The 57671-nt window shown below is 54.6% G+C and carries 51 protein-coding genes and 1 tRNA gene (2 of these 52 running past the window's edge); 30 read left to right on the forward strand and 22 right to left on the reverse strand.

Annotated features, from left to right (window positions below; genetic code table 11):
• Together gcvP and BFG58_RS14260 are read left to right on the forward strand one after the other, a co-directional pair.
• A protein-coding gene (gene gcvP / locus BFG58_RS14255; RefSeq protein WP_048029111.1) for an aminomethyl-transferring glycine dehydrogenase crosses the window boundary here: on the forward strand, positions 1–2541 show its 3' portion. Its footprint begins 333 nt before the window's first position; only the last 2541 of its 2874 coding nucleotides appear in the window; its start codon lies off the left edge, out of view; the stop codon is at positions 2539–2541.
• 70 nt (positions 2542–2611) lie between these two features.
• Positions 2612–3355 carry an SDR family oxidoreductase gene (locus BFG58_RS14260; protein WP_069719991.1) on the forward strand — a complete coding sequence of 248 codons (744 nt, stop codon included), beginning with the start codon at positions 2612–2614 and terminating at the stop codon, positions 3353–3355.
• Between the two features lie 85 nt (positions 3356–3440).
• Here the strand turns inward: BFG58_RS14260 and bglA are convergent, their stop codons facing one another.
• Complete coding sequence (bglA, locus tag BFG58_RS14265; RefSeq protein ID WP_069719992.1) at positions 3441–4874, reverse strand: 6-phospho-beta-glucosidase BglA; 1434 nt, start codon at positions 4872–4874, stop codon at positions 3441–3443.
• Positions 4875–4990: 116 nt separating this feature from the next.
• Positions 4991–5722: a MurR/RpiR family transcriptional regulator gene (locus tag BFG58_RS14270; protein WP_021242053.1), complete on the reverse strand. Its 732-nt coding sequence runs from the start codon at positions 5720–5722 to the stop codon at positions 4991–4993.
• Between the two features lie 265 nt (positions 5723–5987).
• On the opposite strand from BFG58_RS14270, the gene BFG58_RS14280 reads away from it, so the two are divergent.
• Complete coding sequence (locus tag BFG58_RS14280; protein WP_045335239.1) at positions 5988–6647, forward strand: hemolysin III family protein; 660 nt, start codon at positions 5988–5990, stop codon at positions 6645–6647.
• Between the two features lie 84 nt (positions 6648–6731).
• On the opposite strand, the gene ygfZ is transcribed toward BFG58_RS14280, so the two are convergent.
• Entirely contained in the window at positions 6732–7712 is a 981-nt protein-coding gene (gene ygfZ / locus BFG58_RS14285; protein ID WP_045909913.1) for a tRNA-modifying protein YgfZ, read from the reverse strand.
• A gap of 294 nt (positions 7713–8006) precedes the next feature.
• Between ygfZ and sdhE the strand changes: the two genes are divergently transcribed.
• Both sdhE and BFG58_RS14295 read left to right on the forward strand, forming a co-directional pair.
• Positions 8007–8273, forward strand: a complete 267-nt coding sequence (sdhE, locus tag BFG58_RS14290) for an FAD assembly factor SdhE (RefSeq protein ID WP_006178375.1) — start codon at positions 8007–8009, stop codon at positions 8271–8273.
• Positions 8254–8664 (forward strand): protein YgfX, encoded by a 411-nt coding sequence (locus tag BFG58_RS14295; protein WP_021242050.1) that lies wholly within the window; start codon positions 8254–8256, stop codon positions 8662–8664. The genes sdhE and BFG58_RS14295 overlap by 20 nt, the downstream gene beginning before the upstream one ends.
• 6 nt (positions 8665–8670) lie before the next feature.
• On the opposite strand, the gene fldB is transcribed toward BFG58_RS14295, so the two are convergent.
• Positions 8671–9192, reverse strand: a complete 522-nt coding sequence (gene fldB, locus BFG58_RS14300; protein ID WP_045909912.1) for a flavodoxin FldB — start codon at positions 9190–9192, stop codon at positions 8671–8673.
• Positions 9193–9293: 101 nt separating this feature from the next.
• On the opposite strand from fldB, the gene xerD reads away from it, so the two are divergent.
• The 5 genes from xerD (at position 9294) to lysS (ending at position 15387) form a co-directional block, all read left to right on the forward strand.
• The gene (gene xerD / locus BFG58_RS14305; protein ID WP_008499709.1) at positions 9294–10190 is read left to right on the forward strand and encodes a site-specific tyrosine recombinase XerD; all 897 of its coding nucleotides are present in this window, start codon (positions 9294–9296) and stop codon (positions 10188–10190) included.
• Between the two features lie 28 nt (positions 10191–10218).
• Positions 10219–10932, forward strand: a complete 714-nt coding sequence (dsbC, locus tag BFG58_RS14310) for a bifunctional protein-disulfide isomerase/oxidoreductase DsbC (protein WP_023333302.1) — start codon at positions 10219–10221, stop codon at positions 10930–10932.
• A 5-nt stretch (positions 10933–10937) separates the two neighbouring features.
• Positions 10938–12671 carry a single-stranded-DNA-specific exonuclease RecJ gene (recJ, locus tag BFG58_RS14315; protein ID WP_069719994.1) on the forward strand — a complete coding sequence of 578 codons (1734 nt, stop codon included), beginning with the start codon at positions 10938–10940 and terminating at the stop codon, positions 12669–12671.
• 90 nt (positions 12672–12761) lie between these two features.
• Positions 12762–13860, forward strand: a protein-coding gene (gene prfB, locus BFG58_RS14320; protein WP_095908218.1) for a peptide chain release factor 2 whose coding sequence is annotated in 2 segments (ribosomal slippage) — positions 12762–12836 and positions 12838–13860 — 1098 coding nt in all. Because the reading frame shifts where the segments join, the coding sequence is not laid out codon by codon here.
• 9 nt (positions 13861–13869) lie between these two features.
• Entirely contained in the window at positions 13870–15387 is a 1518-nt protein-coding gene (gene lysS, locus BFG58_RS14325; RefSeq protein ID WP_021242046.1) for a lysine--tRNA ligase, read from the forward strand.
• Between the two features lie 39 nt (positions 15388–15426).
• Here lysS and idi read toward each other — a convergent pair whose 3' ends face one another.
• Positions 15427–15969 (reverse strand): isopentenyl-diphosphate Delta-isomerase, encoded by a 543-nt coding sequence (gene idi, locus BFG58_RS14330; protein ID WP_069719995.1) that lies wholly within the window; start codon positions 15967–15969, stop codon positions 15427–15429.
• 163 nt (positions 15970–16132) lie between these two features.
• Between idi and actS the strand changes: the two genes are divergently transcribed.
• Complete coding sequence (gene actS, locus BFG58_RS14335) at positions 16133–16876, forward strand: amidase activator ActS (RefSeq protein ID WP_023294504.1); 744 nt, start codon at positions 16133–16135, stop codon at positions 16874–16876.
• Positions 16877–16956: 80 nt separating this feature from the next.
• Positions 16957–17030 (forward strand) — tRNA-Gly (locus BFG58_RS14340).
• 988 nt (positions 17031–18018) lie between these two features.
• On the opposite strand, the gene BFG58_RS14345 is transcribed toward BFG58_RS14340, so the two are convergent.
• Positions 18019–18528, reverse strand: coding sequence for a hypothetical protein (locus tag BFG58_RS14345; RefSeq protein ID WP_139125312.1), 510 nt, complete (start codon positions 18526–18528; stop codon positions 18019–18021).
• Positions 18486–19301, reverse strand: a complete 816-nt coding sequence (locus BFG58_RS14350) for a winged helix-turn-helix domain-containing protein (RefSeq protein WP_069719997.1) — start codon at positions 19299–19301, stop codon at positions 18486–18488. The genes BFG58_RS14345 and BFG58_RS14350 overlap by 43 nt, the downstream gene beginning before the upstream one ends.
• 369 nt (positions 19302–19670) lie before the next feature.
• Here BFG58_RS14350 and BFG58_RS14355 point away from each other — a divergent pair, with 369 nt between their 5' ends.
• Positions 19671–22874 carry an autotransporter outer membrane beta-barrel domain-containing protein gene (locus BFG58_RS14355; RefSeq protein ID WP_069719998.1) on the forward strand — a complete coding sequence of 1068 codons (3204 nt, stop codon included), beginning with the start codon at positions 19671–19673 and terminating at the stop codon, positions 22872–22874.
• A gap of 1280 nt (positions 22875–24154) precedes the next feature.
• On the opposite strand, the gene BFG58_RS14365 is transcribed toward BFG58_RS14355, so the two are convergent.
• The 5 genes from BFG58_RS14365 to BFG58_RS14385 all read right to left on the reverse strand — a co-directional run bounded on the left by BFG58_RS14365 (position 24155) and on the right by BFG58_RS14385 (position 30644).
• Positions 24155–25225: an ABC transporter ATP-binding protein gene (locus BFG58_RS14365; protein ID WP_021242036.1), complete on the reverse strand. Its 1071-nt coding sequence runs from the start codon at positions 25223–25225 to the stop codon at positions 24155–24157.
• A complete protein-coding gene (locus BFG58_RS14370; protein WP_023294491.1) occupies positions 25218–26987 on the reverse strand; it encodes an iron ABC transporter permease in 1770 nt (589 codons plus the stop codon). The genes BFG58_RS14365 and BFG58_RS14370 overlap by 8 nt, the downstream gene beginning before the upstream one ends.
• A gap of 80 nt (positions 26988–27067) precedes the next feature.
• On the reverse strand, positions 27068–28156 hold the full coding sequence (locus BFG58_RS14375) for an ABC transporter substrate-binding protein (protein WP_048224731.1): 1089 nt from the start codon (positions 28154–28156) through the stop codon (positions 27068–27070).
• Between the two features lie 168 nt (positions 28157–28324).
• The gene (locus BFG58_RS14380) at positions 28325–29020 is read right to left on the reverse strand and encodes a response regulator (protein WP_063622394.1); all 696 of its coding nucleotides are present in this window, start codon (positions 29018–29020) and stop codon (positions 28325–28327) included.
• Positions 29004–30644 (reverse strand): sensor histidine kinase, encoded by a 1641-nt coding sequence (locus BFG58_RS14385; protein WP_069719999.1) that lies wholly within the window; start codon positions 30642–30644, stop codon positions 29004–29006. Before BFG58_RS14385 ends, BFG58_RS14380 begins: the two co-directional genes overlap by 17 nt.
• Positions 30645–30820: 176 nt before the next feature.
• Here BFG58_RS14385 and yjdI point away from each other — a divergent pair, with 176 nt between their 5' ends.
• Together yjdI and BFG58_RS14395 are read left to right on the forward strand one after the other, a co-directional pair.
• Positions 30821–31051: a 4Fe-4S mono-cluster protein YjdI gene (yjdI, locus tag BFG58_RS14390; protein WP_008499689.1), complete on the forward strand. Its 231-nt coding sequence runs from the start codon at positions 30821–30823 to the stop codon at positions 31049–31051.
• 10 nt (positions 31052–31061) lie between these two features.
• Positions 31062–31334: a GNAT family N-acetyltransferase gene (locus BFG58_RS14395; RefSeq protein WP_008499687.1), complete on the forward strand. Its 273-nt coding sequence runs from the start codon at positions 31062–31064 to the stop codon at positions 31332–31334.
• Positions 31335–31361: 27 nt separating this feature from the next.
• Here BFG58_RS14395 and BFG58_RS14400 read toward each other — a convergent pair whose 3' ends face one another.
• A complete protein-coding gene (locus BFG58_RS14400; RefSeq protein WP_069720000.1) occupies positions 31362–31973 on the reverse strand; it encodes a LysE family translocator in 612 nt (203 codons plus the stop codon).
• A gap of 115 nt (positions 31974–32088) precedes the next feature.
• Between BFG58_RS14400 and BFG58_RS14405 the strand changes: the two genes are divergently transcribed.
• Complete coding sequence (locus tag BFG58_RS14405; RefSeq protein WP_008499685.1) at positions 32089–32559, forward strand: Lrp/AsnC family transcriptional regulator; 471 nt, start codon at positions 32089–32091, stop codon at positions 32557–32559.
• A gap of 38 nt (positions 32560–32597) precedes the next feature.
• Here BFG58_RS14405 and BFG58_RS14410 read toward each other — a convergent pair whose 3' ends face one another.
• Both BFG58_RS14410 and BFG58_RS14415 read right to left on the reverse strand, forming a co-directional pair.
• The gene (locus tag BFG58_RS14410) at positions 32598–33827 is read right to left on the reverse strand and encodes an amino acid permease (protein ID WP_045909904.1); all 1230 of its coding nucleotides are present in this window, start codon (positions 33825–33827) and stop codon (positions 32598–32600) included.
• 119 nt (positions 33828–33946) lie between these two features.
• The gene (locus BFG58_RS14415) at positions 33947–34408 is read right to left on the reverse strand and encodes a multidrug/biocide efflux PACE transporter (RefSeq protein WP_023333288.1); all 462 of its coding nucleotides are present in this window, start codon (positions 34406–34408) and stop codon (positions 33947–33949) included.
• Positions 34409–34513: 105 nt separating this feature from the next.
• Between BFG58_RS14415 and BFG58_RS14420 the strand changes: the two genes are divergently transcribed.
• The 6 genes from BFG58_RS14420 to BFG58_RS14445 all read left to right on the forward strand — a co-directional run bounded on the left by BFG58_RS14420 (position 34514) and on the right by BFG58_RS14445 (position 41104).
• Positions 34514–35380 (forward strand): LysR family transcriptional regulator, encoded by an 867-nt coding sequence (locus BFG58_RS14420; protein WP_045909903.1) that lies wholly within the window; start codon positions 34514–34516, stop codon positions 35378–35380.
• A gap of 93 nt (positions 35381–35473) precedes the next feature.
• Positions 35474–36652, forward strand: a complete 1179-nt coding sequence (locus tag BFG58_RS14425) for an acetyl-CoA C-acetyltransferase (RefSeq protein ID WP_045415627.1) — start codon at positions 35474–35476, stop codon at positions 36650–36652.
• Between the two features lie 235 nt (positions 36653–36887).
• Complete coding sequence (kduI, locus tag BFG58_RS14430; protein WP_045909902.1) at positions 36888–37724, forward strand: 5-dehydro-4-deoxy-D-glucuronate isomerase; 837 nt, start codon at positions 36888–36890, stop codon at positions 37722–37724.
• Positions 37725–37787: 63 nt separating this feature from the next.
• Positions 37788–38549, forward strand: coding sequence for a 2-dehydro-3-deoxy-D-gluconate 5-dehydrogenase KduD (gene kduD / locus BFG58_RS14435; protein WP_048224726.1), 762 nt, complete (start codon positions 37788–37790; stop codon positions 38547–38549).
• A gap of 313 nt (positions 38550–38862) precedes the next feature.
• Positions 38863–40278: a sugar porter family MFS transporter gene (locus tag BFG58_RS14440; RefSeq protein WP_045909900.1), complete on the forward strand. Its 1416-nt coding sequence runs from the start codon at positions 38863–38865 to the stop codon at positions 40276–40278.
• A gap of 133 nt (positions 40279–40411) precedes the next feature.
• The gene (locus tag BFG58_RS14445) at positions 40412–41104 is read left to right on the forward strand and encodes an aspartate/glutamate racemase (RefSeq protein WP_048224724.1); all 693 of its coding nucleotides are present in this window, start codon (positions 40412–40414) and stop codon (positions 41102–41104) included.
• Between the two features lie 14 nt (positions 41105–41118).
• Here the strand turns inward: BFG58_RS14445 and BFG58_RS14450 are convergent, their stop codons facing one another.
• On the reverse strand, positions 41119–41511 hold the full coding sequence (locus tag BFG58_RS14450) for a helix-turn-helix domain-containing protein (protein ID WP_074180413.1): 393 nt from the start codon (positions 41509–41511) through the stop codon (positions 41119–41121).
• Between the two features lie 187 nt (positions 41512–41698).
• Here BFG58_RS14450 and BFG58_RS14455 point away from each other — a divergent pair, with 187 nt between their 5' ends.
• On the forward strand, positions 41699–42250 hold the full coding sequence (locus BFG58_RS14455) for a flavodoxin family protein (RefSeq protein ID WP_173647440.1): 552 nt from the start codon (positions 41699–41701) through the stop codon (positions 42248–42250).
• A 19-nt stretch (positions 42251–42269) separates the two neighbouring features.
• Here the strand turns inward: BFG58_RS14455 and BFG58_RS14460 are convergent, their stop codons facing one another.
• Positions 42270–43202 carry a LysR family transcriptional regulator gene (locus BFG58_RS14460; RefSeq protein ID WP_069720001.1) on the reverse strand — a complete coding sequence of 311 codons (933 nt, stop codon included), beginning with the start codon at positions 43200–43202 and terminating at the stop codon, positions 42270–42272.
• 121 nt (positions 43203–43323) lie between these two features.
• Here BFG58_RS14460 and lysA point away from each other — a divergent pair, with 121 nt between their 5' ends.
• Positions 43324–44586, forward strand: a complete 1263-nt coding sequence (gene lysA, locus BFG58_RS14465; RefSeq protein ID WP_045909895.1) for a diaminopimelate decarboxylase — start codon at positions 43324–43326, stop codon at positions 44584–44586.
• Here the strand turns inward: lysA and BFG58_RS14470 are convergent.
• Entirely contained in the window at positions 44556–45593 is a 1038-nt protein-coding gene (locus BFG58_RS14470) for a LacI family DNA-binding transcriptional regulator (RefSeq protein ID WP_069720002.1), read from the reverse strand. The genes lysA and BFG58_RS14470 overlap by 31 nt on opposite strands.
• Positions 45594–45813: 220 nt before the next feature.
• Here BFG58_RS14470 and BFG58_RS14475 point away from each other — a divergent pair, with 220 nt between their 5' ends.
• Positions 45814–46299, forward strand: a complete 486-nt coding sequence (locus tag BFG58_RS14475; RefSeq protein WP_045909893.1) for a GNAT family N-acetyltransferase — start codon at positions 45814–45816, stop codon at positions 46297–46299.
• Here BFG58_RS14475 and galR read toward each other — a convergent pair.
• Complete coding sequence (gene galR, locus BFG58_RS14480; protein WP_021242019.1) at positions 46260–47276, reverse strand: HTH-type transcriptional regulator GalR; 1017 nt, start codon at positions 47274–47276, stop codon at positions 46260–46262. The two genes, BFG58_RS14475 and galR, sit on opposite strands and share 40 nt — an antisense overlap.
• 425 nt (positions 47277–47701) lie before the next feature.
• Here galR and aas point away from each other — a divergent pair, with 425 nt between their 5' ends.
• Both aas and lplT read left to right on the forward strand, forming a co-directional pair.
• On the forward strand, positions 47702–49861 hold the full coding sequence (aas, locus tag BFG58_RS14485; protein WP_045909892.1) for a bifunctional acyl-ACP--phospholipid O-acyltransferase/long-chain-fatty-acid--ACP ligase: 2160 nt from the start codon (positions 47702–47704) through the stop codon (positions 49859–49861).
• The gene (gene lplT, locus BFG58_RS14490; protein WP_069720003.1) at positions 49854–51047 is read left to right on the forward strand and encodes a lysophospholipid transporter LplT; all 1194 of its coding nucleotides are present in this window, start codon (positions 49854–49856) and stop codon (positions 51045–51047) included. The genes aas and lplT overlap by 8 nt, the downstream gene beginning before the upstream one ends.
• A gap of 92 nt (positions 51048–51139) precedes the next feature.
• On the opposite strand, the gene BFG58_RS14495 is transcribed toward lplT, so the two are convergent.
• From BFG58_RS14495 to mutH, 3 genes are all read right to left on the reverse strand, one after another.
• Complete coding sequence (locus BFG58_RS14495; protein ID WP_023309049.1) at positions 51140–52180, reverse strand: NADP(H)-dependent aldo-keto reductase; 1041 nt, start codon at positions 52178–52180, stop codon at positions 51140–51142.
• Positions 52181–52311: 131 nt separating this feature from the next.
• On the reverse strand, positions 52312–52530 hold the full coding sequence (locus BFG58_RS14500; protein WP_008499668.1) for a YgdI/YgdR family lipoprotein: 219 nt from the start codon (positions 52528–52530) through the stop codon (positions 52312–52314).
• 128 nt (positions 52531–52658) lie between these two features.
• Complete coding sequence (gene mutH / locus BFG58_RS14505; protein ID WP_047747241.1) at positions 52659–53351, reverse strand: DNA mismatch repair endonuclease MutH; 693 nt, start codon at positions 53349–53351, stop codon at positions 52659–52661.
• Between the two features lie 683 nt (positions 53352–54034).
• Here mutH and rppH point away from each other — a divergent pair.
• From rppH to lgt, 3 genes are all read left to right on the forward strand, one after another.
• Entirely contained in the window at positions 54035–54565 is a 531-nt protein-coding gene (gene rppH / locus BFG58_RS14510) for an RNA pyrophosphohydrolase (RefSeq protein ID WP_013098553.1), read from the forward strand.
• Positions 54566–54577: 12 nt separating this feature from the next.
• Positions 54578–56824, forward strand: coding sequence for a phosphoenolpyruvate--protein phosphotransferase (gene ptsP, locus BFG58_RS14515; protein WP_069720004.1), 2247 nt, complete (start codon positions 54578–54580; stop codon positions 56822–56824).
• A gap of 205 nt (positions 56825–57029) precedes the next feature.
• Positions 57030–57671, forward strand: the 5' portion of a protein-coding gene (gene lgt, locus BFG58_RS14520; protein ID WP_048224706.1) for a prolipoprotein diacylglyceryl transferase. The gene runs 234 nt beyond the window's last position; the window shows 642 of its 876 coding nt (coding positions 1–642); the start codon lies at positions 57030–57032; the stop codon falls past the right edge of the window.

Genomic DNA, 57671 nt, shown 5'->3' on the forward strand with positions numbered 1-57671 from the left:
TATACGCCGTATCAGCCAGAAGTCTCCCAGGGCCGTCTGGAAGCGCTGCTGAACTTCCAGCAGGTGACGCTGGACCTGACCGGCATGGATATCGCCTCCGCTTCTCTGCTGGATGAAGCGACAGCTGCCGCCGAAGCGATGGCGATGGCTAAGCGCGTGAGCAAGCTGAAAAACGCTAACCGCTTCTTCGTGGCGGCGGACGTGCATCCTCAGACGCTGGACGTCGTGCGCACCCGTGCGGAAACCTTCGGCTTTGACGTGATTGTCGACGACGCTGACAAAGTGCTGGATCATCAGGATGTCTTTGGCGTGCTGCTGCAGCAGGTGGGCACCACCGGTGAAGTTCACGACTACGGCGCGCTGATTGCCGAGCTGAAATCCCGCAAGGTGGTTGTGAGCGTTGCCGCCGATTTTATGGCGCTGGTGCTGCTGACGGCGCCGGGCAAACAGGGCGCGGATATCGTATTCGGCTCAGCACAGCGCTTCGGCGTACCGATGGGCTACGGCGGCCCGCACGCGGCGTTCTTCGGCGCGAAAGATGAATTCAAACGTTCCATGCCTGGCCGTATTATCGGCGTCTCCAAAGATGCTGCCGGTAATACCGCGCTGCGCATGGCGATGCAGACCCGCGAGCAGCATATCCGCCGCGAGAAAGCGAACTCCAACATCTGTACCTCACAGGTGCTGCTGGCGAATATCGCCAGCCTGTACGCCGTGTTCCACGGCCCGGCTGGCCTGAAACGCATTGCCAGCCGCATTCACCGCCTGGCCGATATCCTGGCCTGCGGCCTGCAGCAAAAAGGTCTTAAGCTGCGCCATGCCCACTACTTCGACACCCTGTGCGTGGACGTGGCGGACAAAGCCGCCGTGCTGGCGCGTGCGGACGCGGCAAAGATCAACCTGCGCAGCGACATCCACAACGCCGTCGGCATTACGCTGGATGAAAGCACCACCCGCGATGATATCCTGAACCTGTTCAGCGTGCTGCTGGGTGACGCGCACGGTCTGGACATTGATGCGCTCGACAAAGAAGTTGCGCTCGACAGCCGCTCCATTCAGGACAGCATGCTGCGTAACGACGCCATCCTGACGCACCCGGTCTTTAATCGCTACCACAGTGAAACCGAGATGATGCGTTACATGCACTCTCTGGAGCGCAAGGATCTGGCGCTGAACCAGGCGATGATCCCGCTGGGATCCTGCACCATGAAGCTGAATGCCGCGGCAGAGATGATCCCGATCACCTGGCCTGAATTCTCCGAGCTGCACCCGTTCTGCCCGCCTGAGCAGGCGGAAGGTTATCACGTGATGATCAACCAGCTTTCCGACTGGCTGGTGAAGCTGACCGGCTACGACGCGCTCTGCATGCAGCCGAACTCCGGCGCGCAGGGTGAATATGCGGGCCTGCTGGCAATCCGTCACTATCACGAAAGCCGCAACGAAGGCCATCGCGATATCTGCCTGATCCCAAGCTCAGCCCACGGCACCAACCCGGCCTCTGCCCAGATGGCGGGCATGGAAGTGGTGGTGGTGGCGTGCGATAAGAACGGCAACATCGACCTGGCTGACCTGCGCGCGAAAGCCGAGCAGGCGGGCGACAGACTCTCCTGCATCATGGTGACCTATCCGTCCACCCACGGCGTGTACGAAGAGACCATCCGTGAAGTGTGCGACGTGGTGCACCAGTTCGGCGGTCAGGTATACCTCGACGGCGCAAACATGAACGCGCAGGTGGGCATTACCTCGCCGGGCTTTATCGGCGCGGACGTATCGCACCTCAACCTGCACAAAACCTTCTGCATTCCGCACGGCGGTGGCGGCCCGGGCATGGGCCCAATCGGCGTGAAAGCGCACCTGGCGCCGTTTGTGCCGGGCCACAGCGTGGTTCAGATTGAAGGCATGCTGACCCGTCAGGGCGCGGTTTCTGCGGCACCGTTCGGTAGCGCCTCTATCCTGCCAATCAGCTGGATGTATATCCGCATGATGGGCGCGGAAGGGCTGAAGCAGGCGAGCCAGGTGGCCATTCTGAACGCCAACTATATTGCGACGCGCCTGAAGTCTGCCTTCCCGGTGCTCTATACCGGCCGCGACGGTCGCGTGGCGCACGAGTGCATCCTCGATATTCGTCCGCTAAAAGAGCAGACCGGCATTAGCGAGCTGGACATTGCCAAGCGTCTGATCGACTACGGCTTCCACGCGCCTACCATGTCGTTCCCGGTTGCGGGCACGCTGATGGTGGAGCCAACGGAGTCGGAAAGTAAAGCCGAACTGGACCGCTTTATCGACGCGATGCTGGCCATCCGCATGGAGATCGACCGCGTACAGGACGGTGAGTGGACGCTGGAAGATAACCCGCTGGTTAACGCCCCGCACACCCAGCACGAGATGGTGGCGGAGTGGAACCACGGTTATTCCCGCGAGCTGGCGGTCTTCCCGGCAGGTGTGGCGAACAAGTATTGGCCGACCGTGAAGCGTCTCGATGACGTCTACGGCGACCGTAATCTGTTCTGCTCCTGCGTGCCGATGAGCGAATACCAGTAACATTGCTGATGTAGTAACGTAGGCCGGGTAAGGCGAAGCCGCCACCCGGCTTTTTTATTGGGAGAAGATAATGGCAATTGCACTGGTCACCGGCGCCAGCCGCGGCATAGGGAAGGCCACCGCGCTGCAGCTGGCTCGCGAAGGCTACACCGTGGCGGTGAACTATCATCACAACATTAACGCCGCGCAGGACGTCATCAGGCAGATTGTGGATGCGGGCGGTCAAGCCTTTGCCGTACGTGCAGACATCAGCGATGAAGCTCAGGTGCTGGCGATGTTTGACAGCCTCGATCGCGAAGGCGAGCCGCTGACCGCGCTGGTCAATAATGCGGGGATCCTGTTTGAGCAATCCACCATCGAGAATCTTTCGGCCAAGCGCATTAACCGTGTCCTGGCGACCAACGTCACGGGCTACTTCCTCTGTTGCCGGGAAGCGGTAAAACGCATGTCCTTCAAACATGGCGGCAAGGGCGGGGCGATAGTAAATGTCTCTTCCGCGGCGTCCCGTCTGGGCGCGCCGGGTGAATATGTGGATTACGCCGCGTCCAAGGGGGCGGTGGATTCGCTGACAACGGGTTTATCGCTGGAGGTCGCAGCGCAGGGCATTCGCGTTAACTGCGTCCGTCCGGGTCTGATCTATACCGATATCCATGCCTCCGGCGGAGAGCCGGGGCGAGTGGATCGCGTAAAATCGTTACTGCCGATGCAGCGCGGCGGCCAGCCGGAAGAGGTCGCCCAGGCGATTGTCTGGCTGCTGAGCGAAAAGGCGTCGTACGTAACGGGGAGTTTTATAGAGCTGGCGGGTGGGAAGTAAACCCCTCACCCTAACCCTCTCCCCAAAGGGGAGAGGGGATCAATCGTAGGCCGGTGCAAGCGTAGCGCCGCCCGGCGTTACGGCGTTAAAGTTTCTCGCCGTTGCTGGCAATCACGCCCTTATACCACTCGAAGCTCTTCTTACGGGAACGCGACATGTCGCCCGTGCCGTCGTCGTGCTTGTTCACGTAGATAAAGCCGTAGCGCTTGCTGTACTGGCCGGTGGTAAACGACACGCAGTCGATACAGCCCCATGGCGTATAGCCCATCAGATCCACGCCATCGTGGGTGACGGCCTTGATCATCTCTTCCACGTGGGCACGCAGGTAGTCGATGCGATAGTCATCGTTAATGCTGCCGTCTTCTTCTACCTTGTCGTAGGCGCCGAAGCCGTTTTCCACGATAAACAGCGGTTTCTGGTAACGCTCGTACAGTTCGCACAGGGAATAGCGCAGGCCTACCGGGTCAATCTGCCAGCCCCAGTCGGAGGCCTTCACGTGCGGGTTCGGTACGCTGCCTTCGAAACCGGAAATGGCATCGCCGGTACCGCCTTCCGCCTTCACTGCGTTGGTCATGTAGTAGCTGAAGCCTAAGTAGTCGCAGGTGCCTTCACGCAGGATCTGCTCGTCGCCCGCTTCCATTTTGATGGAGAAGCCACGGCGTTCCCACTCATTCAGGACGTAAGACGGGTAGTAACCCCGCAGCTGGACGTCGGTAAAGACGTAGCGCTCGCGCATTGATTCCTGGGCGAACATCACGTCTTCCGGTTTGCAGGAGAACGGATAGAGCGCCACCATCGCCAGCATGCAGCCGACTTTCATCTCCGGGTTGATGCGGCGCGCGGCTTTCACCGCCAGGGCGCTGGCCACAAACTGGTGGTGCAGGACCTGATACATGGTCTCTTCCGGATTTTCATGTTCGGTATAGACCACGCCCGAGCAGCAGTAGCCGAACAGCGGCGCGCGCCAGTTACGCTGGTTGTTGATTTCGTTGAAGGTCATCCAGTATTTGACCTTGTTTTTGTAGCGCTCGAAGACCACTTCCGCGAAGCGCACAAAGAAATCGACCACTTTACGGTTGGTCCAGCTACCGTACTCCTTCACCAGGTGCAGCGGCATTTCGAAGTGGGAGAGGGTGATCACCGGTTCGATGTTGTATTTCAGCAACTCATCGAACATGTCGTCGTAAAACTTCAGCCCTTCTTCGTTTGGCTGCGTTTCGTCACCGTTCGGGAAGATACGCGTCCAGGCAATCGAGGTGCGGAAACACTTGAAGCCCATCTCGGCAAAAAGCTTAATGTCTTCTTTGTAATGGCCGTGGAAATCAATCGCCTCATGATTGGGATAATATTTCCCCGGCACCACGTCCTGCGTGATTTCGCGCGGTACGCCGTGTGCGCCGCCGGTTAATACGTCGCAAATGCTTGGCCCTTTGCCGCCTTTGTTCCAGCCGCCTTCAACCTGGTGAGCGGCAACCGCGCCACCCCATAAAAAATCTTTTGGTAAGGTCAATTTTTTCATCGCTGCTATTCTCAATAAATGGCTTATTGGCATCGAGTCTAGCAAAGCGAAATTAAATGTCACGATATAACAAATTGGGCATAATGTGATTTGTTACATCAAAAAAACAGGATGTTTTATTCTGCAAGTTTCTTCGCCAGCTTACGGCCGAGAGATTCCAGAATATAGATGACGGGAATTTGCGTGGTGATATCGTAGACGCCTGCAATACGCGTCTGGGGAACGTGCCAGGAGAGATTAAAGTCGGCCAGTTTTGCGAGACGCGAGTGCTCGTGGCTGGTAATGGAGAGCACCTTGCAGTGATGCAGGCTAAACTGGCTGGCGAAGCGCAGGATCTCCTCGGTCTCACCCGAGACGGAGAGCACAATCGCCAGCGCATTTTTCGCCATGTCATTGGTGACCGGAAAATAAGGGTCATCAATATGGTTACTGAATTTTCCGATATTAGAAAAGAAACGTGCGCCATATTTTGCCAGCGAGCCTGACGTTCCTGCGCCGACAAATATAATGCGTTCCGACGATAAAATAATATCGACCGCACTATCTAATAACGCGTCGAACTCTTCATTATTTACGCTTTTAAAGAAGCTGATAATTTCGCTGGCGCCGAAGTTCGCCTGCTGGGGCTCGTTCTGTTCAAGATAAAGCTTAAAGCGTACGCGAAACTCCGAGTAGCCTTCGCAGTTAAGCTTGCGGCAAAAGCGCAGGATAGTGGTCGTCGAGACACCCGCCGCATCCGCCAGCTCGCGGATGGTCATGTACATGACTTTGTCACGGTTTTTAATGACATAGTTGTAGACCATCATCTCCAGGTTATTGAGACTGGCAATGGCGGAGTGGGTAAACATACTCACAATGGCATAACTCTTATTCAGACCTCATGTATCCATCATAACATGCGGCCAGACGGCAGGATCCTTTTTTATGCTCTTGATTCTTAATGGTTAAATTTTAATGTGAACAAATGTTAGGTGAAAAATTCATTTATGCCTATGATTTTTAGGTATAAATCCTGAAGTGAAATTATTTTAGCTAACAGGTGTTCACTGGAATAATTCTCAGTTAGCATAGTGATGCGATGAATAATCATCTTTTGTTTTCCCGGAGTTTTGTATGGTGAGTAGACCATTAATCGCACAGGGATATTCGCTGGCTGAGGAAATAGCCAACAGCATCAGCCACGGCATTGGCCTGGTGTTTGGGATTGTCGGTTTAGTGTTATTGCTGGTGCAGGCGGTCGATGCCAATGCCAGCGCAATGGCTATTACCAGCTACAGCCTGTATGGCGGGAGCATGATCCTGCTATTTCTGGCCTCGACGCTGTATCACGCGATCCCGCATCAGCGGGCCAAGATGTGGCTCAAGAAGTTTGACCACTGCGCTATCTACCTTCTTATTGCAGGCACCTACACGCCGTTTCTGCTGGTGGGGCTCAACTCACCGCTGTCGCGCGGCCTGATGATTGTTATCTGGAGCCTGGCGCTGCTCGGGATCCTGTTTAAGCTCACCATCGCGCACCGGTTTAAGGTGCTGTCGCTGGTCACCTATCTGACCATGGGCTGGCTGTCGCTGATCGTGGTGTACCAGCTGGCAATCAAACTGTCGATAGGGGGCGTCACGCTTCTGGCCTTAGGCGGCGTGGTGTATTCGCTCGGCGTCATTTTCTACGTCTGCAAGCGTATTCCGTACAACCATGCCATCTGGCACGGCTTTGTGCTGGGCGGCAGCGTGTGCCACTTTTTGGCGATTTATTTGTATGTGGGGCAGGCGTAGTTTTTTGTCGGGTGGCGGCTTCGCCTTACCCGACCTACGGGATAAGTAGGCCCGGTAAGCGCAGGGCCACCGGGCGATACAGCATCACTCTTCCAGTGAATAGGGCAGAGGCTCGATGCTCAGTGTGTTCACATCGTCACGCACGCGGAACACGCTGTCCGCTTCCATGTCGTTGTTCATAACGGCCTGCACCAGAAGACGTCCATCATCCAGCTGTACGGCGGCTAATACGGTGCCGGTACGGCGCCAGTTTTCACCCATCTTCAGCTCTAAATCTTCACCTGCTTCAGGTACGCGGCTGGCATGGCCCGCCAGCGTCCACAGCGCGCGTTTGTTTGCCCCGCGGAATTTCGCACGTGCGACCATCTCCTGGCCGGTGTAGCAGCCTTTTTTAAAGCTGATGCCGCCCAGCGCCTGCAGGTTCGTTGCCTGAGGAATAAACTGCGCGCTGTTTGCGGCGTCAATGATCGGCAGACCCGCTTCGATGTTCAGCGCCAGCCACTGCTGACTGTTGTTAAGCTGCGCTTCGCCGCGCAGCGCCTCGGTGACGCGCTCGGCGGTTTCAGCATCGGTGACTAACAGAAAACGCTCTGCCGGGTGTTCAAACCACAGGATAGAGGTAGCGCCTTCGCTGACGAGCTGCTTTTCGGCATCCGGCAGTTCGCTGAACAGATTTTTCAGCGCCGCACGCGCCTGGAAGCCTGCCACACCCAGCAGGACATGTTCGTCGTCCGGGGCGATAGTGACTTTGGAGAAGACCGCGTATTTTTTCAGCTCTTTGAGCTGGGCGTCACGCAGGCTGCGGCGCTCAATAAAGGCAAAACCGTCCTGACGGCGGAACAGACGCAGGTTGCTCCACATTTTGCCTTTTGGGTCGCAATGGGCGGCCAGCAGGTGCTGGTGTTCGGTCATCTGACTGACGTCGGCGGTCACCTGGCCCTGCAGATATTTTTCGGCGTCGGCACCGGTGAGCGTCGCCAGCGCCCAGTCATCAAGAGAAATAAGCGTCAGCGGCAGACGCGCAGAGGCGGCGGGCTGGCGAGGAGAAAATGGTGTAAAGGCCATAACGATATCCTGAATTGCTTAACGCTTTGATAATGCCTAATGGTAAAAGAGCCTGCAGGCAATGCAAGCGCTTTCAACAGGCCATTTGTGCCATAAACCGGTTGTGCGTAATACCACGCAAAATAATGTAATCCGCTGTCTTTGTAGGGATTATTCTGGAAGCCTGCTCGTCGATCGCAATATTCCAGTAATGAAACGCTCAAAAACACGTTACACTAGCTGGTGTCCCCGTAGAGAAATAAAGAACACTGAATGGGGTACCGACTGTGCCAAACGTAATGCAGGAAACTGAAAATGGATATTAACAACAAGGCCCGTATTCACTGGGCGTGCCGTCGCGGCATGCGTGAACTTGATATTTCCATCATGCCTTTCTTCGAATATGAGTATGACACCTTAAGCGACGATGATAAGCGTCTGTTTGTTCGCCTGCTTGAGTCTGACGATCCGGATTTATTCAACTGGCTGATGAACCACGGCAAACCCGCCGACACCGAGTTGCAACGGATGGTGCAATTAATTCAAACACGGAATCGGGAACGTGGTCCTGTGGCAATCTGATCTTCGCGTCTCGTGGCGCTCGCAGTGGATGTCTTTGTTGCTCCACGGCCTGGTTGCGGCCTTTGTGTTACTGATGCCGTGGCCGCTGAGCTATACGCCGCTGTGGCTGCTGTTACTCTCGTTTGTCGTTTTTGACAGCGTACGCAGTCAGCGTCGCATTAATGCCCGTCAGGGAGAGATCAAGCTACTGATGGATTCCCGCCTGCGCTGGCAGGGAAAAGAGTGGGATATTCTCGGTATGCCCTGGATGCTCAACTGCGGCATGATGTTACGGTTACGCAAGGTGGACGGCGGGCGTTGCCAGCATCTTTGGCTGGCGGCTGACAGTATGGATGCTGCCGAGTGGCGAGACCTGCGCCGGATGCTGTTGCAACAGACGACGCAGGGGTAATGCGCGTTAGCTAAACTTTTCTGCCATTTCGCCCAGAATCTGCTCGCACCAGTTTTGCAGGCGTTCATCGCTAAGATCGTACTGGTTGGTTTCATCCAGCGCGAGCCCAACAAACAGCTCGCCGTCGGCAATAATTGGCTTTTTACTGGTGAACTCGTAACCTTCGGTTGGCCAGTAGCCGATGAAAGACACCCCTTTCGGTGCCAGCTTGTCGTGCAGCATGCCGAGCGCGTCCAGGAACCACTCCCCGTAACCCAGCTGATCTCCCATCCCGTACATGGCAACAATCTTGCCGTCGAGATTGACTGAATCGAGTTGATCCCAGATGGCTTCCCAGTCTTCCTGTATCTCACCAAAATCCCAGGTTGGGATGCCGAGGATCAGCACATCGTACTGTTCCATCAGCGCGACCGCGTCATCTTTCAGGTTATGCAACGTCACCAGTTCCGGGCCAATGATGTCGCGAATTTTCTCTGCCGCCATTTCGGTGTAGCAGGTGCTGGAACCATAGAACAGACCAATATTCATCGCGTAACTATCTCAATTCTTGCGTTGACTTTGCGCGTAGTGTACCAGAAACCGGTCACAATCAGGCATAATGACCTGACTGCAGAATCAAAGGGGCTGATGTGGAAAAGGATCTCGCACTCGTTGAACAGTTTCTCGACGCGCTGTGGCTGGAAAAAAATCTGGCCGAGAATACGCTCAGCGCCTATCGGCGCGATCTTACCATGCTGGTGGAGTGGCTGGCCCGTCGGCAGCTCTCGCTGGCGAGCGCGCAAAGCGACGACCTGCAGGCGCTGCTCGGTGAACGTGTCGAAGGGGGCTACAAAGCGACCAGTTCTGCGCGCTTGCTCAGCGCCATGCGTCGGCTGTTCCAGCATCTCTACCGTGAGAAGATCCGCGAAGACGATCCCAGCGCGCTGCTGGCATCCCCTAAGCTCCCGCAGCGGCTGCCGAAAGATCTCAGCGAAGCACAAGTTGAGAGATTATTACAGTCACCGGCAGTTGACCTGCCGCTGGAGTTACGCGATAAAGCCATGCTTGAGCTATTGTATGCTACCGGCCTGCGCGTTTCGGAACTGGTTGGCCTGACGATGAGCGACATCAGCCTGCGTCAGGGCGTGGTGCGCGTCATCGGTAAAGGAAACAAGGAAAGGCTGGTTCCGCTGGGCGAAGAGGCGGTTTACTGGCTGGAAACGTATCTGGAGCACGGTCGCCCGTGGCTGCTCAACGGCGCGTCTATCGACGTTCTGTTTCCGAGCCAGCGCGCACAGCAGATGACGCGGCAAACGTTCTGGCATCGCATCAAGCATTACGCCACACTGGCCGGTATCGACAGTGAAAAGCTTTCGCCGCACGTATTGCGTCATGCCTTCGCGACGCATCTGCTCAACCACGGCGCGGATTTACGCGTGGTGCAGATGCTGCTGGGACATAGCGATCTTTCCACGACGCAAATTTACACCCATGTCGCGACGGAACGCCTGCGGCAGCTACACCAACAGCACCACCCTCGTGCGTGAGTGCCGACGAATTGTAACAGGATCAACTATGAAAAAGAGTTTCGCGCTGTTCACCCTGCTGGCAGCCTCCTTTACCGGTTTCGCCCATGCTGACGACGCCGCTATCAAACAGTCGCTCGCTAAGCTTGGCGTCACCGGCAGCGATATTCAGCCAGCACCGGTCGCCGGAATGAAAACGGTACTGACCAACAGCGGCGTGTTGTACGTCACCGAAGACGGCAAACACATTATTCAGGGGCCAATGTACGACGTGAGCGGCGCACAGCCGGTCAACGTGACCAACCAGCTGCTGATGAAAAACCTGAACGCGCTCGAAAAAGAGATGATCGTTTATAAGGCGGCGCAGGAAAAACACGTCATTACCGTCTTCACCGACATCACCTGCGGCTACTGCCACAAGCTGCATGAAGAGATGAAAGATTACAACGCGCTGGGTATTACCGTGCGCTATCTGGCCTTCCCGCGCGCGGGCGTACAGAGCCAGCCAGAGCAGGACATGAAGGCCATCTGGTGTGCGAAAGACCGCAACAAAGCCTTTGATGATGCGATGAGCGGAAAAGAGGTTAAGCCAGCCTCCTGCGATATCGACATTGCTAACCACTACGCGCTGGGCGTGCAGTTTGGCGTGAGCGGTACGCCAGCAATTGTCCTGAGCAACGGGTATGTCGTTCCGGGCTATCAGGGACCAAAAGAGATGAAAGAGTTCCTCGACGCGCACCAGAAACAGGTTAGTGGTAAATAATCCGCGTGAAAGCCCCGATAAAATTGCGCCGCCGCGAGGCGGTTGAACCGGTTGATTTACCGGACGATCTCCCGCCGCTGCTGAAGCGCCTCTACGCCAGCCGCGGCGTGCGTCGCGCTGAAGATCTGGAACGCAGCGTGAAAGGGATGCTGCCCTGGCAGCAGCTGAACGGCATCGAAAAAGCCACTGAAATGCTCTACCACGCCCTGCGTGAGGGCACGCGCATCGTGGTGGTAGGGGATTTCGACGCCGATGGCGCCACCAGCACCGCGCTGAGCGTGCTCAGCCTGCGCGCGCTGGGCTGCGATAACGTCACGTATCTGGTGCCGAACCGTTTTGAAGACGGCTACGGACTCAGCCCGGAAGTGGTCGATCAGGCCCACGCTCGCGGTGCGCAGATGATCATGACCGTCGATAACGGGATCTCTTCCCATGCGGGGGTCGATCATGCCCACGCGCTGGGGATCCCGGTGCTGGTTACCGATCACCATCTCCCCGGTGAAACGCTCCCTGCCGCCGAGGCGATTATTAACCCCAATCTGCGCGACTGCGATTTTCCGTCGAAATCCCTTGCGGGCGTAGGCGTGGCGTTTTATCTGATGCTGGCGCTGCGTACCCTGTTACGCGACAAGGGCTGGTTCGAATCCCGCGGTATTGCCGTACCGAACCTGGCCGAATATCTCGATCTGGTGGCACTGGGTACCGTCGCTGACGTGGTCCCGCTCGATACCAATAACCGTATTTTGACCTGGCAGGGCTTAAGCCGTATCCGGGCAGGCAAGTGCCGCCCGGGGATCAAGGCGCTGCTGGAAATCGCCAACCGCGACCCGCTCAAGCTGGCGGCAAGCGATTTGGGCTTTGCCCTTGGGCCGCGCCTGAACGCGGCCGGAAGACTGGACGATATGTCCGTTGGCGTCGCGCTGCTGCTGTGCGACAACATTGGTGAAGCGCGCGTGCTGGCCAACGAGCTGGACGCCCTGAACCAGACACGTAAAGAGATTGAGCAGGGGATGCAGGCCGAAGCGCTGACCCTGTGTGAAAAACTGGAGCGCAGCGGCGATACGCTGCCGGGCGGCCTGGCGATGTACCATCCCGAGTGGCATCAGGGCGTGGTCGGCATTCTGGCGTCGCGCATCAAAGAGCGCTTCCACCGCCCGGTGATCGCCTTCGCCCCCGCGGGCGACGGCACGCTGAAAGGCTCTGGCCGCTCGATTCAGGGTCTGCACATGCGCGACGCGCTGGAGCGTCTCGATACGCTGTATCCGGGCCTGATGATCAAGTTCGGCGGCCATGCGATGGCGGCAGGCCTGTCGCTGGAAGAGGCGAAATTCGACGAGTTTCAGCGCCTCTTCGGCGAGCTGGTTACCGACTGGATTGACCCGGCCCTGCTGCAGGGTGAAGTGGTGTCCGATGGCGAGCTTTCACCACTTGAGATGACGATGGACGTGGCGCAAATGCTCCGCGATGCCGGTCCATGGGGGCAGATGTTCCCGGAGCCGCTATTCGACGGCCGTTTCCGCCTGCTGCAGCAGCGCATCGTCGGCGAGCGTCATCTGAAGGTGATGGTGGAACCGGTCGGCGGCGGCCCGCTGCTGGACGGCATTGCCTTTAACGTTGACACGACGGTGTGGCCGGACAACGGCGTGCGCGAGGTCGAGCTGGCGTACAAACTGGACATCAACGAGTTTCGCGGTAACCGCACCCTTCAGATCATCATCGACAATATCTGGCCAATTTAGCGGCAGTAATCTCTATAAAAAAGGGCGTGGATTCGGTACAATCCCGCTCTTATCACCGCATTTTGACAAGTCCATAAAAGAAAACAGACCATGTTTGAAATTAATCCGGTAAAAAACCGTATTCAGGACCTCACGGAGCGCTCTGACGTTCTTAGGGGGTATCTTTGACTACGATGCCAAGAAAGAGCGTCTTGAAGAAGTAAACGCCGAGCTGGAACAGCCGGACGTCTGGAACGAACCTGAACGCGCACAGGCGCTGGGTAAAGAGCGTTCCTCTCTCGAAGCTATCGTAGATACGCTGGATCAAATGGCCCAGGGGCTGGAAGATGTTTCCGGTTTGCTGGAGCTGGCCGTCGAAGCCGACGACGAAGAAACCTTTAACGAAGCCGTAGCAGAACTCGACGTGCTGGAAGAGAAGCTGGCGCAGCTTGAATTCCGTCGCATGTTCTCCGGCGAATACGACAGCGCTGACTGCTATCTCGATATTCAGGCAGGTTCTGGCGGTACCGAAGCGCAGGACTGGGCCAGCATGCTGATGCGTATGTATCTGCGCTGGGCCGAAGCGCGCGGCTTTAAAACTGAAATTATCGAAGAGTCTGAAGGTGAAGTGGCCGGTATTAAATCCGTCACCATCAAGATCATCGGTGATTACGCCTACGGCTGGCTGCGTACTGAAACCGGCGTTCACCGCCTGGTGCGTAAGAGCCCGTTCGACTCCGGCGGCCGTCGTCATACCTCCTTCAGCTCCGCGTTTGTTTACCCGGAAGTTGATGAAGATATCGATATCGAAATTAACCCGGCGGACCTGCGTATCGACGTTTATCGCGCATCCGGCGCGGGCGGCCAGCACGTTAACCGTACGGAATCGGCGGTGCGTATTACCCACATTCCAACCGGGCTGGTAACGCAATGCCAGAACGACCGTTCCCAGCATAAGAACAAAGACCAGGCCATGAAGCAGATGAAAGCGAAGCTTTATGAGCTGGAGATGCAGAAGAAAAATGCTGAGAAACAGGCGATGGAAGACAACAAGTCTGACATCGGCTGGGGCAGCCAGATCCGTTCTTACGTCCTTGATGACTCCCGCATCAAAGACCTGCGTACCGGGGTTGAAACCCGTAACACGCAGGCGGTGCTGGACGGCAGCCTGGACCAATTTATCGAAGCAAGTTTGAAAGCAGGGTTATGAGGAACCAACATGTCTGAACAACAAGCACAGGGCGCTGACGCGGTAGTCGATCTTAACAACGAACTGAAAACCCGCCGCGAGAAGCTGGCAGCGCTGCGCGAGCAGGGCGTGCCGTTCCCGAACGATTTTCGTCGTGACCACACCTCAGACCAACTGCACGCTGACTTCGACGCGAAAGAGAACGAAGAGCTGGAAGCGCTGAACGTTGAAGTAGCCGTTGCGGGCCGCATGATGACCCGTCGTATCATGGGTAAAGCCTCCTTCGTGACCCTGCAGGACGTTGGCGGCCGTATCCAGCTGTACGTTTCCCGTGACGATCTGCCGGAAGGCATCTACAACGAGCAGTTCAAGAAGTGGGACCTGGGCGATATCCTGGGCGCGAAAGGTAAACTGTTCAAAACCAAGACCGGTGAACTGTCTATCCACTGCACCGAGCTGCGTCTGCTGACCAAAGCCCTGCGCCCGCTGCCGGACAAATTCCACGGCCTGCAGGATCAGGAAGCGCGCTATCGTCAGCGCTACCTGGATCTCATCTCTAACGATGAATCCCGCAAGACCTTCAAAATTCGCTCCCAGATCATGGCCGGTATCCGCCAGTTCATGGTGAACCGCGACTTTATGGAAGTGGAAACCCCGATGATGCAGGTGATCCCTGGCGGCGCGTCTGCGCGTCCGTTCATCACCCATCACAACGCCCTGGACCTGGACATGTACCTGCGTATCGCGCCGGAACTGTACCTGAAGCGTCTGGTGGTTGGTGGTTTTGACCGCGTGTTCGAGATCAACCGTAACTTCCGTAACGAAGGGATCTCCGTTCGTCATAACCCAGAGTTCACCATGATGGAACTCTATATGGCGTATGCGGATTACAAAGATCTGATCGAGCTGACCGAATCCCTGTTCCGTACGCTGGCGCAGGATATTCTGGGCACCACGCAGGTCCCTTACGGTGAAGAAGTCTTCGACTTCGGCAAGCCGTTCGAAAAACTGACCATGCGCGAAGCGATTAAGAAGTACCGTCCGGAAACCAATATGGCCGATCTGGATAACTTCGATTCTGCGAAAGCGATCGCCGAAAGCATCGGTATCAAGGTAGAGAAGAGCTGGGGTCTGGGCCGTATCGTGACCGAGATCTTCGAAGAAGTGGCCGAAGCGCACCTGATTCAGCCGACCTTCATTACCGAGTATCCGGCTGAAGTCTCTCCGCTGGCGCGTCGTAATGACCAGAACCCGGAGATCACTGACCGCTTCGAATTCTTCATCGGCGGCCGTGAAATCGGCAACGGCTTTAGCGAGCTGAACGATGCGGAAGACCAGGCTCAGCGCTTCCAGGATCAGGTTGATGCGAAAGCGGCAGGCGACGACGAAGCGATGTTCTTCGACGAAGACTACGTGACCGCGCTGGAGCACGGCCTGCCACCAACGGCGGGTCTGGGTATTGGTATCGACCGTATGGTGATGCTGTTCACCAACAGCCACACCATCCGTGACGTGATCCTGTTCCCGGCGATGCGCCCGGTGAAGTAAGGCGTTAAGATGTAAAAAAAAGCCCCGAAAGGGGCTTTTTTATTGCTCTGCGAAGGCTTTGAGTTTTTCGCGGGCGGTTGTCGCTTCCATGACCATCCACGGGCTAAAGGCCCAAGGCGTCGCGTCCAGCGCGCGGAATAGCGCGTCCAGCTCAACCCACTGATAGTCCATCACTTCATCTTCGTTTATCGTCACATCATTGGTGATGCGGGCGGCGAATACCGGGCAAATTTCGTTTTCCACGATCCCGGACGGGTCGGTTTCCCGATAGCGAAATTCAGGGGCGACGGCGGTGATATCGGTCAGTTCTGCGCCTACTTCAAAGCGGCAGCGGCGGATTATCGCCTGGACTGTTTCTTCACCTGACTGCGGGTGGCCGCACACGGAGTTGGTCCAGACGCCGGGCCAGGCTTTTTTGCTTAAGGCGCGTCGGGTGATCAGACATTCCCCTTTTGCGTTAAAAAGCCAGGAAGAGAACGCCAGATGCAGCGGGGTATGTAACGTGTGCGCGGCATACTTTTCCTGAGTGCCAATCACCATTCCCTGGTCGTTTACCAAAATAACGTGTTCTTGAATACTCATTGATGCTCCAGTGCCAAAATGCCGAGTGGTTCAGCACCATCAGCCGAAGCATTATACTGCATTCTTATACGAACGGTTTGGCTCGTAGAGCGGAAAAGGGCATGACCCCTGTTCGTTTTGGCTGTTATCATAGTGCGCCATTCACGCTGACCGAGGATCTGTTTTGTTTGCAGGAAGCCTGACGAGAAAACCCCTTACCGCTATTTTTTGCCTGACGCTGACGCTATTACTGGCGGGTTGTTCAGGGAGCAAATCTTCGGATACGGGAAGCTATTCCGGTTCGGTCTACACCGTCAAACGCGGGGACACCCTGTACCGGATTTCGCGCGCAACGGGCACCAGCGTGAAGGATCTGGCGCGGCTGAATAATCTCTCTCCGCCCTACACCATCGAGGTGGGGCAGCAGCTGAAGGTTAGCGGCGGTTCGTCCTCGGGCAAAAAGTCCTCTTCGAAAGGCAAAACCGCCAAAGTGACGCCGTCCTATCAGGTGCCGCAATCGTCATGGCCGCCGGTTGGACAGCGCTGCTGGATTTGGCCTGCCAGCGGTAAAGTGGTCGCCCCTTACTCACTCTCTGAAGGTGGCAACAAGGGTATTGATATCGCCGCTGCGCGCGGTACGCCGGTTTATGCCTCCGGTGCCGGGAAGGTGGTTTATGTGGGTAACCAGCTGCGCGGCTACGGTAACCTGATCATGATTAAGCATGGCGAAGACTACATCACGGCCTATGCGCACAACGACACGATGCTGGTCAACAACGGGCAGAACGTCAAAGCCGGACAGAAGATTGCCACCATGGGCAGCACCGGTACGGACTCAGTGAAGCTGCATTTCCAGATCCGCTATAAGGCGACGGCCATCGATCCGCAGCGCTATCTTCCTGCGCCCGGCAGCAAACCGAAGTGCTAAGTGATTATTTAATCGCCGGTTAGTTGTGAAGAGGCTTGTATGAAGGTGCGTAAGGTCTATAATGCCTTACGCACCTCAAAGCGGGCGTAGTTCAATGGTAGAACGAGAGCTTCCCAAGCTCTATACGAGGGTTCGATTCCCTTCGCCCGCTCCAGCTTCAACTCTTCTGAAGACTTCCAAACTTAACTTTCACTCGATAAACCAGCGGTTACAGCGTTTTAAGAGTCTCTTACATATGAAATATTTCCGCTCTGGAATATTTCTCGATTAAAGATCCAAACTGTCACCCGATTGGTTTTCCTGTCACCATCATTTCTTTCCTGATTATAAGCATCCAAATAACAACATCATAAAATTGCCGGACAACTACCTTTGTGAGATCCGACTTTCCTGCATAGAGCACTTTTCCGGAAGTGTACTTCGGTGAGGTAATGTGCAAAGCGGCAACTGTTGCTTAGGGCCAGAGTCGTCATCAGAGGGGAGAATTACCGCTAACTCCCTGTTAAAACTGATTTATACGGGGTAAATGGTAATCGCTTCACGAAAATGTAGCAGTGTGGATATTAAGGATCCGAAACCGGCAGAAATCGGATCTGTATGAGAAGATAAAGTAACTAATACTATTGAAGCAATAAATGTCAGTTATTGATGCCTTGATTACATTATTAACCTAAAGGCAATAATGATCATTTTCTGTTGCAGTAATCAGTACGCTGGAAAAAACAACCACCCCTCCCAAACGTAACCACTAAAATGCGCTTCGGTTTCAGATCAAATATTGTTTAACCCGTGACGAAAATAAAATAAAGCCGGGACGTGATAGCCTGCTACAGGACGTACGGGAACTGCGGGATAGATGCTACCGCTGTGCGAGCTGGTGGCCGCCTGACGGCTACCGATGAACACATGGAGGCGCAGTGAAAGGGGCCCTGGAAGAAAATCGCACATTGCAGGCCGGACAGCTGAGCTTGGCCCGGGGGGAGCCGAAAGGCGGGAAGATGATGAAATGAACCCTGAACTCCGTCGCCGAACCTATGTTCCCACGATAATAAGTGATATAGTCACAATATTATGCACATCCACGTTACGATAACCGCTGCACCATCCTTGATGGGCGTTACTGCAGTTATGTTTGTACCAGATTATTTGATATTACTGCAATAAAAAGACGGCAGGAAGTTTCGACCAAACACATATCCGTTAGGGTATTGGGGATAGATATAAAAAACACCCTGATTACCCTTACCAGACCAAATTTCCGGAAGTAACGGTGCCAGAAGAGTATCACTGGCGGTATCTTGCGCCATTTTCCTAATGGATTTTACCTGTGCAGTGACTAAACTGGCTTTCCTCTGGTAATCTAATTCGATGTCTCGACTGACTATGCCGATATCCGTGCCGTTATCTGAGAGGCGTCCCCTCATGATTATGACTCCCCTGCCATCATCCAGTATATATTTAAGATGTAACGATAGTAACATGCTCTTACGGTAAATATTCATTCCTGCATAACAGAGCACTCCCTCATATCTGGCATATATAATTTTTTTAAAATGGAATACGGTCGCGAAGCCGGAAGCAAAAGCAGCTAACAAAATTAAGAGGATTATTATTTTTCCTGAACGGCGTCCAGATAAAAATTGGTTAAACACTCTTTGCCCTCCTGGAAATTTTTATCGCACTTGATGACAGAATGCATACCGATTGAGTTACGCCCAGCAAAATATATCTTCTCATCACGTGTGCACTCTATTTTTTTTTGCCTGAAGAAAAATTGAACTTGTTCAGGAACATAATTGTAATCTTCGGCCAGAACTGGACATTCACTTTTCATGTACGTTAACTGATGATACCGTTCGAAATATCCACCTGATGGTGTCTTCATGACTGAAGCTGCAAGCCCGCCTAAAACAACGCCAGCAAAAATCCAGAGCGCTACAGACAACCATAAACTCCCTCGCATTTTATAGTCTGTTTTCTCTGGAGCCTGAACACTTTCATCAAAAAGGGATGTATTATTTTTTTTTGATTCGTAATGAGAAAGTTCTCCCGAAACAACCATTTCCCCCTTAATAATGCATACTGAATTCTCAATCGACAGACCACGACGATATCTCGTTTTTATAATATTATCGAGACCCAGATGCGAAAATCCTTTCCGGACTGTAAGTATCGTCTGGTAAAACGTATGTTCGGTTGCAATAACACCTTTTCGCCCCCATACACTTTCCAGAAATTCGTCTTTAGGAACAATATCTCCTTGCCTTTCGATTAATATTAAAAGGCATTCTGATGCCGTGCTTAGAAGTTTTACGCTCTCCTCCCCGTGTAAGGATGTCAATAAGCTTTGCTCCGGATAAAAGTACACCGATTTTTCAATAAGAACTATCTCTTTTTTTTTATCCTTAACCAATTTTTCAGTCATTTTTTATGCACCTTGCTCGTTAAAGTAATCTTAGTTGAAACATCATCCTGTTTCCACAAAATCAACAGCAATAAAATCAAGGAGTTATACGAGGGTGGGTTTTGTGCATGTAAATAATAATCATTTAAAAGATATGTTTTAAATTAATGTATTGAAATCTCATGCAGAACCCAAATAAAACTCATAAAAAAAATTATTATTGTTGATTTTAATCAATGAAAAGTTATTGGTAACATTAATTCAGATTATTCTAGGTAAAAGTGAGATACCGAGTAATTTGGTTCATTTTATCTGGGGTTATCATTATAGCTGCGATTTCAAATCTGGCTAATAATAGTTTTTAAGATCATTAAAACAGAGCACGAAGAAATGAGAGTCATTACAGGAATATCTGCATTATTTTTGATGAGCTGGTCAGCCAGTTCTGCTCCTTTGTATTTCAATTCATCTGAGGTGACTGAAGACGGTACATGGGACTGGGAAAACAAAGGATACATCATAGGTGGTGGTGATGGTCAAAGTGGCGAGCTTATTTTAAAAGGAACTTCAACTTATAATCATTCCTTCAGTGTTGGAGTTGATGGTGGAAAGGGTTCATTAACCATAGCCGAAAATGCAAAAAATCTTAACAGCGATAATACCTTTAAAGTAGGCACCGTTTCAGAAGGTAATAATTCTGTAAATGATACAACAGGGGTTTTAAACCTAACAGGCCCAAATATTGGCCCCTTAACCTCTCTTGGTTTACATGTAGGAAGCAGTGATATACGTGACTGGAATAATAAACGCGATAGTCAGGTGAACGGCGTTTTAAATATTAGGGATGGTGCTATTCTGAATGTGGGGAAACCGGTGCTTTTCTCCGATAATAAGATTTTTGTCGGAACGGGTAATAACAGCAATACTGGTGTAATAACTGTTACCGGCCCTGGGAGTGAACTAAATGCAATAAACAACGATCCATCTTTCGGGGATTATGTGGAAAATGGCTCCATGTATCTTGGCTATATAGGTAGAGGTATACTGAATATTTTTGATGGCGGTAAAGTGTCAGCTGGAAGAATAAGCGCATCGACGATAATCGATCGCGATGAAGCTATTGCAAACCTCCTTCCGCCGTCTGCTGAAATCAACGTCTCTGGCGCAGGCAGTAAGCTTATCGTCCGGAGCCTGATGTCACTGGCATCCGATATCATGGACACTTTCCCTGCGATTGACGTTAAAGTGAACATGAAAGGTGCAGGCTCTGCTGTACTCAATATAGAGAATGATGCCGACGTTATATTTGAAGGCAAAGCCAATACTGATAAAGATGGATTTGAAAATCTGGTTTCTGGACTATTCATGGCCAGCAGCGAGGGCGCATCGGCAACAGTAAATCTCAATAAAAACGGTTTTATGACTATAGCTAACAGTAACTTGTCACCTGAAGAAGATGCAATTAAAGCAGGGGACGGTTATTACGCTTTCAATCTGAATGGCGGGACGCTCCGTGTTAATGACTGCAAATATTGTGATAACCGGCTAAGTACAAAAGTAAACATGAATGTTCTTTCTGAGTCTGTACTCGAAGCTGGTGAAGCAAAAGAAATGTATCTTAACGGTTCATTATCCGGTAAGGGGGGTATCGTTAAGTCAGGTGATGGTCTGGTGGCATTATCAGGTAAAAACAGCTATTCCGGTGGAACCCGGGTTGAAGGCGGAGAACTACGTTCAGACGATGATGATGCATTCGTTAATCATACCTTCTATACGGTAAATGCCGGGAAACTGAATCTTAATAACCATGATTTAACGATGGCGCAACTGTCAGGGAAAGGTGGTGTTGTAGACATAACAGAAGCCAGTCTCGTTATCGATCAGGCTTTCGACAGTCTCTATGCTGGGGTTTTCGAAGGAAAAGGGCAGGCAGAAAAAACAGGCGCATCGACATTATACCTCAGTGGTGACAGCACAAATTATAACGGTTCGTTCTCTGTCACCGGAGGAGGTGTGGACTCTTCCGTCGCTCTGGGAGGGCATATTTCCATACATAATAGTGGAACATTATCTGCTGAAGGATATCTGGGGGATACCGAAGTCAGAAATGGAGGAACCCTCAGGGTCAGCAGCTATCATTCCGACAAGGATACGCCTGCTCAGCTCATTATAGACAGAAAGCTGATAAATAAGGGAAATATTATTCTTGGCAGAAGCGGGGATATTTCTAAAAACCAGGTAGGCAACGAGCTTCTTGTCTCTGGCGACTATACGGGTGATCAAGGTCATATCTATTTCAATTCCGTACTGGGCGATGACAGTTCGCCGACAGACAGAATGATAGTCAGCGGTGACACATCCGGCACTACTTATGTTCATGTGAATAACATTGGCGGGAAAGGGGGGTATACCACCCGGGGAATCGAACTCATCACTGTTGGGGGACAGTCCAGCGGCGAGTTCGTGAAGAAAGGCCGTATTGTGGGTGGAGCATATGAGTATTACTTGAGTCGTGGGAAAGGAGCAGACTACAGTAACTGGTATCTTGTCAACACTAAACCTGTTACAGAGCCTGAACCGAAACCAGAACCAGAGCCGATGCCAGAACCGGGACAGGAACCTGTTATTCGTCCGGAAGGTAGTGAGTATGCATCAAATCTTTTGGCCGCCAATACACTATTTGTGCACAGATTACATGATCGACTGGGTGAGACCCATTATGTTGATGCACTAACAGGCGAAGAGAAAGTAACAAGTATGTGGTTACGGAATATTGGTGGACACACCAGGTTTAAGGACAGTTCAGGACAGTTAAAGACGCAGGCTAACAGGTATGTTATGCAAATGGGTGGTGACGTTGCTCAATGGAGTAGTAATGCTGCAAATCGCTTCCATCTTGGCATCATGGGGGGGTATGCCAACCAAAAAAGCAATACCCGGAGTAGTCAAAGTGGTTACAAGGCTGATGGCAGTGTTAATGGCTACAGTGCCGGAGTGTACGGGACCTGGCTCCAGGATAATGTCGAGAAAACAGGAGGATATGTTGATACTTGGTTGCTCTACAATTGGTTCAATAACTCCGTAAGTGGAGAGAAACTCGCAGCGGAACGCTATAAATCTGACGGCTTCACAGCATCTGTCGAAGCGGGCTATACCTGGAAAACTGGCGAGAAGAATACCCGCGAAAGCTACTATGTTCAGTCTGTGGCGCAACTGACATGGATGGGTGTAAAAAGTGATGAACATCGTGAATCTAACGGAACTCGGGTGAGTGCAGAAGGTGATGGAAATATACAGTCCCGCCTTGGTATGAGAGCATACATTAAAGGTCACAGTTTAATCGATGAAGGTAAAAATCGTGTCTTTGAACCTTTTGTGGAAACTAACTGGATCCATAATACAAAGACTTTCGGCACACGTATGGACGGCGTCAGCGTTAAGATAGCGGGTACGCGAAATATTGGAGAGTTAAAAGCAGGAGTCGAGGGGCAAATTAATCCAAATATCAATCTGTGGGGGAACGTGGCCCAGCAGATTGGCGATAAAGGTTACAGTGATACCCAGGCCATGATAGGATTTAAATATCTCTTCTAATTATTGGCTTAAACTAGCCCATACATTATGGATAAACAAGGTGGTTACTTTTTTTGTAATCACCTGATTTTCATCATATTCCCATGGCCCTCTTTATTTTACCTCTCTGGTCATATGATATGACAAAAAATTGCCATTAGTACAATCAGGAGTTGGTGTGAATAATATTAGCGTCCATACTAAAACCAGTTATGTATACCGTGCATTAACACAAATTATAAACAACTCATCATCAGCACCCTGTAATGATGAAAAGTTAATTATTATGGCTTTTGAAGAACCATGGATTACGTTACAGGACTTTATTAGTATTCAACAATGTCAAATTCACCCTACATTGGTGATAGCAAAAAACACACAATCAATTTTCTCGCTGCTATACTTAAATCTGAAAAAATATATTACGAAGATATTGATGCTGATATTAGGCAATTAACAGTGGTTGTTAGTAAATTCCTGAAAAACGTTCATATTAATGTTGGTGCGCGCAACAACAAAAAAAAGCCCCAGTTGACCATTAAAGAGCACCGGATAATATCACTTTATACCTCAGGTTTTTCTGTGCCTGATATATCGCAACTCCTAAACATATCCATAAAACAAATATATAATATCAAAACTAACTTTATGCACAAAGTTGGTTTATGTTCTGATGCCGGGCTGATACATTATCGGGAAATAGTCATGTATTATTGCAAACCTGCAGAGCTTATAAGTTATTGTTATTAAAAATAAATGCATCCTTGTTCCATGGTTCGCCTCGACGATGCTGAAGCTCTTCGGCAAGCAGAGCGTGCGGATTCTTAAGGCGTGACTCTGCCTGCTTCTCGCGCAGTAGACGCAGCGCGTCATGCATTACCTTACTCTGGGTACGGCACTGGGTTCAATCAGGGAATCGATAAACCCACCCAGCTGATTACTGACCTCCATCGACACTATCGACCGAATTATCAAGAATCAGTTCCCCCGCTATTAATAAAAGTATCTCCTGTCCAGCCTGTTTTTCCGGTGAGCGGGTCATTAATGCCCCTCCTGACTAACGAAGTTTATTAACTACTCGGAAGTGTATAGATTATCTATGATGATTCAGAAGTTAATCTGCTGGCAAATTAATGCACAACAAATGAAAAGACAGGGATGATTTGAGTACATGATTGCGGGAAGACTCTGGAAGTTTATGAACTAAATGTCCACCAAACATGATTTAACATAGGATAGATTGCGTGCACTCATAATACACCAACAAAAAAGGCCGCATCCCGCAGCCTTTCCTCACACCCTCACCCTTTCGGGAACACCCAAACATGCTTCTCCGGCAGCGAAAGATGGCAGTGCTGTGGATCCCGCACCTCATGCCCATACGCACGGATCACAAAATCATCTCCCACCGTGCGGAACAGGTATTCCCAGCGGTCGCCGAGATACATGCTGGTGAGCAGCGGTAGCTCAAGCTGATTTTCCCCTGGCCCCTCGACCACCGCCACGCGCTCGACGCGGATCACCGCCGTGGCGTCAGCGCCACTCTGCACGCCTTCACCGGCCTGGCCCCACAGCACCCAGCCTTTGCCTTCGATACGCGCTCTGCCGTCGCGCACTTCGGTGACCTTGCCGTGCAGGCGGTTGTTGCTGCCCATAAACTCGGCGGTAAACAGCGTTTTCGGCGAGCCGTACATCTCCTGCGGCGTACCCTGTTGCTCAATTTTGCCGTTGTTGAGCAGCAGGATACGGTCGGAAATGGACATCGCTTCGTTCTGGTCGTGGGTCACCATCAGTGCAGATAACCCGAGCTTGATAATCAGCTCGCGCAGGAACACGCGGGCCTCTTCGCGCAGCTTGGCGTCGAGGTTGGAAAGCGGCTCGTCCAGCAAAATCACCGGCGGGTTGTACACCAGCGCGCGGCCAATCGCCACGCGCTGCTGCTGCCCACCGGAGAGCTGGTGCGGGTGACGTTTGCCAAGATGGCCCAGGCCAAGCTGGTCCAGCACGTCCTGCACGCGCTGCTGGATCTCTTTGGCCGGCACTTTGCGCAGCTTGAGCGGATAGGCCACGTTCTCAAACACGGTTTTGTGCGGCCACAGGGCATAGGACTGGAATACCAGCCCCAGGTTACGCTCTTCCGCCGGGACCTCACTGCGCGGCGTGCCGTCGTATACTTTATTGTTGCCAATCACAATCGAGCCCTGGGTCGGTTTTTCCAGACCCGCGACGGCGCGGAGCAGGGTGGTTTTGCCGCTGCCGGAGGGGCCTAACAGGGAGACCACTTCGCCGCGCTTCAGGTTCATGGAGACACCTTTTAAAACAGGATTGTCGCCGTAGGTTAAGTGCAGATCGTCAACCGCTAATTCAATCATGTATTTTCACTCCGAAACGAAGGGCAATGCCCAGACCTACCACGACAAGCAGGATGTTAATGAAAGAGAGCGCCGCCACGATATCAATGGCACCCGCGGCCCAGAGGGAAACCAGCATCGAGCCGATGGTCTCCGTGCCGGGCGAAAGCAGATACACACCCGTTGAGTATTCGCGTTCAAAGATCAGGAACATCAGCAGCCACGAACCGATCAGACCGTAGCGGGAGAGCGGAATGGTGACGTGGCGGGTGATCTGCCCGCGCGTCGCCCCGGTGCTGCGCGCGGCTTCTTCAAGCTCCGGCCCTACCTGCAGCAGCGTGGAAGAGATAAGCCTCAGCCCGTAAGCCATCCACACCACGGTATAGGCCAGCCAGACGCTGAAAATGGTGCTGCGCAGCGAGCGCAGCCAGACGATGACGTTCTCACGCATCCAGTCGGTCCAGGCAAACCCGGAAAGCCAGCCTGATTTCAGCGAGTTATCCAGCCACATCGGCAGGAACAGGAACACCCACAGGAAGGCCAGACCCGCCAGCAGGCCAGGCACGGCGCGCGGCACCAGCACGCTGTAGTCCAGGAAACGCGTGGTATTGTCCGGCTTACGGTGCATGGCAATGCCGACAAACAGGTAGCACACCACGGCCAGCGCGCCGCCAATGACGCCAATCGCCATGGAGTTGACGATGGCGCGCAGCAGGTTGGGCTGCGCCCAGATGGTGCGGAAGGTGTTCAGAGAAAGCTCGTCCCACAGCGAAACGCCCACGCCCCAGTTGGAGATAAACGCGCGCAGCACCACGCCGAGCAGCGGAACGCCGATGGTAACGGTGAGCCAGAAGGCAATCACCGCGCCAGCCACCCAGCGCCATTTACCCAGCGGTAGCGCGCGGGCCTGCGAGGCCTTGCCCTTCATGGTGACGAAGCGGTTGGCAGTACGCATCAGGCGACGCTGGAGCATCACCAGCGGGATGGTGATACAGATCAGCACCACGGCAACCGCCGCCATCAGGTTATAGGATGGGGTACCCATCTTGTTCGTCAGCTTATAAAGATAGGTCGCCAGCACCATGTTGCCTTCCGGGTCGCCGAGGACCAGCATCAGGCCGAACACCTCCAGCCCGAGGAAGAACAGCAGCACGGTGGCATACAGAATGGACGGGCGTACCATCGGCAGGCTGACGGAGGTCATCACCTGCCAGGGCGACGCGCCCGCGGTGCGCGCGGCTTCTTCCACGTCGGAGCCCACGCTGCGCAGCGCTGACGAGATATACAGATAGGCGTGCGGGACGTGCGTCAGGCCGGCAATGACCACAATGCTCGACATGTCGTAGATGTTCCACGGCACAAAGCCAATCAGCGCCTCCGCCCACTGGGAGAGAAAGCCCACCGGACCGGCGGCCACCACGTAGCCGAAGCCCAGCACCATCGGTGAAACGAAAATCGGGACCAGGATCAGCGGCTCAATCAGCCGGCGACCGGGCAGGTCGGTACGCACCATCAGAAACGCCAGCACGCCGCCCAGCGGGATAGAGATAAAGACCAGCCCGAAAGCCAGAATAAAGCCGCTTTTCAGGGCCTTATAAAAATCGGGGTCGGTGAAAATAAAATCAAATGATTCAAAGCTCCACTCTTTTGACGGCGAAAAGAACGGCGCGGACAGGAAGCTCTGGATCACGATAAACGACAGCGGCGTGTAGATAACCAGGGCGGTTATCAGCACGACGATGCCTCGCGGCAGGCTTTGCCACTTTCTGCGTAATGTATTCATGGGGTATCCCTGGTATTGCAGCCCAGAAAAACGAACTCAGTCGATAAGGGAGCGCGGCGGCCAGCGCCGCGCTCATACGCTTATTTACCGGCGGCGGTACGCCACTCTTTGATGTACTCGAGGCGTTTTTTCGGCTGCAGGTATTCCAGCAGCGTTTCATCAACCGGGATCGGCTTCAGCGCGTTGCCGAGGATTTTGGTCAGGCCGTCGATATCGTTCTTGCCTTCGATATCGTTACGAATGGAGGGGATGTCCGCCTGATTGGCCAGAATGTTTTGCCCTTGTTCAGAGAGCACGTAGTCCAGCCACAGCTTCGCGGCATTGCTGTTTTGCGATTGCTGGCTGATGAACGACACGCGCGACAGCACCAGGGTGTAATCCTTCGGATAGGAGATGCCGAGTGACGGATCGTTCTTCGCACGCGCTTCCGCATAAGAACCGAGGATGTTGAAGCCGATCAGGTTTTCACCGGAGGAGACGCGCTCCATCATGGTGCCGGTAGACGACTGCACCGACAGGCCACCTTTGGCGACGTCGGCCAGAGTCTTAAAGTAGTTCGGATCGGCGTTGTGATCCTGCACCGAAAGCATAAAGCCCAGACCCGATTTTTCGATATCGTAGGTGGTGACTTTGTTCTTGAATTTGTCCGTCTGGCTGGCGATAAGCTTCGCCAGCGCGGCGTGAGAATCCGGCACGTCACCAGCCGGGATCAGACGCTTGTTGTAGATGAAGACCACCGGCTCATAGGTGGTGCCGTAGGCCTTATCTTTCCAGACCGCCCATTTCGGCAGCTGGCTTTGCTCCGGAGATTTGTACTCCATGGCGTAGTCGGTGGCGAGCTTCAGGCCGGTGTCCATCGAGGAGCTCCAGACCACGTCGCCGCTCACGCCGCCGGAAGCCTGTTCGCTGATGAAACGGTTGTACAGCTCGGTGCTGTTCATGTCGTTGTATTCGACTTTAATGCCCGGGTAGGTTTTTTCGAAGCCCTGGATCAGCGGGCCGGCAGCTTTGATGTCGGTGGTGGAATAGATGACAACCTTGCCCTCTTTCGTGGCGGCATCAACCACTTTTTGATACTCAGCAGGATAACCCTGCGGCAGGGCAGACAGTGCAGAAGCAGAGAACAGTACGGTAGCGGTAAGCAGAGAAATTCGGAACGTGTTCGACATTATAGTTAACCTTTTAGTTACATTTGAGGAACTAATTGTCAACATAGCGTAAAGCGAGCCTCCGACAATAGGGAGGCAAGGGCAATGATTCCGAAGTGTGATTGTCGCCGTCGTTTCAGCAATTAACACCATAAAATCCGCGACCGTTAGCCAACGAACGGTTGCGGATCACGGTTTATCGGGAGCTTTGCGGTATAACCGGCGAGGATGACCAATATTGCCGTACAGCATTTCAACGCTGATTAACCCGCTCTCCACGCAGTATTCAAGATAGCGGCGCCCCGTGGTTTTGCTGATCCCCACGTTTTCCACCACCTCCTCAACCGACATCGCACTGTCGGGATGCTCGGTGAACAGGCGTTTAATCCGCTCCAGCGTCTGGGGCTCAATGCCCTTTGTGGACGGCGTAACGGAGGCTTCCGCGGCAGGCAGATGAAACAGGCGATCCAGCGCATGCTGGTCGACCACCTTCACCTGCTGCACGGTGTGGATGAAGCGCATAAACCGCTCCAGCGAAGCGTGCAGTCGCTGGAAAAAGACGGGCTTGATGAGGTAGTCAAACGCGCCGCTGCGCATGGCGTGGCTGCAGGTCTGCATATCGCTGGCGGCGGTGATGAAGATCACCGAACACTCATAGCTTTTCAGCAGCGGGTTATCGATGAGCTCCACGCCTTTACCGTCCGGAAGATAGTTGTCCAGCAGGATTAGCCGCGGCTGGTGCTGACGAATCAGGCGACATGCCTGCTCAATCGACGCGGCGATACCCACCACGCGTAAATGAAAATTCTGCTCGATATACTCGCGATGCAGCTCCGCCAGGTGCGGCTCATCTTCAACGATCACAACATCAAGTGCTCGGGTCATTCTTTAGCCCATTCGGAATAAACACAGAAAAAATAGTCCCTTGTGGCGTGTTGTCGGCAATCTCAATGCTGCCGCCAGCCTTATCGATATATCCTGCCACCAGATACAGGCCAATACCGTGCTCGGTGCCCACAATGTCGTTTTCACGTTCCGGTTTGCTGCTGAATCCCTGGCGGAAAATATGCGGCTTCATCGCATCCTCCACCCCACAGCCCCGGTCGGCCACCTCAATCAGCAGCTCCTGGTTACGGTCAGATATGTAAAGTTCCACCGGCGCGGGGACCGGTGCCTTAAGGGTCGCGTCCACCGCGTTATCCAGCAGGTTACCAATAATGGACATCAGCTCCGTTTCGTTGAGCGTGGCGGGCATTCGGGTGAGCTGGCAGGCGGGATCAAACAGCAATTCGATGCCTTTTTCGCGCGCGCTGACGTATTTTCCAAGCAGCAGACCACACAGCGCGGGAGAGGAAAAACGGGCGGAGACAAAGTCCAGCACCCGCTGCGCGCCTTCGGACTGCACCTGGATGTAACGAATCGCCTCGTCATAGTGTTTCATCTGCAGCAAGCCCACCAGCGTGGCGGTCCAGTTCAACTGCTCGTGGCGCATAATGCGCAGGTTATCGGCATAGCGCTTGATCTGACTGAGCTGGCTGCTGAGGGTGTTGATGTCATTTTTGTCGCGAAAGCTGTAGACCCAGCCGCTTTCAACGCCGGGTTCGACCTCAATCGCCACCCGGTTGACGATCACCTCGCGCTGGTTCAGCACGGCAATCTGGTCGTGGCGGCCAGCGCTCACCGAGGCGTAGCGCTGGGATAAAAAGCCCGGCGACGTCTGCAGAACGTCTTCCAGCGGTTTGCCGATCAGCGCTTTCTCACTTTGCCGAATATCCAGCATTTCTCGTGCGGCGCGGTTAATTAAAATCAGCTGCTTCTCTTCATTGACGGCAAATACCCCCTCATACATGGCTTCTAATAGCGCGCGCTGCTGCAAAACCAGCTGAGCGATATCTTTCGGCTCCAGTCGGAACATCTGTTTTTTGAGATTGCGGGTAAACAGCCAGGAGAACATAAACAGCAGCAGCAGAAGAGCCGCGCCGTACAGCCCGGACTGCCAGAGAATGCGGGCATTAATATTGGCAATATAGGAGGTCAGATAGCCGACCGAGACAATACCAATCACCTGGTGCTGCGCGTTAAAGATCGGCGCTTTGCTGCGCAGTGAAACCCCAATCCCGCCCTGGCGCACGGAAATAATGGTTTTGCCCTTTAATACCTCCGCATTATCTCCGCCGATCATCGGTAAATTAATCCGCTCCGGGGATTCCGAATGATAGAGGTGCTGTTCCTCGGTATCGCCAATCACAATGTAGCTGGCATCGCTTTCGGCGCGCAGCGGCTGGATTAACCGAGCGATGCCGGGGATATCTCTGGCCGCAACCATTGCCGCCAGACCCGGCATCAGCGCGATCTGGCTGGCCTGAACCCGGGCACGCTGACCGAGATCGTGATGGAGCTGCCGGTCAATAAAATGAAACAGGATCGTTCCCAGCAGAACTAACAGCAGGCAAGAGAAGCACACCAGCGCTAAAAACAGCTTTACCTGAAAAGAGAGTCTGCGTTTCATTCAACCTGCGGATGTTATGTAAAAGTGGCATTTGCCGAGCCTGACATGGGCAAATAGCGGACGCAATCTGGCAAGAAAAGAGTTGTGACCTGGCTTTTCGTTTTCGGCGTTATAGCCATCAGGATCCCGTCAGGCTATTCTTCATTCAGCACGATAATAATTACAGAGGCAATGTCATGGATAAAGAGCTACTGGATGCGGGTTACCGGGCCTATACCGGCGAGAAAATTGACGTTTACTTCAACACCGGGATCTGCAAACACTCCGGTAACTGCGTGCGTGGCAGCGCAAAGCTGTTTAATCTGAAACGTAAACCGTGGATTATTCCCGATGAAGTGGACGTTGAAACGGTTGTCCGCGTGATTGATACCTGCCCGAGCGGTGCGCTGAAGTATCGCCAAAAATAAGCGAGGAACCATGGATATTCTGGAAGGCCATAACAAGTTTTACGTGAATGATGCGAACGGCAACCAGGTCGCGGAGATTGTCTTCGTGCCGACCGGCGAGCACCTGAGCATTATCGAGCACACCGATGTGGATGAGAGCCTGAAAGGGCAGGGCGTCGGTAAACAGCTGGTGGCGAAAGTGGTGGAGAAGATGCGCGGTGAGAACCGCAAAATTATTCCGCTGTGCCCGTTCGCGAAACATGAGTTTGATAAAACGCGGGAATATGACGATATTCGGGCGTAAATAACACCGGCGATGGCCGGTGTTTTTTTATCTTACCTGCTCAAGCAGCAATACCATCGCGATCAGCACCATTAACCCTCCAGATGCCATGCTCACCCGACGCGCCGCCTGTGGCCGGGTCGCCAGCACCGCTTTTGAACCATACCCCACCAGCAGATAGACCAGCGTACAGGTGATAAGGTGCATCATCCCAAGCGTGGACATTTGCATTGCTAACGACCAGCTCCCGGTCGGGTCTGTAAACTGCGGGAGCAGGGCCAGGAACAGCAAAAACACTTTCGGGTTTAGGCCGCTAATACAGAGCCCTTTCACCGCCCACTGTCGCCAGTTTCCCGCGTGGTGGCTCGCTTTTTCCGGGGCGGCAGGGTGACGAAACAGTCCGATGCCGAGCCACAGGAGATACGCGGCCCCCGCGAGGGTCAGCCCGGTTAACGCCAGCGGATGTTGAGCAATCACGACCCCCACGCCAGCCACGACAATGAGCGTGGCTAACAGATGCCCTGACATCAGCCCCAGCACCGCCGGTACCACGCGTCGCCCGTTAATCCCGGCGCTAATGGCGTAGGCCCAGTCGGCGCCTGGCGTCATGATGAGCAGAAACGAAACCACCCAAAAGCCGGCCACAATACTCATTTCCATCGTTCTGAAAACTCCCGCAGTGCGTTAAACGTTGCGAAAAAGAATATCGTTAACCCTGCGAAATAGGCTTTCAATGTTATGCTCATAACACGGTGAAATTGAGAAAATCTTCCAAATGGACAGCATCGATCGAAAAATTCTTGCGGCGCTCCAGTCTGATGGACGCCTGTCGCTTACCGAGCTGGCTGAGCGGGTCAATCTGAGCCTCTCGCCCTGCCATCGTCGCGTGCGGGCGCTGGAGCAAAGCGGGGCCATAACGGGATACCGTGCCAGCCTCGACCCCGCCAAAATGGGATTTAACTTCCTGGCAATCGTCTTTGCGACGCTGAAAGAAGGGGACCGAAAGGCGGTTAGCGCGTTTGAAGAGGCGGTGGAGGAGATCCCGCAGATCGTGCTGGCGCAGCGTCTCTTTGGCGATCCCGATTATCTGATGCACGTTGTGACCCGCGACCTCTCCGCTTTCCAGAAGCTCTATGACGAGAAGCTTTCCGCCATGCCTGGCGTGCAGCATCTTCGCTCAACGCTTGTCATGAAAACGGTGGTGCAGGACAGACCTTTTCCGCTGGACGTTACGGGACGAGACTGAATGACATGCCCGGCAGAACGCCGGGCATCAAAGAGGGGTTAGCCGACGAACATTACCGACACGCACAGCACCCCGACGATCAGCGTCAGCAGGTTGCCAATGGAGCGGTACGGTTTCAGGGAGGGGATCAGATACGTCGACAGCGTCGGCATGATAAACAGGATCATGGCGATAAGCGGGCCGCTGATGGCGTAAATCATCGAAATGGCGTTCGGGTTAATGCAGCAGACAGCAAAGGTGATTAACGACACCCCCATAATGGAAATCGCGCGGTTAAAGGCGCGGCTCTTTTTCACGCCCACCTGATTCAGCGACGACTTCACGATCTCCGTCGCCCCTTCAATCACCCCAAAATAGGTGCCGAGGAACGATTTCGACATCGCAATTATCGCCACGACAATCCCGGAAATTCCCAGCCACGCCGGTGAAGAAGGCATCATCGACAGCGCGGACAGGATCGTCACCCCTTCCTCTTTAGCGGCCACAATGTACGACGGCGGAATAGAGAGCAGGCAGCTGAAGACAAAGAACAGCACGCTCAGGCAGATAATCAGGTACGCCACCTTCATGATTTTCTTGCATTTATCCATGGCGCCGTCGCCAAATTTCTCGCGACGGTCAACGGCAAACGTGGAGATAATCGGGGTATGGCTGAACGCAAATACCATCACCGGAATCGAAATCCAGACCTGGTGCAGCGTGTGGCGATCGACGGCCATCTGGCTGGTCAGCAGCGAGGGCTGCCAGCTGCCGATCAGATAGAGCGAGACAAACAGGAAATAGGCAATCAGCGGAAACACCAGGAAGCCCATCACTTTTATCGTGATATGCCGTCCCATCAGGAAGATCAGATTCAGGACCAGCACCACGCCCAGGCTGACCAGCACGCGAACGGCGGTATCCACCGTCAGGTGTTTTCCCAGTTGCTCGGTTAACGAGTTGGTGATGGCCACCGCATAAATCTGCACCACCACAAAGAAGGCGATGAAATAGAGTGTGGTGATCAGGTTGCCGATCTTCCGGCCGTAATAGTGCGAAACGGCGCCGGTGATCCCTTCGTTGCCTTTCGTTTTTGACGAGAGGATAAATTGCGCCAGCGCTTTGTGCGGCCAGTAGGTTAAGGGGTAGGCCACGAGGGCAGTAATAAACAGGACGATTGCGCCTGCGGAGCCCAGCTGAATGGGCAGGAAGAGCGTTCCTGCGCCCACGGCCGTGCCGTAGAGAGCGAAACTCCAGAGAGTCTCATCTTTTGACCAAATTTTCGACATTAGAGCAACGTATCAACTATCAAACCATCAGAATGGAGTGCAATTTACCATAGTTATGCACGGAGAGCGCAGTTGCTTCGAAGGCGTTTGGCCGGAACGGACGTCCGGCCAGAAGGCGTTTAGCCTGCCAGGGCGCGTCGTTGCTGGCGGCGCTTAAGAAATTTCTCGCGAAGGCAATCGTACGCCCAGTTATAGAACATGGTGTACGGCAGGAAGAACAGGAAGAAACCTATTTCCAGTGTGAATGCCTGCAGCAGGGTGACGCCCAGTACGGCGGCGACAATCGACACGCCAATCACAATAAACCCGCATTCGAACCCCAGCGCATGCAACGCACGCACTTTTGCCGTACGTTTGACGCGCTGAACGGGCCAGAAACGGTCGAAGCCGAAGTTATAAATAATGTTCCACAGCATGGCGGTGGTCGCCAGAATAATGGTCAACCCACCCATTTCCACCACGGAACGCTGCATGAGCCACGCCGCCGTAGGGGCGAGGATCGCCGTCGCAATTCCTTCAAAACAGACTGCATGAAAGATCCGCTCCGGCAGTTTACGTTGGAGTGCATCCTGATGTTGCATAGCGATAGACCTCGTTAATTCGCCGGTATGGGCGTTGATGTGGCCTATTTTCATCGCTAAAGCTGATATATTAAAGATAGTATCCATCGCTAAAGTAGATAGGTTATGCGCTATTCACCCGAAGCCCTTACCGCGTTTGTCGAGACCGTTGCGGCAGGCTCTTTCTCTGCGGCTGCACGCCGGCTGCGTAAAAGCCAGTCGACGGTCAGCACGTCCATTGCCCATCTTGAAGCCGACCTGGGCTTCGAGCTGTTTGACCGCTCGGCACGCCAGCCGGTGTTAACGGCTCAGGGGGAACAGGTGCTGGGCTATGTGCAGGCTATTCTCGCCGCCAGCACGCGGCTGGATGAGCTGGCGGTGTCGCTATCGGCGCAAACGGAGGCGCGTCTGACGTTTGTCCTTTCCGATACCCTCAACCCGGACGTGCTGGAAGAGATGATGAAACAGTTTGACGCGCGCTTTCCCCATACGGAATTCGAATGTCTGATTGGCGAGGAGGAGGACGTGATCGATCTCCTGCAAAAGGAGCGCGCGCAGATTGGCCTCACCGAGGCGCGAGACGGTTATCCTACGGATATCGGCGCCATCCGGCTGCCGATGCAGACCCGCATGGCGATCTATGTCGCGACCACGCATCCGCTCGCCGGACAACATGACGTTCAGCGTGACGAGCTGCACGGCTGGCGAGAGCTGCGGCTGAGCACCTATCTTGAGCGCGAGGCGGAGATCGCGCGCGGGCCCGTCTGGTCAGCCCCGAATTACCTGTTACTCTTGAGTATGGCGGTACAGGGATTTGGCTGGTGCGTCTTGCCGTGCGCGCTGGTGGATGAGTTTGCCGCCGCGAAATCCCTGGTACAGCTCAATGTTCCCGGTTGGCCGCGGGCGATCGGCATCGATCTGCTGTGGAATAAACGATCCCCTCCCGGCGTTGCCGGAAGCTGGCTGCGGCAGTATCTGCAGGATGCACGCTGATCCTTGTGATTAAACTCACTATTTTTAAACAATTAAGATAATTGCCAGTAACAATCCTCTACTATCGTCATGTCATTTAACACAGAGGTCGTGATGAAAGATGTCGTAATAGTGGGTGCGTTGCGTACAGCTATCGGCTGTTTTCAGGGAGCGCTTGCGCGTCACTCGGCGGTAGACCTGGGGAGCGTGGTGGTGAAAGCGCTGGTGGAACGTAGCGGGATCGCAGCACATGAAGTTGACGAGGTGATTCTGGGACAGGTCCTCACGGCCGGTGCCGGGCAAAACCCTGCGCGTCAGGCGGCGCTGAAGGGCGGGCTGCCCAATACCGTCTCCGCTATCACCATCAACGACGTCTGTGGTTCAGGGTTAAAAGCGCTGCATCTCGCGACGCAGGCCATTCAGTGTGGTGAGGCGGACGTGATCATTGCGGGCGGGCAGGAGAATATGAGCCGCGCGCCGCACGTGTTGACCGACAGCCGCACTGGCGCACAGCTGGGCAACAGTCAGCTGCTCGACAGCCTGGTGCATGACGGCCTGTGGGATGCCTTCAATGACTATCATATGGGTGTGACGGCGGAAAATCTGGCGCGCGAGTACGGTATCAGCCGTGAGGTGCAGGACGCCTATGCGCTGAGCTCGCAGCAAAAAGCGCGTGCGGCGATTGATTCCGGTCGTTTTCGCGACGAAATTGTCCCGGTCAGCGCGCTGCGTCAGAACGGCGAGGTGATGGTTGTGGATACCGATGAACAGCCGCGCACCGACGCCAGCGCTGAAGGGCTGGCCAGGCTGAATCCTGCTTTTGAAATGCAGGGCTCGGTGACGGCGGGAAACGCCTCTTCCATTAACGACGGCGCAGCCGCCGTCATGATGATGAGCGAAAGCAAAGCCCTCGAACTCGATCTTCCCGTGCTGGCCCGCATTAAGGCATTCGCCAGCGTGGGGGTTGATCCTGCGCTAATGGGGATCGCGCCGGTCTACGCCACCCGTCGCTGTCTGGAGCGTGCGGGGTGGCAGCTTTCTGATGTGGATCTGATTGAAGTGAACGAAGCCTATGCCGCACAGGCGATCTCCGTCGGAAAAATGCTGGAGTGGGATCCGCTTCGGGTTAACGTGAACGGTGGGGCGATCGCGCTGGGGCACCCGATCGGGGCGTCCGGCTGCCGGATCCTGGTTTCGCTGGTCCACGAAATGAAAAAGCGCAATGCCCGCAAAGGGATTGCCACGCTCTGTATCGGCGGCGGGCAAGGGGTGGCGCTGGCCATCGAACGCTAACCTTTCCTCATTGAAAAGACCTCCTCCGGGAGGTTTTTTTGTGCCCTTTTTCTCCCGTCGGTTTAATTGTGATCCGAACATCATTTCCGTTATAAACAAAAATAAAAAATGAAACGTTGTTTTAAATGTAATTGAAAAGCTCACTTTATGCCGATAGTATGTGCTTATTATGAAAAACGGAACGCTGTTTCGTTTTACTTCCCGCCTTCGGGCATGACCACATCTGGAGGTTACCGTGGACGTCAGAGAAAGCATCCACAGCGCGCACGCCAAAACGCTGGATACTCAGGGGCTGCGCAAGGCATTTTTAGTCGAGCAGATATTCGAGGCCGACAGGTACACCATGGTTTACAGCCATATCGACCGCATTATTGTGGGCGGCATTATGCCCGTCACGAAAACCGTCTCCGTGGGCGGCGAGGTCGGTAAACAGCTGGGCGTGAATTATTTCCTCGAGCGTCGCGAGCTGGGGGTGATTAACATTGGCGGGCCGGGCACCATCACCGTAGACGGACAGTGCTATGAGATTGGCCATCGCGAGGCACTGTACGTAGGTAAAGGGGCGAAAGACGTGGTCTTTGCCAGCATCGACGCCAGCAAGCCTGCGAAGTTTTACTACAACTGCGCGCCGGCTCACACCACCTGTCCAACCAAAAAAGTGACCACGGCAGACGTCGCGCCCGTGACGCTGGGCGACAACCTCACCAGCAACCGCCGCACCATCAATAAATACTTCGTGCCGGACGTGCTGGAGACCTGTCAGCTCAGCATGGGGTTGACCGAGCTTGCGCCAGGGAACCTGTGGAACACCATGCCGTGCCATACCCACGAGCGCCGCATGGAAGTCTACTTCTACTTCAACATGGATGAGGACGCCTGTGTGTTCCACATGATGGGACAGCCGCAGGAAACGCGCCATATCGTGATGCACAACGAGCAGGCGGTGATTTCACCGAGCTGGTCTATTCACTCCGGCGTTGGGACAAAAGCCTACACCTTTATCTGGGGAATGGTGGGCGAAAACCAGGTCTTTGATGATATGGACCATGTTGCGGTCAGCGATCTGCGCTAGTCGCGGGCAGTGAAGCATAAACCTGCCTGTGAGTGACAGGCTCTGAAAGAGTAAGGAATAAACATGATTCTGGATGCATTCTCTCTGCAGGGGAAAGTGGCGGTGGTTTCCGGATGTGATACCGGGCTGGGTCAGGGGATGGCGTTAGGCCTGGCGGAAGCGGGCTGCGATATCGTCGGGATTAATATCGTTGAACCGACGGAAACCATCGAACGCGTGACGGCGCTGGGTCGTCGTTTCCTGAGCCTGACCGCCGACCTGCGTAAAATTGATGCCATTCCTGAACTGCTGGATCGCGCGGTGGCGGAATTCGGCCATATCGACATTTTGGTCAACAACGCCGGACTGATTCGCCGTGAAGATGCGATCAACTTCAGCGAACGCGACTGGGATGACGTGATGGATTTGAACATCAAGAGCGTATTTTTCATGTCCCAGGCGGCGGCAAAGCACTTTATCGCGCAGGGGAACGGCGGCAAGATCGTGAATATTGCCTCCATGCTCTCGTTCCAGGGCGGTATCCGCGTGCCGTCTTACACCGCGTCCAAAAGCGCCGTGATGGGTGTGACCCGCCTGCTGGCAAACGAGTGGGCGAAGCATAATATTAATGTGAATGCCATTGCGCCGGGTTACATGGCGACCAACAACACCCAGCAGCTGCGCGCAGACGAGCAGCGTAGCGCGGAAATCCTCGACCGTATTCCTGCGGGGCGCTGGGGTCTTCCGCGCGATCTGATGGGGCCGGTGGTCTTTCTGGCCTCGTCGGCATCGGACTATATCAACGGCTACACCGTGGCGGTTGATGGCGGCTGGCTGGCACGTTAATTCCACCTGCATGACGAACCTCTGCCCTCGGGTGGAGGTTTTTTTTGGCTAAAAATTGCCATTATCCATATGACATAAGATGAAAAATCCATACTGAAAATTCATAAATGACGCGTATCACAGTTTTATCGCTTAAATATTAGGTAATTAATAAAAAACGGTGCGATTTCAGCATTAGTTGAAATTGTAATGTCCATCACAGATCGTGATGCCATAGCGAAATAATCCATATCTTCACGAATTCCCGCCTGACACTTTTCTTCACTATCTCGTAATTTCATTTAACGAATTTTGCTGTTGAGGCAGGAAAAATATGACATCTATAAATGACTCTACCCTAATGCCCGCTGCGCTGCGCGATACCCGGCGCATGAATCAGTTTGTCTCCATTGCCGCTGCCGTGGCGGGCCTGTTATTTGGACTGGATATTGGCGTCATTGCCGGTGCATTACCGTTTATTACCGATCACTTTACCCTGAGCAGCCGCCTGCAGGAGTGGGTGGTGAGCAGCATGATGCTGGGCGCGGCCATCGGCGCGCTGTTCAACGGCTGGCTCTCGTTTCGTCTGGGGCGCAAATACAGCCTGATGGCCGGGGCGATTCTGTTTGTCGCCGGCTCCATTGGCTCCGCGTTTGCCGCAAACGTTGAGGTTCTGCTGCTTTCCCGCGTGCTGCTGGGCGTGGCGGTGGGGATTGCCTCCTATACGGCACCGCTTTATCTCTCCGAAATGGCGAGTGAGAACGTGCGCGGGAAGATGATCAGCATGTACCAGCTGATGGTCACGCTGGGTATTGTGCTGGCGTTCCTGTCTGACACGTACTTCAGCTACAGCGGCAACTGGCGCGCAATGCTCGGCGTGCTGGCGCTGCCAGCGGTGGTGTTGATTGTCTTAGTGATTTTCCTGCCGAACAGCCCGCGCTGGCTGGCGCAAAAAGGGCGCCACGTGGAGGCAGAAGAGGTGCTGCGCATGCTGCGCGATACCTCCGAAAAAGCCCGCGAAGAACTGAACGAGATCCGCGAAAGCCTGAAGCTCAAGCAGGGGGGCTGGGCGCTGTTTAAAATCAACCGCAACGTGCGCCGGGCGGTCTTCCTCGGCATGCTGCTGCAGGCGATGCAGCAGTTCACCGGCATGAACATCATCATGTACTACGCGCCGCGCATATTCAAAATGGCCGGGTTCACCACCACGGAACAGCAGATGATCGCCACCCTGGTGGTCGGGCTGACCTTCATGTTCGCCACCTTTATTGCCGTATTCACCGTGGACAAGGCGGGCCGCAAACCGGCGCTGAAAATTGGCTTCAGCGTGATGGCGCTCGGCACGCTGATCCTCGGTTACTGCCTGATGCAGTTTGATAACGGCACGGCCTCCAGTGGACTTTCCTGGCTTTCTGTCGGGATGACCATGATGTGTATCGCAGGCTACGCGATGAGCGCCGCGCCCGTAGTGTGGATCCTGTGCTCCGAAATCCAGCCGCTTAAATGCCGTGACTTTGGCATCACCTGCTCCACGACCACGAACTGGGTGTCGAACATGATCATCGGCGCGACGTTCCTGACGCTGCTGGACGCGATTGGCGCAGCGGGAACGTTCTGGCTCTATACGGTGCTGAACGTGGCGTTTATTGGCATCACGTTCTGGCTGATCCCGGAGACTAAAGGCGTGACGCTGGAACACATCGAGCGCAAGCTGATGGCCGGGGAGAAGCTGCGAAACATCGGCGTGTGATCGTATTGCCTGTCTACGTATTCCAGCGTATGCAGGCGATAACCGATATTGGTTTAACAAGGCGCTGAACAGAGCGCCTTTTTTTATTGGCATCGGTTATGTTAAAAGAAGAAATCAACGGAAAGGAGGGATGATGAAAACGATCGGCCTGTTAGGTGGAATGAGCTGGGAATCGACAATCCCTTATTATCGCCTGATTAACGAAGGGGTGAAGCAGCGTCTGGGTGGTCTGCACTCCGCAAGCCTGCTCCTGCACAGCGTGGATTTCCATGAAATCGAAGCCTGCCAGTCGAGCGGCGAGTGGGATAAAGCCGGGGAGATCCTGGCCCAGGCGGCGCTCGGGCTTGAGCGGGCCGGCGCCGAGGGGATAGTGCTGTGTACCAATACCATGCACAAGGTGGCGTCGCATATTGAGAACCGCTGCTCGCTGCCGTTCCTGCATATCGCTGACGCGACCGGGCGTGCAATTGCGGCATCCGGGATGCGCCGCGTAGCGCTGCTGGGCACACGCTACACTATGGAGCAGGATTTCTACCGCGGGCGCTTACACAGCGAGTTTGGGATCGAAAGTCTGATCCCGGAAGAAGAAGACCGGGCGCGCATCAATCAGATTATCTTTGACGAGCTCTGCCTTGGAACCTTCAGTGAAACCTCCCGCGCCTTCTACGTCAGCGTCATCGAGAAACTCGCGCAGAAGGGGGCCGAAGGGGTGATCTTTGGCTGCACGGAGATCGGTTTACTGGTACCCGTTGAGCGAAGCCCTCTCCCGGTATTTGATACCACCGCTATCCATGCTGCGGATGCCGTGGCGTTTATGTTGTCCTGAGCGTCCGGTTCTGGTTACGTGTTGGCGGCGTCATAAGCGGATTGTGCCGCCACAATAGCATCAATATTATTTTCCACCCAGTGCGCCAGCACCGTCACCGTTTCAGTTAACGTCTGGCCAAGCGGTGTCAGGCTGTACTCGACTGTGACAGGTACCGTGGCGAATATCTTTCGCGACACCAGCCCATCTCGTTCCAGCTTGCGTAAAGACTGGGTCAGCACCTTTTTGGTGATTCGCTGAATATCGCGTTGAAGATGATTAAAGCGCATCGGTCCATTCTCAAGGCGCGCAAGGATTAACAGTGCCCACTTATCGGCGATACGCGTCAGCACGCCGCGTGTCGGGCAGCGCTCATCGAACACGTTGTAAGGAGGCATCTCCTTTTTCAATACTGCTGTAGGGGTCATGGTGGTTCCCTCGAGGTAACCAGGTGAGATAAAAGTGCCTTCTTACGCCCGTGAATATTTGCGTGTATAAAACGACGTAAGGTTTCTATTTGATACCAGGGAACCGAAAATGGCAACGGGCTCGCAGAGCAATTTTAAAATCGTCTTAATCGTTTGACTCACAAGGCAATATTGCATCAGGAGATAAATCATGAGCGTTGTAGTTATCTATTATTCTGGCTACGGTCATACTAAACGCGTTGCAGAAACAGTCGCCGAGGGCGCGCAGGCTGAGCTGATCGCCATTGACAGCAATGGCGATATTCAGGAAAGCGACTGGCAAAAACTCAACGATGCTAAAGCGATTATTTTTGGCGCGCCAACCTACATGGGAAGCGTACCGTGGCAGTTTAAGAAATTCGCTGATGCGACCTCTAAAGCCTGGTTCGTGCGTAGCTGGCAGGACAAAGTGTTCGCGGGCTTCAGCAACAGCGCCAGCCTGAACGGTGATAAGCAGGTGTCGTTACAATACCTGCAAACGCTGGCCTCTCAACACGGTGGGATTTGGGTGAGCCTGGGGCTACCGCCGTCAAATACGCTTGCCGCTACCCGTCAGGACATTAATAATCTGGGCGGTTCTGTTGGTTTACTGGTGCAGTCTCCTTCAGATGCTGATGCTGGCGCCATTGCCAGCGGCGATCTGCAAACCGCGGTGAAATTCGGCGAGCGTGTAGCGGCTATTGCGAAACGTTTTAACTGAGTGTTCAGGCGCCCGCTGTTTAGTGGGGCGTCTGATTCAACATCTTATTCAGCCGGTCGGTCAACATACTTAGCCCTCCTTGCAGATGCTCACTGAACGCCTCCACCAGCGCCGACGCCGGGCGATGCAATGGGCGGATTAGGCTCACGGTAAAAGGAACCGAGACGCTAAACCGACGCACAACAATTCCACTTTCCGCATAGTCCAGCGCCGTAAGCGGATTCACCACCGCGACGCCGACGCCTGCGCGCACCATCGCACAAATCGAGGCCGCGCTGTGCGTTTCTACCACCATTCGCCGTTTTACCTGATGCTCGGCAAACAGGGTATCCAGCAGCTGTCGATAACTGTCGGTCTGCGACAGGCTAATATAGTTTTCCCCATGGAAATCTTCCGGCGTGAGTACCGCCTTACCGGCAAGCCGATGTCCGGCGGGCAGAACGCACACTTCATCTAATGAGAGCAACTCCGTGCGCGCCGTGCCCGCTGGGGAGGAGAGGGTCTCGGTTATCCCTAAATCATGACGCTGAGCCGAAAGCCACTCTTCAAGCAGGGGAGACTCCTGCGGCACGATGGTGAGGCTGACCTCCGGATAGCGGGCCAGAAAGGGCTGGAGCAGCATCGGCAAAAAGGATTGCGAGAAGACGGGCAGGCAGACAATCGACAGCTCGCCCTGGCGAAACTCGCGCAGGCTTTCCGCGGCACTCACTATTCTGTCCAGTCCGTACCAGGAGCGCTGGACTTCCTCAAACAGACGTAGCCCCTGTACCGTCGGGTGAAGCCTGCCCCGGGTGCGTTCGAACAGCTTCAGCCCCAGCACTTTCTCGAAGCGGGCCAGCTCGCGGCTTACCGTCGGCTGCGAGGTATGCAGCATCTGTGCGGCTTCGGTGAGATTGCCGGTGGTCATCACGGCGTGGAAAATCTCGATATGGCGTAAATTGACGGCGGGCATAGGGCACCTGAAAGCAGAGAACTGTCCATATCATTTTTGCATAGACTCGCAATAAAACGATATTTTTTATTCTCTTTGCGCTGTGGCGTAATCATCAAAACGCATTTATCCGGAGAAGACCATGCCACGCCCGCTGAACCAGACTGATACCGATTTGAACGCCGACAACCTGCTGCGCCTGCCTGCCGAGTTTGGCTGCCCGGTGTGGGTCTACGACGCGCAGATCGTCCGCGAGAAGATCGCCGCCCTGCATCAGTTCGACGTGGTGCGTTTTGCCCAGAAGGCCTGCTCCAATATTCATATTCTGCGCCTGATGCGCGAGCAGGGCGTGAAGGTGGACTCCGTTTCACTCGGCGAAATCGAGCGCGCGCTGGCGGCCGGATACGATCCCAAAGCCGACAGCGACGCGATCGTCTTTACCGCCGATGTGATCGACGATGCGACGCTGGCGCGCGTTCACGAGCTGCAGATCCCGGTGAATGCCGGTTCTGTGGATATGCTGGAACAGCTGGGTCAGGTTTCTCCCGGCCATCGCGTCTGGCTGCGCGTGAACCCGGGCTTTGGTCATGGCCACAGCCAAAAAACCAATACCGGCGGCGAAAACAGCAAGCACGGGATCTGGTATGCCGATATGCCTGCCGCGCTGGAGGTACTACAACGCTACAGCCTGAAGCTGGTGGGGATTCATATGCACATTGGATCAGGGGTGGATTACGGCCACCTGGAGCAGGTGTGCGGCGCGATGGTGCGTCAGGTTGTCGACTTCGGTCAGGATCTGGAGGCGATCTCTGCGGGCGGCGGTCTCTCCATTCCTTATCGCGAAGGGGAAGAGGCGATCGATACCGATCACTATTACGGTCTGTGGAGCGCCGCGCGCGATCAAATCGCCGCGCATCTTGGCCACGCGGTAAAACTGGAAATTGAGCCGGGCCGTTTCCTGGTGGCGGAAGCCGGTGTGCTGGTTTCGCAGGTGCGCAGCGTGAAGGAGATGGGGTCTCGCCACTTCGTACTGATTGACGCGGGCTTTAACGACCTGATGCGTCCGTCCATGTACGGCAGCTATCACCACATTACCGCCCTGGCTGCCGACGGCCGCGATTTAACGCAGGCGCCGCGCGTTGAGACGGTCGTTGCGGGGCCGCTGTGCGAATCGGGTGACGTGTTTACCCAGCAGGAAGGCGGCAAAGTAGAAACCCGCGCGCTGCCAGAGGTCAAGCCGGGTGATTACCTTGTGCTGCACGACACCGGCGCGTACGGGGCGTCTATGTCATCTAACTACAATAGCCGCCCGCTGCTGCCGGAAGTGCTGTTTGATAACGGCAAGGCGCGGCTGATCCGCCGTCGCCAGACCATTCAGGAACTGCTGGCTTTAGAACTCATCTGAGTAAAGTAGGGCCCGGTGGTGACCGAATCGCGTAAGACCAGCGTGCCGGTAAACGGCGGGATGGCATCGACCGGCTGGTTTCTTGCCAGCCGGATCGCCTGATCGATGGCGGTGACAATCATATTGTCGATGGGCAGATAAACCGATGAGAGCGCAGGATCCAGCCATTTCGCGCTTGGGGCATCGTCAAAGCCGAACAGTGAAATATCCTGCGGGATTTTAAGCCCCGCCTGGTGCAACGCTTTGGACGCGCCCAGCGCCATGTCGTCGTTACAGGCAAACAGGGCGCTAAACGATACACCGTCGGCAATCAATTCCTTGCACAGCTCATATCCCCCGGTCATTCCCGCATCGCCGTACTTAATCCGACGCTCGTCCAGACGGATGCCGTGCTTTTCCAGCGCCTTGCGATAGCCCATCAGCCTCGCTTTCCCGGTTGGGGTATGGATCGGGACGGTGATACAGGCGATCTCCCGATGCCCCTGTTCGATCAGATAATCCACAGCCTTAAATGCGGCATCCTGCTGTTCGAAGAACACGCAGCGATCCGGTGCCTGGCTCACTTCACGGTTAATGACCACCAGCGGTGTTTTTACGGTGTTCATCAGTTTGATGATCGCTTTTTCGCTCATATAGCGCGTATAAAGCACGATGGCATCGCACTGGCGATCGGCCAGCATCTGCACCGCCTGTTCTTCCTGTTCCGGTGCGTCGTGACCGTCGGTGACGATCAGCTGTTTCCCGTGGGTTTCAGTCTGCCGCGACGCCTGCTGGAGAAGGCGGCCAAAGTAAAAGCCGTCGAAGGTCGAGACGACCAGACCAATGCTGTTGCTGGTCTGGTTAGCCAGCGAGCGTGCGAGAAAGTTCGGCCGATAGCCCAGCTCTTCCATCGCAGCAAACACCTGCTGACGCGTACTCTCTTTAACCTGACCCGTGCCGTTCAGCACGCGCGATACCGTGGCCTTCGACACGCCCGCGCGCAGTGAGACATCCAGCATTGTTGCCATTCTACATTCCTGCTTCCACGTAATGATCTGCAGTTTAACACAGAGCTTACGCCGTATAAGCGATGCGGGAAGCGCAAAAATTCCGCCACGATCACGCTTTTTGGTAACGATTCGTCAGGCCTGCCTGAAGTCAAACTAAATAGTCTGACTCTGGTAAAATAATCGCCAATCGAGCTGGAGACGTCAGGCCAGCCCATTAATGAGAATACGCAGGTGAAACGTGAAAAAGACAGTTATCCTCCCGCTCTACGATGCACCGCAGTATGCTGAGCAGGTTACCGACTGGATCTGGCAGGCCTTTGGCGAAGGGCTTCCCCGGGAATTTTTCCACAGTATTGTTGAGCACAGCCAGACGCCGGGGGCATTACCGTTGACGTTTATTGCCGTTGAGGACGAAAAGCTTCTTGGTACGGTGGGGCTCTGGCGCTGCGATTTGATCACCCGACAGGATCTCTGTCCGTGGCTGGCGGCGCTGTACGTTGACGACGCGGCGCGAGGCAAGGGGCTGGCGGGAGAACTTCAGCGGCATGTTATCGCTTACGCCGCGCAGTTCGGGTATGAGGAGCTCCATCTCTGGTCTGCCTGCCGCGACTTCTACGAACGTTACGGCTGGCAGTATATCGGTGATGGGCTGGAATACCCCAACACGCGGGTTCACCTCTACCGTTATTCGCTCTGCGCTTCTGCAGGTGACGCAACGGAGTGACGACGGACCAGCGTCGGGCTAAACAGATGCGTTATTTCCGGCGGCTGACGCTGTTCAGCCAGCGCGAGTGCCAGCTCGGCGGCCTGCGTTGCCATGGTGATGATAGGGTAGCGCACGGTAGTCAGCCGCGGGCGAACGTAGCGGGAGACCAGCACGTCGTCGAAGCCAATCAGCGAAATTTCGGCCGGTACCTCAATCCCGTTGTCATTCAACACCCCCATCGCCCCTGCGGCCATGGAGTCGTTATAGCTGGCAACCGCCGTGAAATTCCGTCCGCGACCCAGCAGCTCGGTCATGGCCTGTTCACCGCCGCTCTCATCCGGTTCGCCGTAGGCCACCAGACGGTCATTACACGGCAGCCCGTTTTCACGCAGGGCGTCGTAGTAGCCCTGCAGGCGATCCTCCGCATCGGAAATCGGGTGATTGGAACAGAGATAACCAATTCGGGTATGGCCCTGCTGAATCAGGTGCCGCGTGGCAAGCCAGGCGCCGTAGCGGTCGTCGAGGGCCACACAGCGTTTCTCAAAACCGGGAATGATACGGTTGATAATCACCATGCCCGGCATCTGCTTCATCAGATGAATCAGTTCGGCATCCGGGATCATTTTGGCGTGAACCACCAGCGCCGCACAGCGGTGGCGGATCAGCTGTTCAATGGCCTGGCGTTCCTTTTGTTCGTTATGATAGCCATTGCCGATCAGCAAAAAATTGCCTGTCTGATAAGAAACCTGTTCAACCGCTTTCACCATGGCGCCGAAAAAGGGATCGGAAACATCCCCCACCACCAGCCCGATGGTTTCTGTAGACTGCTGGGCGAGCGCGCGGGCATTGGCATTGGGATGATAATTCAGGGATTCCATGGCGCTTTGTACCGCCTGACGTGATGCGTCACTGGCTTTTGGTGAATCATTAATTACGCGCGAGACGGTTGCCACCGACACGCCTGCCAGACGGGCCACATCCTTTATTGTCGCCATTCATTACCTTCTTATTGGGGGTAAGCGTTTACACACCAAATAGTGTTGCGGAAAAGCGGCGTGCATTCAAGGGGAGCGGATTTTCGCGCTCCACAAACGTGACGCAGCACACCCCTGGCGGTGTAATCGTTACACGCCCAGTCATGTCTGAAGAATGTGAATCTGAACCTTTAGTTACACTTTGCCTCAGGCTGTTGCGATTGTCCGATAGCAAGGGTGTTAAAGAGGTTGATACAGTTGAGATCCCAGAGGTATTGATTGGTGAGAATTCTTAGTACGGTTTCGTACTCATCTCTTGCACCAACCTGCGCGGATGCGCAGGTTTTTTTTCGCCTCCACTTTTGCTGTCGCTCCCTTACCACTTCTCGTGTAATCTGCCACCATTTACTATCGACCCTCCACACTGGCTGGCAAAGGGAGTTGAGATGCTATTTGGGTTCTTCCGTACGCTTTTCCGTATTCTGTTTCGCATCCGCATCACCGGCGATGCCCGGGCGCTTCGCGGCGAACGCGTTCTCATCACACCAAACCATGTTTCCTTTATAGACGGCATTCTGCTGGCGCTGTTTTTGCCCGTGCGCCCGGTGTTTGCGGTGTATACCTCCATCAGCCAGCAGTGGTACATGCGCTGGCTCACGCCGTTGATTGATTTTGTCCCGCTCGACCCGACAAAACCGATGATGATTAAACATCTGGTACGCCTGGTCGAGCAGGGGCGCCCGGTGGTCATTTTCCCGGAAGGGCGTATCTCCGTGACCGGTTCGTTGATGAAAATCTACGACGGCGCGGGGTTTGTCGCGGCGAAGTCAAAAGCGACCGTGGTGCCGCTGCGTATTGAAGGCGCGGAACTGACCCATTTCAGCCGTCTCAAGGGGCTGGTGAAGCAGCGTCTGTTCCCCAAAATCACGCTGCATATCCTGCCGCCAACGTCGTTACCGATGCCCGACGCGCCGCGTGCCCGCGATCGCCGTAAAATCGCCGGGGAAATGCTGCATCAGATTATGATGGAAGCGCGTATGGCCGTGCGCCCGCGCGAAACGCTGTACGAATCCCTGCTTTCCGCGCAGTACCGCTATGGCGCGAAGAAAAACTGCATCGAAGACATCAACTTTACCCCGGATACTTATCGCAAACTGCTGACCAAGACCCTGTTTGTGGGCCGTATTCTGGAGAAATACAGCAAAAAGGGCGAAAAGATTGGCCTGATGCTGCCTAACGCGGGCATCAGCGCGGCGGTGATTTTCGGCGCGGTTTCCCGGGGCCGGATCCCGGCGATGATGAACTACACGGCGGGCGTGAAGGGGCTGACCAGCGCCATTACTGCCGCTCAGATTAATACCGTCTTTACCTCCCGTCAGTTTCTGGACAAAGGCAAACTCTGGCACCTTCCCGAGCAGCTCACCCAGGTGCGCTGGGTCTTCCTGGAGGATCTGAAAGCGGACGTGACCACCGGCGACAAGCTGTGGATTTTTGCGCATCTGCTGGTGCCGCGTCTGGCGCAGGTCAAACAGCAGCCGGAAGATGACGCCATTATCCTCTTCACGTCAGGCTCAGAGGGCAACCCGAAAGGCGTCGTCCACAGCCACAAGAGCATTCTGGCGAACGTTGAGCAGATTAAAAGCATCGCCGACTTTACCGCGAACGACCGCTTTATGTCGGCGCTGCCGCTGTTCCACTCCTTTGGCCTGACGGTGGGGCTGTTCACGCCGCTCCTGACCGGCGCAGAAGTGTTCCTCTACCCGAGCCCGCTGCATTACCGCATTGTGCCGGAGCTGGTGTATGACCGTAACTGTACCGTTCTGTTCGGGACCTCAACCTTCCTGGGGAACTATGCGCGCTTCGCCAATCCGTATGATTTTTATCGTGTGCGGTATGTGGTGGCTGGCGCGGAAAAACTGCAGGAGAGCACGCGCCAGATATGGCAGGACAAGTTTGGCCTGCGCATTCTCGAAGGCTATGGCGTTACCGAGTGTGCGCCCGTGGTCTCGATTAACGTGCCGATGGCGGCGAAACCGGGTACGGTTGGCCGAATTCTGCCGGGGATGGACGCGCGTCTGCTGGCGGTGCCGGGCATTGAGGACGGTGGCCGCCTGCAGCTGAAAGGGCCAAACGTGATGAACGGGTATCTGCGCGTGGAAAATCCGGGCGTGCTGGAAGCGCCGACGGCGGAAAACGTCAACGGCGAGGTTGAAACCGGCTGGTACGACACCGGGGATATCGTCCGTTTCGATGAACAGGGCTTTGTACAGATTCAGGGACGCGCGAAACGCTTCGCCAAAATTGCCGGCGAAATGGTCTCTCTGGAAATGGTGGAGCAACTGGCGACGGCCGTGTCCGCCGAGAAGATGCACGCCACGGTGGTTAAGAGCGATGCCAGCAAAGGCGAGGCGCTGGTGCTGTTTACGACCGACGGTGAGCTTAAGCGCGACAGGTTACTGAGCTATGCGCGTGAACACGGTATTCCTGAACTGGCCGTGCCGCGCGATATTCGCTACCTGAAACAGCTCCCGGTACTGGGCAGCGGGAAGCCAGATTTCGTGACCCTGAAAGGCATGGTTGAAGAGGCGGAACAGCAAAATGCGTGAGTCAGTACACACTAACACATCCCTCAGGTCGAAAGGCATGATGGCCGTCATTGCCGCGCAGTTTCTCTCTGCGTTCGGCGATAACGCGCTGCTGTTTGCCACGCTGGCGCTGCTGAAAGCCGAGTTTTACCCCGACTGGAGTCAGCCGATCCTGCAGATGGTGTTTGTGGGCGCTTACATTATCTTTGCCCCGTTTGTGGGCCAGGTGGCGGACAGTTTCCCGAAAGGCCGGGTAATGATGTTTGCCAACGGCCTCAAGCTGCTGGGTGCCGCCAGCATTTGCTTTGGCTTCAATCCGTTTATTGGCTACACGCTGGTGGGCATTGGGGCCGCCGCCTACTCCCCGGCGAAGTACGGCATTCTCGGCGAGCTGACCACCGGGGATAAGCTGGTGAAAGCCAATGGTCTGATGGAGTCATCCACTATTGCCGCTATCCTGATTGGCTCCGTTGCGGGCGGCGTGCTGGCCGACTGGCATGTGCTGGTGGCACTGGGCGTGTGTGCGGTGGTGTATGGCGGGGCGGTCGTGGCGAACCTGTTTATTCCGAAGCTGCCTGCGGCTCGCCCGGGTCAATCCTGGCGATTTAAACCGATGACCGGCAGTTTCTTTACCGCCTGCCGCGTGCTGTGGCGTAACGGTGAAACGCGTTTCTCCCTGATGGGGACCAGCATGTTCTGGGGCGCGGGCGTCACCCTGCGCTTCCTGCTGGTCCTGTGGGTGCCGGTGGCGCTGGGCATTACTGACAATGCGACGCCAACCTATCTTAATGCGATGGTGGCCATCGGCATTGTGGTTGGGGCGGGCGCGGCGGCGAAGCTGGTGACGCTGGAGACGGTTGCACGCTGCATGCCCGCCGGGATCCTGATTGGCGTCGTGGTGCTTATCTTCTCGCTGCAGCATGCGTTATTGCCCGCGTATGTCCTCCTCATCCTGATTGGTATTCTGGGGGGCTTCTTCGTGGTGCCGCTGAATGCGTTACTGCAGGAGCGGGGCAAGCAGACCGTCGGGGCAGGCAATGCCATTGCGGTACAAAACCTGGGTGAAAACCTGGCGATGCTTTTAATGCTGGGGCTCTACTCGCTGGCGGTAAAAGTGGGTGTGCCGGTGGTGGGGATTGGCGTCGGGTTTGGCGGGCTGTTTGCGATTGCGATTGCGGGTTTGTGGATGTGGCAACGTCGCCGTTGATATCTGGCCGGGTGGCGGCTTCGCCTTACCCGGCCTGGGTTTGAGCACCTTTAGGCCCGGTAAGCGTCGCGCCACCGGGCAAAAGCGTCAGGCTATGGTGCAGGATAAGTATAAACCTGATGCACTGCTTCAATCTCCGCTAACACCTCTTCACTCAGGTTCAGGTGGAAACTCTCAATATTGGTTTTCAGCTGTTCCATCGTGGTTGCGCCCAGCAGGGTACTGGCAACAAACGGCTGACGACGCACAAAGGCCAGCGCCATCTGCGCAGGGTCAAGACCGTGACGCTTCGCGATATCCACATAAGCGGCAACGGCTTTCTGCGTCTGCTCGCCGCTGTAGCGGGTAAAGCGGCTAAAGAGGGTGTTACGCGCCCCGGCCGGTTTCGCGCCGTTCAGGTATTTCCCCGTCAGGGTGCCGAAGCCGAGACAGGAGTAAGCAAGCAGTTCCACTTCTTCATACTGCGTCACTTCGGCCAGACCCACTTCATAGCTGCGGTTAAGCAGGCTGTACGGGTTCTGAATAGTCACGATACGCGGCAGATCGTGCTTATCCGCCAGGTGCAGATAGCGCATGACCCCAAAGGCCGTTTCGTTAGACACGCCAATGTAGCGGATTTTTCCCGCACGCTGGCATTCGGTCAGCGCTTCCAGCGTTTCCAGCAGCGTCACCGCGGGGGCGCTCTCATTCCAGCTGTACCCGAGCTTGCCAAAGCAGTTGGTTGGCCGCTGCGGCCAGTGTACCTGGTACAGGTCAAGATAGTCGGTTTGCAGGCGCTTGAGGCTGGCGTCCAGCGCGGCGCGGATATTTTTGCGATCGAGGATCTGGTTCGGGCGGATCCCGGTATCGTTGTTGCGCGCGGGGCCGCTGACTTTGGAGGCAATCACCAGCTTTTCACGGTTGCCGCGTTTTGCCAGCCAGTTACCGACGTAGGTTTCGGTAAGTCCCTGCGTCTCAGGACGTGGCGGAACAGGGTACATCTCTGCGACATCAATCAGGTTAATGCCCTGGCTGACGGCATAATCGAGTTGTGCATGGGCATCGGCTTCGCTGTTTTGTTCACCAAATGTCATCGTGCCCAACCCCAGTTGGCTAATTTCCAGTGCGCTGTGGGGGATACGGTGATAATGCATAGCCGGCTTCCTCAGTAGACATATAAACCGCGTCAGGGCGTACCCGACAAAGGAATATAAACATGGCAGAGGGGAAGCAAAAGGGGAAGAAAAAAATCAAAAAGGCCAGCAAGCGACTGACCTCTCTCTGATTATCGCTCGATAATTTGCGATACTTCGTCGCGATTGATCTGCATTTTATTGCCTTCCTGGTCGCGGTAGCTGACCAAACCGGTATCATCGTCGACTTCGGGTTTACCGTCGGTCAGGATCATTCGACCATCTTTTGTCGCCATGACGTAATCGCTGCTACAGCCCGATACGGCAAACGCTAAACCGACTGCTGACACTAATACTGCCCATTTTTTCATCGTTATCGTCCTCATCTGGCTTGTATCAAATCATCATCTAGTATTAACCCGATATGGCGACTTGAGGAAGCGGTAAAATCTTAAAAAGCAGTCGATTATGTTTGAGAGCTCTCAAAATAAGTAAAAAACTATGTTTTCAACAGGAAATGACGTGCGAGTAGTGCGCCGGTGAAATTCTTTTTGAGATAAAAACCGCGCGGCAACGTCAGTATCGGCTCACCCTGCGCGCCGATTGCCTCGGTAAGGGCTTTACTGTTGGCTGCTTTTGGGCGCAGCTGTAATACCTCTCCGTGTCGGGCGGTGATGCGCTCAACCTGCCCAAGAACAATCATGTCCATCAGCTCCTCCCAGTCCAGACGCAACTGATGCTCCTCATCCTCGTCCGGGCTCCAGAGCAGCGGCGCGCCGACGCGACGGTCGGCCAGGGGAATCTGACGTTCACCCTCAACCGGTACCCACAATACGCGCTTCAGCTTGTGACGAACGTGGCTGGTTTCCCACGTTACGCCGGTATTGCCGGTTAATGGCGCAACGCAGACAAAGGTGGTCTCAAGCGGCTTGCCCTGGCGGTCTACAGGAATGGTTTTTAGCTCCACGCCAAGGGCTGCAAAATCTTGTTCAGGTTTGCTCCCTGCGCTGGCACCCAGCCACAGCTCCAGCAGCATGCCGATCCAGCCTTTATCCCGTTTCAGATCCTTCGGGATCGGCAGCCCGGCCATTGCTGCCAGCTCGCCAAGCGAAAAACCGGCCAGACGCTGTGCCTGCAGTAGCAACTGGCTCTCGCTGGACGGTGGTGAGCCCAAGGGTGTAAGCGGATGCATGACGGTAACCTTTTGATTAAAAAATAAACGAAGAATTTGTCCCCTGTGGATAGAGTTTAACTTTTTCTGTACCAATATGACATCTCTATGATTTATAGGTTTTTTTATTGGTCTGAAATCGTTTCGCCTGGGTGGAAAAAGCGGTTGTTCAAATCTGGTCACTGACAATGAACAGGATCTTACACCATGTTATCCACAGAAAAATGGGATAACTGGGCATAACCCTGACTACTGTTTCCATTTACAGCCTTGACGTGCGATGAAAATCGAATTTTCACACAAATTGTGACTAACTTATTGGCACAATCTGTGGATAAAACCGACGCTGTTCGATCTTTCATCAGCACGACGATCCCTGGTGTGACGATCGTCACGCTATTCAGTTTTTTGTTTACGTAAATGCATCTAACTCTATGAATATAATCATGTTAATGAATGCTAGCAAAAGAGGGTGTGCGGCGGTCGTTGAGGTTGTTCATCGGTAATCAGACACTTCTTCACAACTATATCCACAGAAAAGGTGAATAAAATTCCCTTCACTGTCGCTCATCTGTTTATAACTCAGCACTTATTTGTGAGTTATTCAATTGTTATTAGGTTGCAGGCCTGTAAGAGAGTGGTTTACCGCCTCCCTGTAGTGTGAAACAATCATTCATATATAAGGTTTAGTTTGGGGTAGTCCGGTGATTGATGACGATGGCTACCGCCCGAACGTAGGAATAGTAATTTGTAATCGTCAGGGCCAGGTGATGTGGGCCCGTCGATATGGTCAACACTCCTGGCAGTTCCCGCAAGGCGGGATCAATCCGGGAGAGTCCCCAGAACAAGCGATGTACCGGGAGCTTTTTGAAGAGGTCGGTTTGAGCCGAAAAGATGTTCGCATCCTGGCTTCGACCCGCAACTGGTTGCGTTACAAGTTACCGAAACGTTTGGTGCGTTGGGACACAAAGCCGGTTTGTATCGGCCAGAAACAGAAGTGGTTTCTGTTGCAGTTGGTGGGCAACGATTCAGACATCAATATGCAAACCAGCAGTACGCCGGAGTTTGATGGCTGGCGCTGGGTGAGCTATTGGTATCCTGTTCGTCAGGTCGTGTCATTTAAGCGCGATGTTTACCGTAGGGTGATGAAAGAGTTTGCAAGTGTGGTGATGCAGCTTCAGGAGATCCCGCCTAAGCCGCAGAGCGCACCTGCCTGGCGACGTAAAAGAGGTTAAGCTACGCAAATCATGCTCACCCGCTTGCGAGAAATAGTCGAGAAGGTGGCCAGCGCGCCGCGTCTGAACGAGGCGTTGAATATTCTGGTCACCGACATCTGTCTTGCGATGGAGACCGAGGTCTGTTCGGTGTATCTGGCCGACCACGATCGGCGCTGCTATTACCTGATGGCGACCCGAGGTTTGAAAAAACCACGTGGACGCACCGTTACGCTCGCATTTGATGAAGGTATCGTGGGTCTGGTTGGGCGACTGGCTGAACCCATTAACCTTGCTGACGCGCAAAAACACCCCAGCTTTAAATACATCCCCTCCGTAAAAGAAGAGCGCTTCCGCGCTTTCCTTGGCGTGCCGATTATCCAGCGTCGCCAGTTGCTCGGCGTGCTGGTTGTCCAGCAGCGTGAGCTACGTCAGTACGACGAAAGCGAGGAGTCTTTCCTCGTCACACTGGCCACGCAGATGGCGGCGATCCTCTCTCAGTCTCAGCTTGCCGCGCTCTTTGGTCAGTATCGCCATACGCGCATTCGTGCCCTTCCGGCATCGCCAGGTGTGGCGATTGCTGAAGGCTGGATGGACGCCACGCTGCCGTTAATGGAGCAGGTTTACGAAGCCTCAACGCTTGATGAAGCGCTGGAGCGCGAGCGTCTCACCGCCGCGCTGGAAGAGGCGGCGAATGAATTTCGTCGTTACAGCAAGCGTTTTGCCGCAGGCGCGCAAAAAGAGACGGCGGCCATCTTCGACCTCTATTCGCACCTGCTCTCCGATGCGCGCCTGCGTCGTGAGCTTTTTGCGGAAGTGGATAAAGGCTCGGTCGCAGAGTGGGCGGTTAAGAAGGTCATCGAAAAATTTGCCGACCAGTTTGCGGCACTGACCGACGGTTACCTGAAAGAGCGGGCAGGGGATCTGCGCGCTCTGGGGCAGCGCCTGCTGTTCCATCTTGATGACACCATTCAGGGCCCGAATGCCTGGCCAAAACGGTTTGTTCTGGTCGCCGACGAACTCTCGGCAACGACGCTGGCTGAACTGCCGCAGGACAGGCTGGCCGGTGTGGTGGTGCGCGATGGTGCCGCCAACTCACACGCCGCTATTATGGTGCGCGCGCTGGGCATCCCTACCGTTATGGGGGCGGACATTCAGCCGTCGGTGCTGCACCGACGTACGCTGGTGGTCGACGGCTATCGCGGTGAGCTGCTGGTCGATCCTGAGCCGGTTCTGCTCCAGGAATACCAGCGTCTTATCAGCGAAGAGAATGAATTAAGCAAGCTGGCGGAAGATGAGGTTAACCTGCCCGCCCAGCTTAAGAGCGGTGAGCGGATCAAAGTCATGCTCAATGCCGGTTTAAGCCCCGAGCACGAAGAGAAGTTGGGCAGCCGCATCGACGGTATTGGCCTGTACCGTACTGAAATCCCGTTCATGCTGCAGAGCGGTTTCCCCTCTGAAGAGGAGCAGGTGGCGCAGTATCAGGGCATGCTGCAGATGTTTAACGACAAACCTGTCACCCTGCGAACCCTGGACGTCGGGGCGGATAAACAGCTGCCCTATATGCCGATCAGCGAAGAAAACCCGTGCCTGGGCTGGCGTGGGATCCGCATTACGCTCGATCAGCCGGAGATCTTCCTGATCCAGGTGCGCGCGATGCTGCGCGCCAACGCGGCGACGGGCAATCTCAGCATCTTACTGCCGATGGTCACCAGCATTGATGAGATCGACGAGTCCCGGCGACTGATCGAACGTGCTGGCCGTGAAGTGGAAGAGATGATCGGCTATGCGATCCCGAAACCGCGGATTGGGGTCATGCTTGAAGTGCCTTCGATGGTCTTTATGCTGCCGCAGCTGGCAAACCGCGTTGATTTTATCTCTGTCGGCACCAATGACCTGACGCAATATATTCTGGCCGTCGACCGTAACAATACCCGCGTCGCCAGTATCTACGATAGCCTGCATCCGGCGATTATTCGCGCCTTAGCGATGATTGCCCGAGAAGCGGAGCAGTACGGCATTGATTTACGCCTGTGCGGTGAAATGGCCGGGGATTCCATGTGTGTTGCGATCCTGATTGGTCTGGGATACCGCCATCTGTCGATGAACGGTCGCGCTGTTGCTCGCGTGAAATACCTGTTGCGGCATATCGACATCGATGATGCCCGCGAGCTGGCAGAACGCAGCCTAGAGGCGCAGCTGGCAGCGGAGGTCCGTCATCAGGTCGCGGCGTTTATGGAACGACGCGGTATGGGCGGTCTGATCCGCGGCGGCCGCTAATCGCCTTTCGCCCTCTCCCTGTGGGAGAGGGGCGAGGTGAGGGCACCAGCGCGCATAAAACCCTATACACATCTTTTACATCTCGGGCGCATCCTCCGCGCCCGCCTTGTGCTATGATTCGCAACTTTGGAGCCTCTGCTTACGGCAGAATCGCATTTCTACCGCTGTCCACTTTCAGCGGAATAACAACATCTTGTGGTGACAGATGAACAGTGGTTATCTGCATTTTCCGGAGTTTGATCCGGTCATTTTCTCAGTAGGACCTGTTTCGCTTCACTGGTACGGTCTGATGTACCTGGTGGGCTTCATTTTTGCCATGTGGCTCGCTGGCCGTCGCGCCAGCCGTCCTGGCAGCGGCTGGACTAAAAACGAAGTTGAAAACCTGCTGTATGCGGGCTTCCTCGGCGTGTTCCTCGGTGGCCGTATTGGGTACGTATTGTTCTATAACTTCCCGGTATTCCTGAACGATCCGCTCTATCTGTTCCGCGTCTGGGACGGCGGCATGTCCTTCCACGGCGGCCTGATTGGGGTGATCCTGGTGATGGTGATTTTTGCCAAACGCACCAAACGCAACTTCTTCCAGGTGTCCGATTTTATCGCGCCGCTGATCCCGTTTGGTCTCGGGGCGGGCCGTCTGGGCAACTTCATCAACGGTGAGCTGTGGGGCCGCGTCGACCCGAGCGTTTCCTTTACCATGCTGTTCCCGGGCTCGCGCGCGGAAGACATGGCGCTGCTGCCGTCGCATCCTGAGTGGCAGTCCATTTTCGATACCTACGGCGTGCTGCCGCGCCATATGTCTCAACTGTACGAGCTGGCGCTGGAAGGCGTGGTGCTGTTTATCATCCTC

Source organism: Enterobacter sp. ku-bf2, from assembly GCF_001742765.1.
GTDB lineage: Bacteria > Pseudomonadota > Gammaproteobacteria > Enterobacterales > Enterobacteriaceae > Enterobacter > Enterobacter quasiroggenkampii.

Bases quoted from the DNA above. Each gene is read 5' to 3' on its own strand.
- BFG58_RS14500 (WP_008499668.1), bottom strand. From the start codon at position 52,530: ATGAAAAAATGGGCAGTATTAGTGTCAGCAGTCGGTTTAGCGTTTGCC.
- BFG58_RS14280 (WP_045335239.1), top strand. From the start codon at position 5,988: ATGGTGAGTAGACCATTAATCGCACAGGGATATTCGCTGGCTGAGGAA.
- BFG58_RS14450 (WP_074180413.1), bottom strand. From the start codon at position 41,511: ATGACCCCTACAGCAGTATTGAAAAAGGAGATGCCTCCTTACAACGTG.
- BFG58_RS14370 (WP_023294491.1), bottom strand. From the start codon at position 26,987: ATGAATACATTACGCAGAAAGTGGCAAAGCCTGCCGCGAGGCATCGTC.
- BFG58_RS14380 (WP_063622394.1), bottom strand. From the start codon at position 29,020: ATGACCCGAGCACTTGATGTTGTGATCGTTGAAGATGAGCCGCACCTG.
- kduD (WP_048224726.1), top strand. From the start codon at position 37,788: ATGATTCTGGATGCATTCTCTCTGCAGGGGAAAGTGGCGGTGGTTTCC.
- aas (WP_045909892.1), top strand. From the start codon at position 47,702: ATGCTATTTGGGTTCTTCCGTACGCTTTTCCGTATTCTGTTTCGCATC.
- BFG58_RS14270 (WP_021242053.1), bottom strand. From the start codon at position 5,722: ATGTTTACCCACTCCGCCATTGCCAGTCTCAATAACCTGGAGATGATG.
- mutH (WP_047747241.1), bottom strand. From the start codon at position 53,351: ATGCATCCGCTTACACCCTTGGGCTCACCACCGTCCAGCGAGAGCCAG.
- BFG58_RS14375 (WP_048224731.1), bottom strand. From the start codon at position 28,156: ATGTCGAACACGTTCCGAATTTCTCTGCTTACCGCTACCGTACTGTTC.
- BFG58_RS14395 (WP_008499687.1), top strand. From the start codon at position 31,062: ATGGATATTCTGGAAGGCCATAACAAGTTTTACGTGAATGATGCGAAC.
- BFG58_RS14355 (WP_069719998.1), top strand. From the start codon at position 19,671: ATGAGAGTCATTACAGGAATATCTGCATTATTTTTGATGAGCTGGTCA.
- BFG58_RS14400 (WP_069720000.1), bottom strand. From the start codon at position 31,973: ATGGAAATGAGTATTGTGGCCGGCTTTTGGGTGGTTTCGTTTCTGCTC.
- lplT (WP_069720003.1), top strand. From the start codon at position 49,854: ATGCGTGAGTCAGTACACACTAACACATCCCTCAGGTCGAAAGGCATG.
- galR (WP_021242019.1), bottom strand. From the start codon at position 47,276: ATGGCGACAATAAAGGATGTGGCCCGTCTGGCAGGCGTGTCGGTGGCA.
- BFG58_RS14260 (WP_069719991.1), top strand. From the start codon at position 2,612: ATGGCAATTGCACTGGTCACCGGCGCCAGCCGCGGCATAGGGAAGGCC.
- idi (WP_069719995.1), bottom strand. From the start codon at position 15,969: ATGAGTATTCAAGAACACGTTATTTTGGTAAACGACCAGGGAATGGTG.
- BFG58_RS14405 (WP_008499685.1), top strand. From the start codon at position 32,089: ATGGACAGCATCGATCGAAAAATTCTTGCGGCGCTCCAGTCTGATGGA.
- BFG58_RS14425 (WP_045415627.1), top strand. From the start codon at position 35,474: ATGAAAGATGTCGTAATAGTGGGTGCGTTGCGTACAGCTATCGGCTGT.
- yjdI (WP_008499689.1), top strand. From the start codon at position 30,821: ATGGATAAAGAGCTACTGGATGCGGGTTACCGGGCCTATACCGGCGAG.
- ygfZ (WP_045909913.1), bottom strand. From the start codon at position 7,712: ATGGCCTTTACACCATTTTCTCCTCGCCAGCCCGCCGCCTCTGCGCGT.
- BFG58_RS14385 (WP_069719999.1), bottom strand. From the start codon at position 30,644: ATGAAACGCAGACTCTCTTTTCAGGTAAAGCTGTTTTTAGCGCTGGTG.
- sdhE (WP_006178375.1), top strand. From the start codon at position 8,007: ATGGATATTAACAACAAGGCCCGTATTCACTGGGCGTGCCGTCGCGGC.
- BFG58_RS14415 (WP_023333288.1), bottom strand. From the start codon at position 34,408: ATGCAACATCAGGATGCACTCCAACGTAAACTGCCGGAGCGGATCTTT.
- lysS (WP_021242046.1), top strand. From the start codon at position 13,870: ATGTCTGAACAACAAGCACAGGGCGCTGACGCGGTAGTCGATCTTAAC.
- BFG58_RS14495 (WP_023309049.1), bottom strand. From the start codon at position 52,180: ATGCATTATCACCGTATCCCCCACAGCGCACTGGAAATTAGCCAACTG.
- BFG58_RS14420 (WP_045909903.1), top strand. From the start codon at position 34,514: ATGCGCTATTCACCCGAAGCCCTTACCGCGTTTGTCGAGACCGTTGCG.
- dsbC (WP_023333302.1), top strand. From the start codon at position 10,219: ATGAAAAAGAGTTTCGCGCTGTTCACCCTGCTGGCAGCCTCCTTTACC.
- BFG58_RS14410 (WP_045909904.1), bottom strand. From the start codon at position 33,827: ATGTCGAAAATTTGGTCAAAAGATGAGACTCTCTGGAGTTTCGCTCTC.
- BFG58_RS14350 (WP_069719997.1), bottom strand. From the start codon at position 19,301: ATGACTGAAAAATTGGTTAAGGATAAAAAAAAAGAGATAGTTCTTATT.
- fldB (WP_045909912.1), bottom strand. From the start codon at position 9,192: ATGAATATTGGTCTGTTCTATGGTTCCAGCACCTGCTACACCGAAATG.
- ptsP (WP_069720004.1), top strand. From the start codon at position 54,578: ATGCTCACCCGCTTGCGAGAAATAGTCGAGAAGGTGGCCAGCGCGCCG.
- BFG58_RS14470 (WP_069720002.1), bottom strand. From the start codon at position 45,593: ATGGCAACAATGCTGGATGTCTCACTGCGCGCGGGCGTGTCGAAGGCC.
- lysA (WP_045909895.1), top strand. From the start codon at position 43,324: ATGCCACGCCCGCTGAACCAGACTGATACCGATTTGAACGCCGACAAC.
- BFG58_RS14365 (WP_021242036.1), bottom strand. From the start codon at position 25,225: ATGATTGAATTAGCGGTTGACGATCTGCACTTAACCTACGGCGACAAT.
- BFG58_RS14440 (WP_045909900.1), top strand. From the start codon at position 38,863: ATGACATCTATAAATGACTCTACCCTAATGCCCGCTGCGCTGCGCGAT.
- bglA (WP_069719992.1), bottom strand. From the start codon at position 4,874: ATGAAAAAATTGACCTTACCAAAAGATTTTTTATGGGGTGGCGCGGTT.
- BFG58_RS14445 (WP_048224724.1), top strand. From the start codon at position 40,412: ATGAAAACGATCGGCCTGTTAGGTGGAATGAGCTGGGAATCGACAATC.
- BFG58_RS14460 (WP_069720001.1), bottom strand. From the start codon at position 43,202: ATGCCCGCCGTCAATTTACGCCATATCGAGATTTTCCACGCCGTGATG.